The 57,671-nt window shown below is 43.6% G+C and carries 50 protein-coding genes (1 of these 50 cut by a window edge); 12 read left to right on the top strand and 38 right to left on the bottom strand.

Annotated elements, in window-relative coordinates; all coding sequences use genetic code 11:
- The 3 genes in view from MHB37_RS03790 to lpdA are tightly spaced (each overlapping or abutting the next) and all read right to left on the bottom strand, a layout consistent with a single transcriptional unit that may run on beyond the window.
- Positions 1 to 205, bottom strand: partial view of an ABC transporter permease gene (locus MHB37_RS03790; RefSeq protein WP_405168961.1) — the beginning only. It extends 947 nt beyond the left edge of the window; only the first 205 of its 1,152 coding nucleotides appear in the window; it begins with the start codon at positions 203 to 205; its stop codon lies off the left edge, out of view.
- Complete coding sequence (locus MHB37_RS03785) at positions 189 to 818, bottom strand: HlyD family efflux transporter periplasmic adaptor subunit (protein ID WP_076308495.1); 630 nt, start codon at positions 816 to 818, stop codon at positions 189 to 191. The genes MHB37_RS03790 and MHB37_RS03785 overlap by 17 nt, the downstream gene beginning before the upstream one ends.
- Positions 815 to 2,209 carry a dihydrolipoyl dehydrogenase gene (lpdA, locus tag MHB37_RS03780; RefSeq protein ID WP_076185117.1) on the bottom strand — a complete coding sequence of 465 codons (1,395 nt, stop codon included), beginning with the start codon at positions 2,207 to 2,209 and terminating at the stop codon, positions 815 to 817. The genes MHB37_RS03785 and lpdA overlap by 4 nt, the downstream gene beginning before the upstream one ends.
- A gap of 194 nt (positions 2,210 to 2,403) precedes the next feature.
- Between lpdA and MHB37_RS03775 the strand changes: the two genes are divergently transcribed.
- Positions 2,404 to 2,970: a TetR/AcrR family transcriptional regulator gene (locus MHB37_RS03775; protein WP_076128582.1), complete on the top strand. Its 567-nt coding sequence runs from the start codon at positions 2,404 to 2,406 to the stop codon at positions 2,968 to 2,970.
- 44 nt (positions 2,971 to 3,014) lie between these two features.
- On the opposite strand, the gene MHB37_RS03770 is transcribed toward MHB37_RS03775, so the two are convergent.
- Positions 3,015 to 3,857, bottom strand: a complete 843-nt coding sequence (locus MHB37_RS03770) for an aldo/keto reductase (protein ID WP_248549431.1) — start codon at positions 3,855 to 3,857, stop codon at positions 3,015 to 3,017.
- 223 nt (positions 3,858 to 4,080) lie between these two features.
- On the opposite strand from MHB37_RS03770, the gene MHB37_RS03765 reads away from it, so the two are divergent.
- Positions 4,081 to 5,070, top strand: coding sequence for a DUF4003 family protein (locus MHB37_RS03765; protein ID WP_405168960.1), 990 nt, complete (start codon positions 4,081 to 4,083; stop codon positions 5,068 to 5,070).
- Positions 5,071 to 5,091: 21 nt separating this feature from the next.
- Positions 5,092 to 5,538: a GNAT family N-acetyltransferase gene (locus MHB37_RS03760; protein ID WP_405168959.1), complete on the top strand. Its 447-nt coding sequence runs from the start codon at positions 5,092 to 5,094 to the stop codon at positions 5,536 to 5,538.
- Positions 5,539 to 5,681: 143 nt separating this feature from the next.
- Here MHB37_RS03760 and MHB37_RS03755 read toward each other — a convergent pair whose 3' ends face one another.
- The 3 genes from MHB37_RS03755 to MHB37_RS03745 all read right to left on the bottom strand — a co-directional run bounded on the left by MHB37_RS03755 (position 5,682) and on the right by MHB37_RS03745 (position 10,189).
- The gene (locus MHB37_RS03755; RefSeq protein WP_179086251.1) at positions 5,682 to 5,969 is read right to left on the bottom strand and encodes a hypothetical protein; all 288 of its coding nucleotides are present in this window, start codon (positions 5,967 to 5,969) and stop codon (positions 5,682 to 5,684) included.
- 859 nt (positions 5,970 to 6,828) lie between these two features.
- Entirely contained in the window at positions 6,829 to 9,474 is a 2,646-nt protein-coding gene (locus MHB37_RS03750) for an FtsX-like permease family protein (RefSeq protein ID WP_076190107.1), read from the bottom strand.
- 13 nt (positions 9,475 to 9,487) lie between these two features.
- The gene (locus tag MHB37_RS03745; RefSeq protein ID WP_036684849.1) at positions 9,488 to 10,189 is read right to left on the bottom strand and encodes an ABC transporter ATP-binding protein; all 702 of its coding nucleotides are present in this window, start codon (positions 10,187 to 10,189) and stop codon (positions 9,488 to 9,490) included.
- A 274-nt stretch (positions 10,190 to 10,463) separates the two neighbouring features.
- Between MHB37_RS03745 and MHB37_RS03740 the strand changes: the two genes are divergently transcribed.
- Positions 10,464 to 12,239: an ABC transporter ATP-binding protein gene (locus tag MHB37_RS03740; RefSeq protein WP_076098706.1), complete on the top strand. Its 1,776-nt coding sequence runs from the start codon at positions 10,464 to 10,466 to the stop codon at positions 12,237 to 12,239.
- Positions 12,226 to 14,001, top strand: a complete 1,776-nt coding sequence (locus MHB37_RS03735; RefSeq protein WP_405168958.1) for an ABC transporter ATP-binding protein — start codon at positions 12,226 to 12,228, stop codon at positions 13,999 to 14,001. Before MHB37_RS03740 ends, MHB37_RS03735 begins: the two co-directional genes overlap by 14 nt.
- 82 nt (positions 14,002 to 14,083) lie before the next feature.
- Here MHB37_RS03735 and MHB37_RS03730 read toward each other — a convergent pair whose 3' ends face one another.
- The 4 genes from MHB37_RS03730 to MHB37_RS03715 form a co-directional block, all read right to left on the bottom strand.
- Complete coding sequence (locus MHB37_RS03730) at positions 14,084 to 17,449, bottom strand: HEAT repeat domain-containing protein (protein WP_405168957.1); 3,366 nt, start codon at positions 17,447 to 17,449, stop codon at positions 14,084 to 14,086.
- Between the two features lie 175 nt (positions 17,450 to 17,624).
- Positions 17,625 to 18,377, bottom strand: coding sequence for a peroxide stress protein YaaA (yaaA, locus tag MHB37_RS03725; protein ID WP_076190103.1), 753 nt, complete (start codon positions 18,375 to 18,377; stop codon positions 17,625 to 17,627).
- Between the two features lie 96 nt (positions 18,378 to 18,473).
- The gene (locus MHB37_RS03720; RefSeq protein ID WP_076190102.1) at positions 18,474 to 18,722 is read right to left on the bottom strand and encodes a hypothetical protein; all 249 of its coding nucleotides are present in this window, start codon (positions 18,720 to 18,722) and stop codon (positions 18,474 to 18,476) included.
- Between the two features lie 31 nt (positions 18,723 to 18,753).
- The gene (locus tag MHB37_RS03715; protein WP_405168956.1) at positions 18,754 to 20,310 is read right to left on the bottom strand and encodes a glycosyltransferase family 39 protein; all 1,557 of its coding nucleotides are present in this window, start codon (positions 20,308 to 20,310) and stop codon (positions 18,754 to 18,756) included.
- Positions 20,311 to 20,675: 365 nt separating this feature from the next.
- Between MHB37_RS03715 and MHB37_RS03710 the strand changes: the two genes are divergently transcribed.
- The gene (locus MHB37_RS03710; protein ID WP_367946913.1) at positions 20,676 to 20,756 is read left to right on the top strand and encodes a putative holin-like toxin; all 81 of its coding nucleotides are present in this window, start codon (positions 20,676 to 20,678) and stop codon (positions 20,754 to 20,756) included.
- Between the two features lie 226 nt (positions 20,757 to 20,982).
- Here the strand turns inward: MHB37_RS03710 and MHB37_RS03705 are convergent, their stop codons facing one another.
- From MHB37_RS03705 to MHB37_RS03695, 3 genes are all read right to left on the bottom strand, one after another.
- The gene (locus MHB37_RS03705; RefSeq protein WP_076190100.1) at positions 20,983 to 21,852 is read right to left on the bottom strand and encodes an aminoglycoside phosphotransferase family protein; all 870 of its coding nucleotides are present in this window, start codon (positions 21,850 to 21,852) and stop codon (positions 20,983 to 20,985) included.
- Between the two features lie 34 nt (positions 21,853 to 21,886).
- Complete coding sequence (locus tag MHB37_RS03700) at positions 21,887 to 22,276, bottom strand: VOC family protein (protein ID WP_076190099.1); 390 nt, start codon at positions 22,274 to 22,276, stop codon at positions 21,887 to 21,889.
- Positions 22,277 to 22,417: 141 nt separating this feature from the next.
- Complete coding sequence (locus tag MHB37_RS03695) at positions 22,418 to 23,305, bottom strand: hypothetical protein (RefSeq protein ID WP_254847754.1); 888 nt, start codon at positions 23,303 to 23,305, stop codon at positions 22,418 to 22,420.
- Positions 23,306 to 23,788: 483 nt separating this feature from the next.
- On the opposite strand from MHB37_RS03695, the gene MHB37_RS03690 reads away from it, so the two are divergent.
- A complete protein-coding gene (locus MHB37_RS03690; protein ID WP_036684833.1) occupies positions 23,789 to 25,312 on the top strand; it encodes a flavocytochrome c in 1,524 nt (507 codons plus the stop codon).
- A gap of 83 nt (positions 25,313 to 25,395) precedes the next feature.
- On the opposite strand, the gene gnpA is transcribed toward MHB37_RS03690, so the two are convergent.
- Positions 25,396 to 27,558 (bottom strand): 1,3-beta-galactosyl-N-acetylhexosamine phosphorylase, encoded by a 2,163-nt coding sequence (gene gnpA, locus MHB37_RS03685; protein WP_405168955.1) that lies wholly within the window; start codon positions 27,556 to 27,558, stop codon positions 25,396 to 25,398.
- 12 nt (positions 27,559 to 27,570) lie between these two features.
- On the bottom strand, positions 27,571 to 28,590 hold the full coding sequence (locus tag MHB37_RS03680; protein ID WP_076128555.1) for a glycoside hydrolase family 88 protein: 1,020 nt from the start codon (positions 28,588 to 28,590) through the stop codon (positions 27,571 to 27,573).
- Positions 28,591 to 29,015: 425 nt separating this feature from the next.
- Between MHB37_RS03680 and MHB37_RS03675 the strand changes: the two genes are divergently transcribed.
- A complete protein-coding gene (locus MHB37_RS03675; protein WP_405168954.1) occupies positions 29,016 to 29,957 on the top strand; it encodes a helix-turn-helix domain-containing protein in 942 nt (313 codons plus the stop codon).
- Between the two features lie 22 nt (positions 29,958 to 29,979).
- Here MHB37_RS03675 and MHB37_RS03670 read toward each other — a convergent pair whose 3' ends face one another.
- The 4 genes from MHB37_RS03670 to MHB37_RS03655 form a co-directional block, all read right to left on the bottom strand.
- A complete protein-coding gene (locus MHB37_RS03670) occupies positions 29,980 to 30,738 on the bottom strand; it encodes a hypothetical protein (RefSeq protein ID WP_076190095.1) in 759 nt (252 codons plus the stop codon).
- Between the two features lie 252 nt (positions 30,739 to 30,990).
- A complete protein-coding gene (locus tag MHB37_RS03665) occupies positions 30,991 to 31,713 on the bottom strand; it encodes an MBL fold metallo-hydrolase (RefSeq protein WP_405168953.1) in 723 nt (240 codons plus the stop codon).
- Between the two features lie 117 nt (positions 31,714 to 31,830).
- Entirely contained in the window at positions 31,831 to 32,400 is a 570-nt protein-coding gene (locus MHB37_RS03660) for a hypothetical protein (protein ID WP_076185132.1), read from the bottom strand.
- Positions 32,382 to 32,747 carry a helix-turn-helix domain-containing protein gene (locus tag MHB37_RS03655; protein WP_076128545.1) on the bottom strand — a complete coding sequence of 122 codons (366 nt, stop codon included), beginning with the start codon at positions 32,745 to 32,747 and terminating at the stop codon, positions 32,382 to 32,384. The genes MHB37_RS03660 and MHB37_RS03655 overlap by 19 nt, the downstream gene beginning before the upstream one ends.
- Positions 32,748 to 32,938: 191 nt before the next feature.
- On the opposite strand from MHB37_RS03655, the gene MHB37_RS03650 reads away from it, so the two are divergent.
- Positions 32,939 to 33,472: an NAD(P)H-dependent oxidoreductase gene (locus tag MHB37_RS03650; protein ID WP_076302894.1), complete on the top strand. Its 534-nt coding sequence runs from the start codon at positions 32,939 to 32,941 to the stop codon at positions 33,470 to 33,472.
- Positions 33,473 to 33,545: 73 nt separating this feature from the next.
- Here MHB37_RS03650 and MHB37_RS03645 read toward each other — a convergent pair whose 3' ends face one another.
- Together MHB37_RS03645 and MHB37_RS03640 are read right to left on the bottom strand one after the other, a co-directional pair.
- Complete coding sequence (locus MHB37_RS03645; RefSeq protein WP_076128541.1) at positions 33,546 to 34,712, bottom strand: DUF4317 domain-containing protein; 1,167 nt, start codon at positions 34,710 to 34,712, stop codon at positions 33,546 to 33,548.
- Positions 34,713 to 34,913: 201 nt separating this feature from the next.
- The gene (locus MHB37_RS03640; RefSeq protein WP_076302893.1) at positions 34,914 to 36,446 is read right to left on the bottom strand and encodes an MFS transporter; all 1,533 of its coding nucleotides are present in this window, start codon (positions 36,444 to 36,446) and stop codon (positions 34,914 to 34,916) included.
- A 249-nt stretch (positions 36,447 to 36,695) separates the two neighbouring features.
- Here MHB37_RS03640 and MHB37_RS03635 point away from each other — a divergent pair, with 249 nt between their 5' ends.
- Positions 36,696 to 37,148, top strand: a complete 453-nt coding sequence (locus MHB37_RS03635) for an Lrp/AsnC family transcriptional regulator (protein ID WP_076128537.1) — start codon at positions 36,696 to 36,698, stop codon at positions 37,146 to 37,148.
- Between the two features lie 162 nt (positions 37,149 to 37,310).
- On the opposite strand, the gene MHB37_RS03630 is transcribed toward MHB37_RS03635, so the two are convergent.
- Positions 37,311 to 38,435: an FAD-binding oxidoreductase gene (locus MHB37_RS03630; protein WP_076302892.1), complete on the bottom strand. Its 1,125-nt coding sequence runs from the start codon at positions 38,433 to 38,435 to the stop codon at positions 37,311 to 37,313.
- A 169-nt stretch (positions 38,436 to 38,604) separates the two neighbouring features.
- On the opposite strand from MHB37_RS03630, the gene MHB37_RS03625 reads away from it, so the two are divergent.
- Together MHB37_RS03625 and MHB37_RS03620 are read left to right on the top strand one after the other, a co-directional pair.
- A complete protein-coding gene (locus tag MHB37_RS03625; RefSeq protein ID WP_076185138.1) occupies positions 38,605 to 39,792 on the top strand; it encodes a YhgE/Pip domain-containing protein in 1,188 nt (395 codons plus the stop codon).
- 46 nt (positions 39,793 to 39,838) lie between these two features.
- The gene (locus tag MHB37_RS03620) at positions 39,839 to 40,378 is read left to right on the top strand and encodes a PadR family transcriptional regulator (RefSeq protein WP_076302891.1); all 540 of its coding nucleotides are present in this window, start codon (positions 39,839 to 39,841) and stop codon (positions 40,376 to 40,378) included.
- 79 nt (positions 40,379 to 40,457) lie between these two features.
- Here MHB37_RS03620 and MHB37_RS03615 read toward each other — a convergent pair whose 3' ends face one another.
- The 15 genes from MHB37_RS03615 to MHB37_RS03545 all read right to left on the bottom strand — a co-directional run bounded on the left by MHB37_RS03615 (position 40,458) and on the right by MHB37_RS03545 (position 57,488).
- Positions 40,458 to 41,444 carry an iron ABC transporter permease gene (locus tag MHB37_RS03615; protein WP_162164281.1) on the bottom strand — a complete coding sequence of 329 codons (987 nt, stop codon included), beginning with the start codon at positions 41,442 to 41,444 and terminating at the stop codon, positions 40,458 to 40,460.
- Complete coding sequence (locus MHB37_RS03610; protein WP_036684813.1) at positions 41,444 to 42,484, bottom strand: iron ABC transporter permease; 1,041 nt, start codon at positions 42,482 to 42,484, stop codon at positions 41,444 to 41,446. The genes MHB37_RS03615 and MHB37_RS03610 overlap by 1 nt, the downstream gene beginning before the upstream one ends.
- 70 nt (positions 42,485 to 42,554) lie before the next feature.
- A complete protein-coding gene (locus MHB37_RS03605) occupies positions 42,555 to 43,376 on the bottom strand; it encodes an alpha/beta hydrolase (RefSeq protein ID WP_076279458.1) in 822 nt (273 codons plus the stop codon).
- Entirely contained in the window at positions 43,373 to 44,389 is a 1,017-nt protein-coding gene (locus MHB37_RS03600; protein ID WP_405168952.1) for an ABC transporter substrate-binding protein, read from the bottom strand. Before MHB37_RS03600 ends, MHB37_RS03605 begins: the two co-directional genes overlap by 4 nt.
- Before the next feature lie 112 nt (positions 44,390 to 44,501).
- Positions 44,502 to 45,614 (bottom strand): helix-turn-helix domain-containing protein, encoded by a 1,113-nt coding sequence (locus MHB37_RS03595; protein ID WP_405168951.1) that lies wholly within the window; start codon positions 45,612 to 45,614, stop codon positions 44,502 to 44,504.
- 213 nt (positions 45,615 to 45,827) lie between these two features.
- Positions 45,828 to 46,685 (bottom strand): hypothetical protein, encoded by an 858-nt coding sequence (locus MHB37_RS03590; RefSeq protein ID WP_405168950.1) that lies wholly within the window; start codon positions 46,683 to 46,685, stop codon positions 45,828 to 45,830.
- On the bottom strand, positions 46,678 to 47,256 hold the full coding sequence (locus MHB37_RS03585; protein WP_081387731.1) for a sigma-70 family RNA polymerase sigma factor: 579 nt from the start codon (positions 47,254 to 47,256) through the stop codon (positions 46,678 to 46,680). Before MHB37_RS03585 ends, MHB37_RS03590 begins: the two co-directional genes overlap by 8 nt.
- Positions 47,257 to 47,538: 282 nt before the next feature.
- A complete protein-coding gene (ssuE, locus tag MHB37_RS03580) occupies positions 47,539 to 48,072 on the bottom strand; it encodes an NADPH-dependent FMN reductase (protein WP_405168949.1) in 534 nt (177 codons plus the stop codon).
- On the bottom strand, positions 48,072 to 49,430 hold the full coding sequence (locus tag MHB37_RS03575) for an LLM class flavin-dependent oxidoreductase (protein WP_405168948.1): 1,359 nt from the start codon (positions 49,428 to 49,430) through the stop codon (positions 48,072 to 48,074). The genes ssuE and MHB37_RS03575 overlap by 1 nt, the downstream gene beginning before the upstream one ends.
- 138 nt (positions 49,431 to 49,568) lie before the next feature.
- Complete coding sequence (locus tag MHB37_RS03570; protein WP_076128516.1) at positions 49,569 to 50,576, bottom strand: ABC transporter substrate-binding protein; 1,008 nt, start codon at positions 50,574 to 50,576, stop codon at positions 49,569 to 49,571.
- Between the two features lie 153 nt (positions 50,577 to 50,729).
- Entirely contained in the window at positions 50,730 to 51,500 is a 771-nt protein-coding gene (locus MHB37_RS03565; RefSeq protein WP_254848782.1) for an ABC transporter permease, read from the bottom strand.
- Between the two features lie 74 nt (positions 51,501 to 51,574).
- Complete coding sequence (locus tag MHB37_RS03560) at positions 51,575 to 52,384, bottom strand: ABC transporter ATP-binding protein (RefSeq protein ID WP_405168947.1); 810 nt, start codon at positions 52,382 to 52,384, stop codon at positions 51,575 to 51,577.
- A 263-nt stretch (positions 52,385 to 52,647) separates the two neighbouring features.
- A complete protein-coding gene (locus MHB37_RS03555; RefSeq protein WP_405168946.1) occupies positions 52,648 to 55,062 on the bottom strand; it encodes a DUF2357 domain-containing protein in 2,415 nt (804 codons plus the stop codon).
- Positions 55,034 to 57,271 carry an MrcB family domain-containing protein gene (locus MHB37_RS03550; protein ID WP_341164731.1) on the bottom strand — a complete coding sequence of 746 codons (2,238 nt, stop codon included), beginning with the start codon at positions 57,269 to 57,271 and terminating at the stop codon, positions 55,034 to 55,036. Before MHB37_RS03550 ends, MHB37_RS03555 begins: the two co-directional genes overlap by 29 nt.
- 97 nt (positions 57,272 to 57,368) lie before the next feature.
- On the bottom strand, positions 57,369 to 57,488 hold the full coding sequence (locus tag MHB37_RS03545) for a hypothetical protein (protein ID WP_405169580.1): 120 nt from the start codon (positions 57,486 to 57,488) through the stop codon (positions 57,369 to 57,371).
- Between the last annotated feature and the right edge of the window lie 183 nt (positions 57,489 to 57,671).

Genomic DNA, 57,671 nt, shown 5'->3' with positions numbered 1-57,671 from the left:
TATATGGAGAGGCATTTATCTTTGAGATCAGCTGTCGTGAATACGAACTGTGATCCTCATCAATGACAACAACATGCGATTCGCTGATTTGGTTCTTCGAGAACATTAAGCCAAAAAATAGGGCCGCAATAAGCGGACCTATAAAAATCAGGCGTAAATACTTACTGCCCACCACGTACTTCCATTCGTCAATCAGTGACTTCATCGAGCTTCACCTCCGCTGTCATCCCCGGAAGCAAATCAGCATTCCCATCCATAGTTACACGGACAAGAAACATGCTTAAATCGGCTTGCCCTTTTTCACGTGACATACGTAAGCTCGCAAATTGAGGCGCGGCTGCGATAGATGTAATTACACCTGTCACCTCCGTTGGGTGCTCCAAATATGGAAAATGAACGCCAATACTTTGATTCACCTCTAGCTTTTGGATTTCACTTTCTTGTATGTAGAGATCTGTATAAAAGTTGTTTTTTTGCAAAACCGCCATTGGCATTCCTAGCTGGACTAGATCTCCCGGCTTTACAATAATCTTGTTGACTGATCCGTCCTCCGGCGCAACTACATCCGTTTCTCCTTCAGCAGATTTAACCTTAAACAGCACCTCTCCCTGTTTTATAGAATCACCTGCAGCCACACCGACCTCGACAATTGACCCTGGACTATTCTGATAAAATATTGTCTTCTGCTCCGCATCCAGAATCCCTTGTTTCCTGCTCTCAGCCTGACTGACTGCATCCTTTCCTTTTACAGCAAGAAGCGCCCCTCCAACAATCAGCACAATCGCAATTCCTATATATAGTCCTGCTTTTATCTTCATTTTCCACTCTCTTTCATCACCATTTTTTTAACTGCATTTTCAGCAGCCTCCATAATTACTTCTCCCAATGTGGGATGAGGGTGAATGGTCATCCCCAAGTCCTCCACAGTGGCTCCCATCTCAATAGCAAGAGCAAGCTCCGACACGAGTGTGGATGCCTCTACTCCAACGATTTGCGCACCCACTACGACTCCTGAATTTAGGTCCGCTACAAGCTTGACGAAACCTTCCGTCTCCCTCAAGGCCAAGGCTCTTCCGTTAATCCCAAAGGAGGATTTGCCAATAACCAGCGAAATGCCTCTTGCCTTTGCTTCTGTTTCACTTAAGCCGACACTGGCCAGCTCTGGGTGCGAAAAAACAACGAGCGGGATGGCTCGATAATCAACTTCGGAGGAGAGACCTGCAATGGCCTCTGCCGCAATCTTTGCTTCGTACGATGCCTTATGAGCGAGAGTCGGGCCTGCCGTAATATCTCCAATTGCAAAAATATGCGGGATAGCTGTTCTGCACTGTTCGTCCGTCGCAATCAATCCCCTACTCGTCACTGGCAAGCCTATGCGATCTAGTCCTAAATTGCCGTCTGTATTTGGTTTTCTGCCCACAGTAACTAACACATATTCCGCTGTAACATGCTGCTGTTCCTGATTTTTTAAATAATGCAGTGTAATGGTATCTGCACTCTCCACTACGTCCACAGCTGTCGCTCCGGTAATAATTTTCATGCCATCGGCTTTCAGCTGCGTTCCAACAGGGCTCACAAGCTCCGCCTCAAATCCAGGCAGCACTTGTTCTCCCCCTTCCAGAATCGTTACCTTTGTTCCGAATTTGGCATACATCTGCCCCAGCTCGACACCAATATAGCCCCCACCTATAACTACTAGGCTAGTTGGAATCTCAGGGAGCGACAGTGCTTCTGTGGAAGACAAAATACGTCCGCCAACAGGAAAGGCTGGCAGCTCAATCGGACGAGATCCTGTAGCCAGGATAGCGTTTTTAAAGGATAAGGTTTGCTCCTGTCCAGACTGACTGATGATAGCTGTATGTTCATCCACCAAGCTAGCCTCTCCTTCGAAAATGCTCACCCCAGCAGTCTTTAATAAATAACTGACTCCACCTGCCTGCTTATTCACAACTCCTTGTTTAAAATCCTGAGCATTTTTAAAAGATGCTGACGCATCTACAAAATTGAAAGGACTGAGCAAATCATAGCGATGTGATTCAGCAATTAATGCTTTGGATGGGATACATCCAACATGCGTGCAGACTCCGCCAAGCTGGTTGCGTTCAACAATCGCCGTTTTCATCCCAAGCTGTGCAGATCGCAGCGCCGCCACATAACCTCCCGGACCTGATCCAATGACCAATGTTTCTACGGCTTCAAGCTTACTCATCTCCTGATACCTCCTGTTGAACTGTTTTAAAATATGATGATCGTAATATATTATTACCATCATATTTTAAAACAGTCAATAACCTTGCCTCGCCTTTCACAAGCTAACTTTCTCAGAATCGCTAAATTGACAGGCTTTATTATGACGCCTATAATATTTTAAAAGTAGAACTATGAAGCTGTGGAGTGATTACAATGCCGTATCCCAAAGGTCATAAAATAAAAGTTCGAAATAAAATCGTTGAAAGTGCTGCTCAGGCTTTTCGCACCAACGGTATTCACGATGTAAGCGTTCCGTTCATTATGAAGGGGGCCGGATTAACTCATGGCGGGTTTTATTCCCATTTTGACAACAAAGAACAGCTTGTCGCGGAAGCCTGCCGGTATGCCATCAGCGATACCATCGCACTTCTGCAGAAGGTCGCTGACCAGGAAGAGCAGAACCCCAAAATCAATGCTGTCATTGATTATTATTTAAGTCCGTATCACCGCGACAAAATGGAGATGGGCTGCATTATCCCTGCCCTTTCTAGCGAAATATCCCGTTCCTCAGAAGAAGTTCGGCAGGTATTCACGCAGGAACTGGAACGGATGATTGCTTTTATCTCTAATCTGGCGGGAATTGACGCGTCCAAAGGTAGTGCACTGTTCAGTACTATGGTTGGCTCCCTTGTTCTTGCACGGACGGTTAAAGATCCTGAACTGAGCGACAACCTACTCTCGTCTGGCAAACAGTATGCCAAAGCGCTAGTAAGAGCCTAATATAAAAAAACACGCCAATAAATGGCGTGTTGTAGTTAAATTTATTAAAATTCTTCATACGATGCGGGATCTTGATCAGCTATGCGACCTGTTGGCGAGGTTAATCCGGAAATAACGGTCATCTCAGCTTCCGATAATTCAAAATCAAAAATATTCAGATTATCACGCTGATGCTCTAGAGAAGAAGCCTTTGGAATGGGAATAGCCCCAAGCTGTATATGCCAACGTAAGATAACTTGCGATATCGATTTATTATGAACCTTGCCTATTTCCGCTATTTCCTCATTTTCCAGTACACTGCTAGCCCGTCCCAATGGACTCCACGATTCAATCACTATCCCATGCTCTTTGTTCCATGCACGCTGTTCTTCCTGATTAAAATGAGGATGCAGCTCAATCTGATTCATACTCGGCGCTACACCAGTTTCTTGTATCAAACGTTCAATATGCTCCGGCAAAAAGTTACATACACCGATGGAGCGAATCAAACCTTGCTTACGTGCCTCGATCATCGCCTGCCAGGCCTCAACATATAAATTCACTCTAGGATTAGGCCAGTGGATGAGATAGAAATCATAGTAATCCAATCCGGCTCTGAATAAAGACTCCTGTATAGTAGACAACGCTTCTTTATAAGAGTGATGGCGTCCTGGCAGTTTGGAAGTAATGAGTAGCTCTTCCCTAGGCACAGAACTTTGCCGAACAGCCTGGCCTACAGCACCTTCGTTCTCATAATTAAACGCAGTGTCGATCAGACGATAGCCAACATCAATCGCCTTAGTGATGTTTTGTGCTCCCTCAGTTCCGTTTAACGCGTAGGTACCAAAACCAATCGCAGGCACCTTCACTCCATCGTTCAATACGATTTCAGGTATTCTCTCAGTCATCGTCGCTCTTCTCCTTTGTTGTCATTTAAACCCCTGTCGATCCATCTTATAATTATTATAACATCCTCATAGTAAACTCAATCATTGGGTCACCTGAACAACCTCTAGCCTATTAGTAAGCCGCTTTCGTGGGCATCCGATTTATTTTTTATAGTAAAATGAATCTACAACACAGGATTTTCGTAATATTATGAATTAAAAGTAGAGATAAGAGGTGTATCCAATGAAGGAGCAATATCCAGCTAGGCTTGAATTGTTCGCAGACAACGCTCAGAGGATCAAAAAAGCTTTCCCATGGCAAAATGCAATGGTTAATCGGTTAGCGGCACTATTGTATGCTGTAGAAGACAAAGTTGCAGATGACGAAGCCATCCGTGCCAGCTATGAGCTAATTAAGGAGAGTACCGGGATTTTCTCTCAATTTAGAGGGGCTTCGGTGATCAGCATTGCCGCCCTACTCTCTCTTTCTGACGAGAAGGAAACTCTGCTTGCAAACACACTTGCCGTGTATGATTTAATGAAGGAAGCCAAATTCAGAGCCTCTGATTATCTCGTCGTTGCTGCCTATCAAATCGCTGCTAATGCAACATCGGATCAATATCAGCATACGGTAGAACGGGCAAAGCTATTTTACGATAGTATGAAGGCAAAACATCGTTTCCTTACCGGACAGGACGATTATATCTTCTCCGCGATGCTTGGTCTTTCCGATATCGATGTTGAGAGTGGCGTGGACCGCATGGAGCAGCTCTATGTAACGCTTAAGCCCGAGTTTATGTCAGGCAACAGTGTGCAAGCCCTGACCCAGGTATTGGTTCTTGGGGAAGAAGCCCCTCAAGCAGCGGACCGTGTATTGGCATTAAGAGATGCATTTCGTGCACAGGGTATCCGGCTAGACAAGGAATATACCCTCTCCTCACTGGGCGTGTTATCCCTGCTCCCTTGCAACAAGGAGGACATCGTTACTGATGTCTCGGAGACTTACGAATTTTTGCGTACAAAAAAGGGCTTCGGGAACTGGTCTATTGGCAAGCAGGAATTACTGCTCTTGTCTTCTGCACTGGTAGCCTTCAGATCTGTGGAGGATGTGCAAAACGGCGTATTAACTACGATGCTTTCTACCAACATTACCAATATTATAATTGCGCAACAGGCTGCTCTTGCCGGGGCAGCGGCTGCATCAGCTGCGGCTGCAGCTTCTTCTTCGAATTAGATTGAATCGTGAGGGAAAGATATGGACTCAATAAAAATCTTCACAACTAGAAATGAAGAATTGTTAAACCGTCTACTGAACATTTGGGAATCATCCGTGCGGCATACTCATCTTTTTCTATCCGAGCAGGATATTGATGCTTTGCGGCCGCTGGTCACGCAGGCGCTTGAGGGCATAAGCGATTTGTTTGCTTTTACAGATGATGAGGAACAGTTGCTTGGCTTCATAGGGGTTCAGAATAAAAAGATTGAAATGCTGTTCGTAGAACCTGCTGCAATGGGAAAAGGGGTTGGAAAAGCGCTAGTAGCTTATGTCATGCAGAAACTCGCCGTACACCTCGTGGATGTGAATGAGCAAAATCACCAAGCTTTAGGTTTCTATGAGCATATGGGATTTCAGGTTTTTGAGCGTTCAGCACTCGACGAACAAGGTAATCCTTTTCCTATCCTGCACATGTCGCTGAAGTAGCTTTTTCCTATGCAGGAGACAGTTCAATGCATTTTAATATTGTAAAAAGACAACAGAGCAGCGATTCTCTCGTTTGAGAACGCTGCTCTGTTGTTTAGTTGTCTGCAGTTTAGGTTGGCGAAGCTAGGAGCGGATAGGAGGAGTTATAAGAAGAGGCGGAGATAGGCGAAGCGGCTCCGAGTATTCGGCTCAGCTGTATCTACTTCTGCATCTACATCTACATCTGCATCTACTTCTACTTCTTCATCTACATTTACTTCTACTGCTACAGCTACTTCTACTTCTACTGCTACCTTTACATCTGCTTCTGCTTCTACCTTTACATCTACTTCTGCTTCTACCTTTACATCTACTTCTGCTTCTACCTTTACATCTACTTCTACTTCTACTTCTGCAACTACTTCTAAATCTACGCATATACCCTCGTGCACATCGCCAAATCAATGCTCTCTGTTGCTTCCGGACTCAGATGACGCTATTTGCTCATTTATCACCTTTGAGGCATAGTTTCGGACTCCAGTGTCGCTATTCTATAGAAAGAGCCTCATTTCTGGCGTTTTTTATGCCAATAGCTGCTATGGAGTCCGATACCATGGCAAATGGCGGATAATCTGGCGTTTAAGGTCATCTGGGTCCGATGGAATCCGCTAGCGTCAGTTCCTAACCATCCCCAGTTACTTCCGGACCCAGGGGGCGCTATTTGCTCATTTATCACCTTTGAGGCATAGTTTCGGACTCCAGTGTCGCTATTCTATAGAAAGAGCATCATTTCTGGCGTTTTTTATGCCAATAGCTGCTATGGAGTCCGATAACATCTCAAATGGCGGATAATCCGGCGTTTAAGGTCATCTGGGTCCGTTAGCGTCCGATAGCGTCAGTTCCTAACCATCCCAACTTGCTTCCGGACCCAGAGGACGCTATTTGCTCATTTACCGCCTTTGAGGCATAGTTTCGGCCTCCAGTGTCGCTATTCTATAGAAAGAGCCTCATTTCTGGCGTTTTTTATGCCAATAGCTGCTATGGAGTCCGATAACATTCCAAATGGCGGATAATCCGTCGTTTAAGGTCATCTGGGTCCGATAGCGTCGGGCATAGATTCAGATAACAAACAATATCGTCAGAAATCATCGGATGGCAGCGATAACGAACGATAGCGTCGGGTCCTAACTATCCCCTGTTCCTTACGGACCCAGAGGACGCTATTTGCTCATTTATCGCCTTTGAGGCATAGTTTCGGACTCCAGTGAAGCTATTTCATAGAAAGAGCCGCAGCTATGGCGTTTTTAGATGCTATTCCACCGACTTCAAAGCCTCTATCATATGGATTCGTTTGAGCTTAATATGCATGAACGCCATGACTATACCGGAGAACAAGAGGGTTAGGAGCGCCGCATAAATATAACTTGGCCACTTGATGATCGGAGCGAACATCGTCGCATCCAGCTCGGCCGTCTTCAGGACGAAGCTATGCAGCACTATGCCGAGACCCGATCCAGCCACAATACCGAGTAGGCTAAGCAGCATATTCTCGCGGTAAATATACATGGTTACTTCCTTGTCGTAGAAGCCCAGTACCTTAATGGTTGACAGCTCCCGGATCCGCTCGGACACATTGATATTGGTCAAATTGTAGAGGACGACAAAAGCCAACGCCGCCGCTGAAACAATGAGCACCAAAGTTACAACGTCCATACTCTTCATAGTCTCATCGAAGGCGGAACCTACACTGCTGGAAAAGCTGATGGCAGCGACGCCCTCATTAGCCGTCAGCTTCTCACCAAATTTGTCTTCCCATGTTTTATCATGTGCGGTGTAGTTCAGAAGTTCTGTGTTGAATACTGGTTTTTCTCCGAACACAGAAGCATAATACGCCGGTGTCATATAAACATAGTGCATTACATAATTCTCTGTAATCGCCGCGACCTCAATCTCGAATGTTTCATTATCTTTGTCCACCACGGTCAATTTATCACCAGACTCCAGCCCATACAGCTTAGCCAGCTTCTCTGAGATAATAACCCCATCATCCGTAAGCATCCGTCCTTCTCCACTTTTTCGATCACGCAACTCCACGAAATCGGATAAAGAGTTAACAGAGGTAGGAACGAACAGATGAACCTCTTGGTCATTTACACCACTAGCATGTGCGGTCATCCGTTCTTGCGCCACACTCAGCGTCCCAGTTACTGCAGATTCACCAGTGATTAGTTGGTCGTAGGCTTTTAGCACATCGGCAGACACATCTTCATGCAGTGCCACAAGTGCATCATATTTCATAATCGTGCCGAATTGCGACCCGGCGATGCTGCCAATTGAATCCTTGAGACCAAATCCCGTCAGGATCAGCGCTGTACAGCCAGCCACGCCGAATACAGTCATGAACATCCGCTGCTTATAGCGGAATAGATTCCGTGCGGTAACCTTTTGGACAAAGCTCAATCGCTTCCATATAAAAGTGATCCGCTCCAGTAAAATACGCTGGCCACTCTTTGGTGCCTTCGGACGCATCAATACGGAAGCATTGCTGCGTAGTTCTACCCGTGAGGCAATCCACGCCGTCAACGTAGTACATATTAACGCTACGATAACGGATATGATCGAATAGGAAAGATAGAAGTTCTTCGTGATATCCGGTAAATTATAGATTGCACTATACGCATCGTAGATAATACCCGGAAACAGGGTAAAACCAACCGCAAGACCCGCAATTGAAGCCGCCAGACTGGCAAGTGTACCATAGACCAGGAATTTCGCCATAATGTCGCGATTGCCATAACCGAGTGCTTTCAGTGTCCCAATCTGCAGGCGATGCTCCTCAACCATCCGTGTCATGGTCGTCAAGCTGACCAGCGCAGCAATCAGGAAAAAGAACACAGGAAACGCACTGGCAATCGCCGACAACCGATCAGCGTTATCTTTATATTCGGCATATCCCGGATTAGCGCTTCGGTCAGTAACGTAGACCTTAAGCTGCTCCAGCTCTGCAAGCTTTTGCTCCCCTGCCGCCAATTCCTCTTTGGCAGAAGCAAGTCCGGCAGCAATTGCCTTTATACTTGCAGCCTGTTCCTGCTGCACTTCCTCCGGCTGGCGCTGCAAATCCGCAAGCTGCTGCTCGGCGGCGGCCACCTTTGCGCGGCCACCAGAAAGCTCTTTCTCGCCTTCCGCACGCAGTTCAGCAAGCCGTGCTTCCGGCACGCCGGACATCGCCTGCTCTACAGCATGGGTATGCTGTTCGATCAGATCTTCATACTCCGGCGAATAAGCCTTCACTCCGGCTGTATCCTTAAAGGACAGATAGGCTTCCGTATACACCGGAAGCTTGAAATCTGACTCCGGGATCGCGGCGAACGCATCCGCCGTACCTTTGCCGATCCCACTGGTGCCCCGGGTACTTTGCTCAATAAACTGTGGACTTCTAACAAAGCCAACTACAGTATACTCCAGTCTTTCGAAGCTGTTCGACAGCTCCGCATCCGTACCGTTTCCACTAAAAGATACCTTGTCACCCAACGCATATTCTTCCGCTAGCTTATCGTCCAGCACGATTTCACCGGAATGCTCCGGTAGATGGCCTTCAATAATACGGTATTGATTAAGTGGTTTATCCGTGTTGTAAGAATTGACTTTAAGTATTAAGGCATTATCACCTATGAATACATCTGCACTATAGCTCGGCTGAATCTCATCGATCCCCTGTACATTTCTGAGTAACCCGATGTTGTCTTCGGTCAGGCCGTAGTTAGTCTGCACCTTCAGATCCATCAAGCGCTGCTCTTTGTAAAAGGTTCCAGCTGTATTCAACATATCTGGCCCAGTAGCCTTGATTCCGGCAAAAAAGCTGACGCCTAACATAATAATTGCAAAAATCGAAATAAACCGGGCTTTGGTATGCCCAATTTCACGAAAAATATCTTTCCACAATGCTCGCTTTTTCATAGATGCCTTCTCCTTACCATTCAATATCGTCAACGGATACCGGCGAAGGATTGATCACCATCTTCCGTACCTTAGCGTTGTTAATCTCTATAACCCTGTCAGCCATCGGAGCGATCGCCAGATTATGTGTAATTACGATGACCGTTGTCCCGGTGTTACGACAAGTATCCTGCAGCAGCTTCAGCACCTGCTTGCCGGTGTTATAATCAAGCGCCCCTGTCGGCTCGTCGCAGAGCAGCAGCTTCGGCTGTTTAGCCAACGCTCTGGCGATAGCGACACGTTGTTGCTCACCACCGGACAACTGAGCCGGGAAATTATCTAACCGCGCGCCCAGACCCACATCCTCCAGCACCTTACGTGCATCTAGTGCACGCGGGGAAATCTGCGAAGCAAGCTCAACATTTTCCAGTGTGGTCAGATTAGGTACTAGATTATAGAACTGAAATACAAAACCTACGTCATTTCGGCGGTAGCCTGTCAGCTCCTTGGCACTAAACTTGGCGATATCAATGCCATCCACAATGACCTGACCTTCATCGGCGGAATCCATGCCACCCAGAATATTAAGCACCGTAGATTTACCCGCACCACTTGGGCCGACGATCACGGCAAATTCACCTTTTTTTATCTCAAAATCAATCCCGTCATTCGCGACAATTACATTCTCGCCCATCTTGTAACGCTTGTACTCCCCTTTTACAGCAACAAAACTCATTCCTCTTCCTCCTGTCCCTATCCGAACTAAGTCTAATTACTCTACATTGTCTCAGTTTATCATAATTAGAACGCCCAAGCCCGAATGGCAAACCCTCATTACACAAGGTGAAATTCACATCATTAATAAGTTCATTTTTTTGTAACAATAATGTAACAAGGAAATTTTACCGTAAACGATACTTAGTCATTTGATAATGTTATAATCACTTTGTTTTATTTACTCTTTTCAGGCAAGAGTGAAAGAACAAGAACAATCAGAAACAGGTGATCAGATGTTCGAACTGAAATGGCTATGGCAGAACCTAGAGGGAAACCGGACGCGATATATTCTGGCACTCTGCCTTTCGGTGGTGGGCTCAAGTCTTACAATCGTGAATCCGTACATCAGTCAGCGCATTGTCGATACGTTTATAGCCGGTGACAACGCCCTGCAGAATCTTACACAAGAACGGCAATTATTGATTATGCTCTGTCTGGGCATGATCGGATTTTCTCTACTGCGCACAGGTCTCGCATATTTCACGACCATGCAGTACGAGATATCCTCGCAAAATATGATGTACAATGTCCGCATTTATTTGTACAACAAAATTCAGGGACAGGACAGAAAATACTACGATCATAATCGCACCGGCGATCTCATGACCAAGATGACAGGCGATCTGGACATGGTCCGTCACTCTATGGCCTGGATTTTTAAGACGATCATTGAATCGCTAACGATCTTCCTTGCCGCCGTTATCTATTTTTTCACCATAGATGCGGAACTGACGCTGTGGATGCTTATCCTGTCACCGCCCATTTTTATCGTGGCTTACATATTCGCTAAACGCGTCCGTCCTATGTATATTGACCTGCGTGAACGGCTGTCCCAGCTTAACACGACTACACAGGAGAATATCTCAGGCAACCGTGTGGTCAAGGCTTTTGCCCGTGAGGAATTCGAGGTCGAAAAATTCACAGAGAAGAATGTCAACTATTCTACAGCGAACAAAAAGGCCGCCCTTGTATGGCTTGATTATTTTCCTTATCTGGAATCCTTCGCTCAGGGCTTCAACGTAATCCTTATGTTGGTTGGTGGTTTGTTCCTTATGAACGGCCGGATCACCTTCGGTGAGTTTATGGCCTTCTCTTCGCTTATTTGGGCTATATCCAACCCTATGCGCAACATCGGTATCATTATCAACGACATTCAGCGCTTTTTTGCGAGCTTGTCCAAAATCGTAGATATCTATTATGCCCGGCCAAATATTGTTAATGAGCATACTGTCACTGACAAACGCCGTTATGAAGGCCGTATTGAATTCGATCATGTCCGCTTCAAATATGATAGCGCTATCGTACTGGACGATATTAGCTTTACCGTTGAACCCGGTGAAACTGTAGCAATCATGGGCGCGACAGGATCAGGCAAAACAACAATCATCAACCTCATCCCTCGCTTCTACGATGTAGCTGAAGGGCGCGTACTCGTAGACGGTGTTGATGTTCGGCAGCTGGAGCTTGATGAACTTCGTGGAAATATCGGCATGGCGACCCAAGATGTACTCTTGTTCTCTGATACCATTGATGGAAACATCGCCTATGGCGATCCTGATCTTCCGGAAGAAGATGCAATGGGTTATGCAGAGCTCGCAGCCGCACACGACTTCATTACCAAAATGCCTGAAGGTTATGATACCGTTGTCGGGGAACGCGGAGTCGGACTGTCGGGGGGGCAAAAGCAGCGTATTGCCTTAGCGCGTGCTTTGGCGGTACACCGTCCTATCCTGATTCTCGATGATACGACCTCTGCGGTCGACCTTGAGACGGAGGAGCATATCCAAAAAAGTCTACGTGAACTGGACTATCCTTGTACGAAAATTATTATTGCGCAGCGTGTATCTACTACCTCGCAAGCCGACCGTATTCTCATTCTGGATGGCGGGAAGCTAGTTGAGGAAGGGACACACACTGAACTGCTGGCGAAACGTGGTTACTATTACGAAGTGTTTAAACTGCAGAACGAGGGTATTGGAAGGCAGGTGACCGCAAGTGGCAAGGAATAAATTTGACGTCGATGAAAATCTTGAATCGCCGTTTAATATAAAACACTTCCGGCGTGCGATGGTATATATCAAACGAAAGAAAACCCCAATGATTGTTGCGTTCGTGCTCAGTGCACTTTCAGCAGCCATTTCACTGTCGGCTCCGCTGATCATGCAACATGTCATCGACGTGACCATTCCGGCAAAAGAGAAGCTTGCACTGCTGGGTTGGGCTGCACTGATGCTTGTGACCATCGTGGTCAGCGTTTATCTGGCTACGATACGCTCGCGCATCATGACGAGTGTTGGGCAGGATATTATTTTTGACATCCGAACGGATTTGTTTAAGCATCTGCAAGAATTGCCTTTCAAATATTATGACGACCGCCCACAGGGCAAGATCCTTATCCGGGTCGTAAACTACGTCAACGCCGTTTCAGATGTGTTGTCCAACGGGATTATCAACTTTATTCTAGAAATCGTGAATTTGCTCTTTATCGCAGCCTTCATGTTCGCTGTCGATGTACGACTCTCATTTGTCATCCTTGCCGGACTGCCAGTCTTCCTTGGCATCATGCTGCTGATCAAAACCCGGCAACGCCGGGCATGGCAAGCAGTGTCCAACAAAAGCTCCAACCTGAACGCCTATCTGCAAGAGAGCATTAGCGGTATTGGTGTGACACAAATGTTCTCCCGGGAACAACGTAACGAAGGAATCTTCACACGTCTCGCGGGTAATTTCCGTAAAGAATGGATGAAGGCTCAACGTTACAACTTACTTATTCCGTTCTCTGTAGACAACTTGTCTACGATCGTTACATCATTAATTTTCCTTGTAGGCCTACTAACACTGAGTCCTCAAGACATGACCCTCGGTGTCATTCTGGCGATGAGCAGCTACGCTGCCCGCTTCTGGCAGCCGATTCTGAATCTTTCGAACCTGTACAATAACTTCATCAACGCCGTTGCCTATCTTGAGCGTATCTTCGAAACGCTGGATGAACCGGTTACCGTCAGTGATATCCCGGATGCAAAAACACTGCCATCTGTACAGGGCCATGTCACCTTCGACGATGTAACTTTCGCCTATGACCCGGGGCTTAATATTCTGGAGAATATCTCCTTCAAGGTCAAAGCGGGAGATAGCATCGCGCTGGTAGGACCCACAGGTGCGGGCAAAACAACCGTCGTCAATCTGATCTCACGCTTTTATAACATTTCCAGTGGTCAGATTCTGATCGACGGCCAGGATATCTCGCAGGTGACGTTAAAATCTCTTCGCAGTCAGATGGGGATTATGTTACAGGATAGCTTCATCTTCTCCGGTACCATTCTGGACAATATTCGGTACGGCCGACTGGATGCGACCGAAGAAGAAGTAATCGCCGCTGCAAAGGCCGTTTGCGCCGACGAATTCATCCGTGAATTCGATCAAGGCTACATGACAGAGGTCAATGAACGTGGCTCCAAGCTGTCTCAAGGACAGCGGCAGCTCATTTCGTTCGCAAGAACACTTTTGGCAGATCCGCGCATTCTCATCTTGGATGAAGCCACTTCTTCCATTGATGCGAAGACTGAGCGCTTATTGCAAAAAGGGCTGAATGAACTGCTTAAGGGACGCACCTCGTTCATTATCGCGCATCGCCTCTCCACCGTAAAAAACTGCGATCGTATTATGTACGTATCTAACAAAGGCATCGCGGAAAGCGGCTCACATGATGAGCTTATCGCACAACGGGGCCTTTATTACCGCCTCTACACAGCACAGAAGATGGAAGCTTAATTGAATAAACACCAAAAGAGCTCAGGCCGATTTGCAGCCTGAGCTTTTTTGATGTTTTATTATTTTCAAAAAATATCAAAAACTAATCTATCGCCGTCCAAATATTTAGCGCAAGTGAGCGAACCGCAAGGTTCGTGTGATCTCTGTACAACCGCAGACGCTCTGCAGGCTCTGGACTCCACAATAGAGAACTTCCGGCAACTTCAAGCAACGAAAGTCCAATATACTGAGATTCGTAACGACTCTCAGACCCTAGAACATCTACAATTTCCAATAAAGTTTCCGGACTCCAGTATCCCGTGCTCTCTTCTAAATTATACGCGACCTGCTTATAAACATCGCTTAATAGCTGGGGCTGATTTGAAATAGTGGTAACCATCCGATTGAGATAATTGGCGGATTCCTTCACATTATTCCAATCTATTGCTGCTATATACAATTTCATCACAGCTTGCTGTAAGGTCTCATCAGATGCCAGACAGTCAATCAGATCCGTATACAAAGGGATAAGGTGCATCCGGGTGATTTTTGGCAACGCTATCAGCTGGTTGACTAATTTCAGTAGACGTTGCCGATGAGGCAAATCTCTTTTGGCAGTGGCGTTCCATTCATCCCTTATCGCTGCACTAACCAGTCTCTGACATACACCAACTACAACCTCATTGATCTTACCATCGCGACAGGTTTCTACCAGCGTGTTCATAGCAGTTTCCCATCTAGTGCTGTCTTCCAAATCCGTAATAGACTGAGCGGTGGCAGCTGCAACAATCCCTTCATTTCCATTTGTCCACCGCATCATAGAAATGAAAGCATATCTGCCAATATACGCATCTTGGTGCCTTGCGATTTCTAGGATTAATCCTAGATAACGTGGTCTAAAGTCTAGCGGAAGAGCATTAGGCTGTTGAGATAATAAACTTCCTGCAATGTCACTTTCTGATGAAGAAGCCATTGTACTTAACATATCCCAAGCGCGTTCATCATCTAAAAGCTGTTTCGCAGCATGCCCTATGGCTATGATTACATCCTTGTGTGCATTGGGTTTCTCGAACTCATTCATCAATAGTGGAAGGCTGTCATCGCTTCTATAAGCGCCCAGTAAGCGGATGGCTTCTTTTCTGACAGTGATCTTCAGCTTATCCCGATTCAGAAGCTCTTTCAGCATGGTAACCAGTAACACCGGATTCACCCTGCGGATGCATCTGGGTATCGAGTACATGGCTACACGGGCCCGGTCCCCATCCAGATTCTCTAGCAGAACGGGAAGTGCCTTCTCCGGTTCTTCCATAAGCGAAAAGGCATGAAGTGCAGCTTCTACTACAGTTACTTCCTTATCCTGCATAAGCCCAAGTAACCTATCCGAACCGAGATCAGGCATGCTTGCCATGATCTTAATAACGCTTGCACGCTCCCAAAGATTACGTTTGGCATCGTATGCAATTTTTTCTAATAAGGCACTTAAAGCTTGTTGCTGACGTGGCAGCCATCTGTGGAATCCATCCGCGGCCGGCACAAGATAGATAGTTTTGCCTGATAGGAACTTGCCCTTAATGACAGCTCCTGAAATAAAAGGATCGAGCCATTCCTGACGCTTCAGATGCAGATGCTGGAACACTTCATGGATCGTAATATACGATTTATCTAAAGCTAATAATTCCTTAACTCTGGCATCACGCGTTGTACGAGGCGCAAGCCAGTATCTGGCCGCTTGTATGGCTGTAGAATCCGCCTTTGCCCTCGTTGCTTCCTTTAACAGATTCTGAAGTTTTATAATACCGTAACCTCTTTTACCGAATGAGCTAGCTAGGCTTAATACCAGATTGTAGTCTTCTCTTTTGTTGGCCTGTACAGCTAATGTATAAATTTCGTCGAAGATAATCTCTTCTACTCCCCGGGGTAAATTCTTCTCCAAGGATGGAAGGGAAAGCTGCCCATTCTGCTTGGCCAATTTCTGAATCGTATTTAAAGAAAACTTAAACAGCTCACCGTGAGGAAGTAATGCGTTATGCCGGAGAATAGCAAACGCCAGTTGTTGAACGGAAAATTTTGTGCCATATGAGGTATCTCTAGCCTCTATAACACTATCAACAAGCAAAGTAAGCTCTTGTACATGGGCATCCGTGAACACAGACGCAGGACTTTCCGATAGCTCTTTAAACACAGCGCCCCGGACAGGATCCTGATCATTTTTAATCCGGCCCAGGTACACCAAAGTTTCATTCATGCCCTGTCTCGACAGAACGGTACTTCTGATCAGCTGCATAAGCGCCGTGGCACGTTCGTCTGCACTGGATACCTGTGTTGCTTGTTCAAGTCCCGCTCTTGAATGAAGAATAGAACGGCAAGCAGTAAATCTGACTGTTCTCTCCCGGTCATCATTGATTTCACGAAGGCCAAGCATCCGGGTGGCTTCCTTGTCACGCAAGACATGTGGTAATACATATAGTAATCTTTCCGGAAAAATGCGTTCATTGCGTTTATCTTCTTCATACACAGCATCGAAAATGACCTTGCGGTTAGAGGGTGCAATATTCTGAAGCAGCTTTGCTATGTGCATAGGGTGATCTGCGAGTAGTTTCGCTATCTCCATCCATTGATCCATGGATAAATATTTTTTCCTTTTAAGAACAGCTTCAGGAACACCATAAGAAATCAGATCGCTCCGCGACTCCGTTCGTGTTAACAGCTGATATACCTTATTAGGATTTTGGCGTACAAGCGTGCCAAGCTGTTCTTTTAACGCAGGATGTATGATGCCCATAGGTCCATGGTTCAGCGCACACTCCAGCACCAAATCTGCCTGCAGATTGCATAGGATCTCCAGAGCTGATGAGAATCTCCACCAGACATAGCCTTTTTCCCTAAGTGGTGTGCTTTCCAGTGTTGTTGCAAAGTATTCTGCTACTACGTTAAGATGCCGGCTGGATAATTTCTTCCAGTCTTTTATGGCATATCCGATATCAGCAAGCCATTTACTTACCGTTGCCGAATAACAGGCCGGCAATATAATCGCGGCTTCCTCCGCCCCCCACCGGGCGTACACTACAGGCAGTAAGCGTTCTGCTAATTCCTGACGGTTAATCTGTGAAATACTGTGCAGAAGCTTGCGGCGGCAATCATGGGATAAATGGGGGAGCTCACGTTCAATATCAGCATCCGAAGCCACCTTTGCCAAAAGACCCGCAGCCGTATTTCTGATACTTGCCTTGGGATGCCGCAGTGCTGATAGAATAATAGCATCATCTTGTGTTGCAATGGCGCCGATTAAGGCAAGTCGTGCTTCATAAACACCATCCTCCAGCAAAGAGGCTAGTAATTGGGAGTACTGGACAGATCCGAGATGATCACGGCCTAGGATTGCTACTTTCTTGATTCTGTCGGAATAACCTAGCGAATCCAATTCTTTAAGTAAGCTCTGTTTATCCAATGGATCTCTTTTGAAAATCATAAGTCCTCCTCGTTAACCTGTTCTTATTCCACCCGAACTTTATTCTCTATACCCTAATCTATCCCCTTTAAAAAAACTAGAATTCAGCATCTGGTTTCGTTGATCAAAAAATAAAGGTAACCCTGAAGCTGGTTATTCAACCCCCTTCAGAATTACCCATCATGTACTGCTTGCTCTAGTCATTCTTTTTCTGAATAAACACATACGTACTCTCATCCGACAGCTCATCAACAAAGCTGAAATCAAATCCGTCGAAGCCTTTGATATCCTCCACACAGCTGATTTGCCGCTCAGCCATGAAGCGTACCATTTCACCTCTGGCCATCTTGACCAGGGTCGCTCTCTCTACTACCCTACCGCCGATCTCCTGCCCGAATACACAACTAACCATGCGAACATTCCCGCCAATGTAAGGGGAGATGCACTTGCTGTATTCCTTAGAGGCCAGATTCAGAATGATGTCAGTCTCCGAAAACAGCTGATCTGCCAGCTTCCTGTTCCAGAACTCGTAGATAGACTTGAAACCAGGTCCGCTAAGCTTTGCCTGCATCTCCAGCCTGTACGGCACAACGCCGTCAAATGGCCGGACGATTCCATAGAATCCGGATAATATCCGTAAATGCTGCTGAAGATATTCCAGCTCCTCCATTTGAAGTACCCCTGGTGCCATGTACTGGTACTGGATACCCTCATAAGAAAAGATAGCCGGTGTAAGATCCCGTGTTACATCCATATCCCGAATCCGCTCCACATTCAGCGTGGCGATGGCATCATTGCATTTCCATAACGATTTGGCTTCTTCATAATTCAACTTTTGTAATAAGGCCAGAAGAGTCTGCGACTCGCTTATGAATTGCGGCATCTGGCGGCAATCCAAGAAATCCGTATCCATCTTCATCTTCTTGGCAGGCGATATAATGATTCTCATGGTGCTCCCTTTTCTTACCCCCGCGGGGAATTTAAATGTAACCTTATCCTATCACACTTAATCTTCGTAGGCTTGGGGCAAGTTCATGAAATTTGTTCACTGCCGCCCACCTTGTGCGCCACCGCCATCTGTACCTGGGTTGCCGTTTCTCCTTGTCCCACCATTCATGTTGGGAGATCCGCCCCCATCTTTCCCCCGCCCGCCGGTGAAGCCCTGTCCCCCGTTCGCTCTTGACCCGGAGTCAGTACTCGTTATCTTCTGTGCGGTAATAGCATCGCAGGAGACGAGCACCATGGAACAACTTAGCACTGCTATGAGCAAAGCGAAATACCGCTTGGTCCGCATCTTTGAATCCCCTCTTTCCGAGCGAACATAGTTAACGTGGAAAACATCTTTTTAACATATAATCGTATACGTCCTTAAAACCCATGTAGGATAATACGATCAGCAGCGGATACACCGGGTAAATATACCGGGACTTGATCTCCCATAAAAGATAGAATCCGATAAAGCCCAGCACCACAAGAATCAAAGAGGTCTCTTCAAATCTTTTGGCTCTTATTCCACCCATTAAGCGAACGAGTATAAATACATACATCAGAAAATTCAGAACATACAGCAGCCATAACATTCCACTTCTATAATTGGAGTCTGCCTTAAACAAATCCGTAGCAGCATTAGTGTAGCTATAACGGTCCATGACAAAGCCCATTCTTCCCCCGTTACTGGATGATCCGTCATTTCCGAGCCCATATCGTTCCATCTGGTAGGTTCCTTCCGTCCAGGTCCAAACGATTTTTTTATAATACATCTTCACTAAGTCACTTAGGCCCGCCTCGGAGAGTTTATTACTGATTTCTTCTTTAAATAACTCCGTACTTTCTACCTTATTATAATTTGCATCCTGCTGATAGATAGCGTAGCTCTCCCGGTTGTCCCAGAACCCAAACGTCTCCAGATTGATCCCCATATTCAGCCACATGTAGACAGGTGCGGAATTTTCGTTCATCGGTTCATCTACAACATTCGTCGCCTGCAGCACAGCATTTTGCGTCCAGCCGGGAACATTAAACAATATGGCCGTGATAAACAAAGCGCTAAAAACCTTTTTCACCCCGATAGAACGTATGTTAAATAAAAGACCCGCCACCACGGTAATCAGAAAAATAACACCGATACTGCGGAAATAGTTGCCTATTGCCAGTAAGAGAGCTGCGAAGAGAATATCCTTAATGGACCTTCTTTTAATAAATCTTATGGCAAAATATAAAGCACTTGTCAGAAAGGCGGTAGCGATCACATCGTTATAGATAAAATTACTCATAAACAATGAAGGGATATAGGTTGCAGCAAACACGAGGATGCCATAATCCTTATCCTTGGACTTATAATTGAGCTCTTTATACAGCATGTAAATCATTAATGAGGTTAAGAGTGTAAACAGAATATTAAATATTTTGATTACCAGATAATTATCCGGAAAGATCAACAACAACGTCTTTAAATATAAAACGATCGAAAAATTAAACGGAAACATATGCAGATAGCCGTTCGTGTCAAACGACGAATAATCATTCCTGTACAGCATGTCGAGTGCCAATGAAAGCACTGTCTGCGAATCATCCGTCGGCAAGCGTGGAAACAGAAAGATAATCACCATCTGGATTGCAAAAGAAAACAGCAGTATGGCTGGAATGACTATTTTCCAACTGTACTTATTAAGCTTCAGGCACATTTTATACAAAATAACGCTTAATGCCAGCACCACTGCGATCACTAGAATAAAAAGACCCAGCTGTTGTCTCTCCAAAATTGGCGTGTCCCCATATACGAAATAATTATATTTCGCCCTAATAAAAAAGGAGGATGCGATAAAAAGACCGATAAAGAATGCAAGTATGAGATACAATGTTTTTTGAATTCCTCTTATCATGGAAAACCTCCTTTGCGCAATCGAAAGCCCTTTACAATCCGCTGCCCCGATTCATAAAAAGCATTATAAACACCCAAACTGAAAATCCAATGAAAATCGGAAGTTTGGGAATTCGCAAAGAAGAGATTTAGAAAGAGAGGTACGTCCTACAATTGGGAATCAAAAAATCGCAAATGTGATACGGAAGTTTCAAAATGGAGAGAGTTGCGGAGACAAAGAGAGGAAATGGAAAACTACTCCAATCCTAGGGAGTATTATGACAAGAGTCTTAATTCTCTTTCAAACGATTATGCTATACTGGTGGAGCAAATAGAATAGGCTTAAAGGGTCGGTCGGCTACCTCTCACCGAAGGGAGGGATGCCTTGTGACAGTGTTTGAAGCAATGATGCTTATGCTAACCTTTGGTTCGCTTATCGTAGCGCTGCTGTCCAATAAACGCAAATAGACCGCCCACTCACAAAGGCATGCGGTCTATCTGTCGTGTCCTATTTGCTGAAGCCTACCGCCCTTAAAAGCGGCTATTGCCTTGGGAGTCGTGTTACAGCACGGCTCTCTTTGCATTTTACGTCTTTTCTACCTTTAATATACCACAAATAATTTAATAACGTAATAATGTACGGTGTTACATTACATTTCCAATCTCCCAGAAAATCCATCCATCCTTGCGTACATCAGAACAATTTACTATCCATCTTTTTTAAAAACCGATTATTAGCGATTAAGCCTTTCACTCTCTTCGTTGTATTAGGCCCTTTCGGTGTGCTACCTCTTCTATTCAGCAAAATCCACCGTAGACATGCCCAAGCTTCAAAGATCTCAAGTTCTTCCTGATCCATATCATTTTCCAATAGATAAGCAGTTCGGAACACATCAGCATAACGCTCAGAGATATATATTTTCAGCAGAATAAGTGACCAGGCAAAATCATATCTAGAGTCTCCCAACTGGCCGTTCGTCCAATCGATTATGGTATATCGCTCTTTATCCTCCACTATATTTCCGATATGAAAATCCCCATGAATGATACAGTCTTGCTTCATTGGAGTTTGCTCAACAAGAGCAGTCAACACATTATAAATATCAGATTGTTCTTTGGCTTCAGGGAAAAAGTAGCCGATGAAATCGTATTTTGGCAGTTGTATATTTCCAATCTCTTCAACGCGAATCTTATGTATTTTTGCTAATAGGCTTGCGAGTTCCTTCATTTTCCTGGTATTCATTTTATGAATAGGGGTTCCGTCAAAACTTGTTAACAACACCTTATGTCCCTCCGGATTGATTCCCCAGCCCACTGGTTTAGAGACGGCTACTCCTCGTTCGGATAGAACATCCAATAAACGATATTGAAACTGGACATCCGGTCTGGATTCCTTATTCCATGTTTTCAGTACATAGCTCTCTTGATCAGAATTAATCCTCATGACCTCAGCTTCAAATCCTTGATCCATTGTATGCGCAGTTAAGCTGTCTTCCTGATTTAATAAGTCGTTTATGATTTCGTTGTGCTCTAGCCAATTTATGATAGATATAGGAGTTTTCAAAAATGGGTCTTCCTTTCGGATGATTGTATAGACTCTATGATTCTTCTGGAATGCCCGCTACGATCTCAAGCAAATTTCCTTCTGGGTCAGCTACAACAGATTCACGCAACCCATAGGGCTGCGAAATAGGTTCTTTTACAGGAGTCGCTCCTGCCTTTACCAGACGCTCAAATTCCTTGTCAACGTCCTCAGGTGAGGGAACGCCAAATGAAATTTCCATAGTCCCGTTTATCCCTCTGGGATAGGTTAGCTGTGACATATTCAGTGCATCCCGCTGACACAAATTAAAGAATACACCACTCTTCAGTTGAACCCCGGTAAATACGCCACCATCCCATTCTATAGCTATTTTCATGACGTCACGATAAAAGGTAACCATCTTTTCCATGTCTTTCACAAAAAAAGTGATCGCGCCGATTTCCATAAAATACACCTACTATTCTAAAATATTCCTTTTACGGTTATAGAAATAGTAACATAGGCTTTAAAATTATGAAATGAACTATAAAATAATAAAAAGCCCTGTAGAAACTCTACAGAGCTTAGTTACTGGGCAAAAGTATTTTTACAAATAACATAAAATAGATTGTTCTATCCAGTACATAAATACAGTATCCGGGCTTTCCTTTTCAAACTTTTTCATTTTTAAATACATATCCATTCCATCAGAAACATCATGCCATAAATCCGTAAATACAAAATCATATTTTTCCTTAGACATATGTTGTTCTGCATATTCGAAAGCATCTGCTTGGATAAGCCTGATCTTGTGAGCATTACTGAATTGTGGCAGTACATATTTATTAAATAAATCAATGACATCTTGATTTTTTTCAACAACCGTTATGCTTTCAACATTAACTTTTTCAGAAACCATATAAGCATAATAGCCAAGTCCAAGCCCAAATGTAAGAACATTCCCAAACGCTTTATCAACAGCTTCTTTCATTGTTTCTATTTCATTTGGTGTGATCGTCATCCATATTCTTTCATTCTCCAAGACAGCCGGGAACATGAATTCAGTTTGAAAAAAACCAACCTGAGGAATTTGTCTTCCCTCTTCTGTCCGGATGATATCATTGCAAACAAAACCTTCAAAAGGTTTATATTTTTCATATTTTAATTCACTATTATTAATCTTTATAGTAGGTATCTTGATATTTTTATAATATGGATTGTCATAATATTCATTTGCATCAAGCTTATGAAGCATATTGCTAAAATATTGGTTGAACAATTCCTTATCATCAACATTATCAACCGTATCCATCCCAAAAGCAGCAGCCAGCATTAAACCAAAAGCGTATTCATAAGATACACCACAGTTTACGATTTCTTCAATTTCTTCTTTGTTAATAAAGTCGGGGGTATTATTCAAATAGCGGCTAAGTAAAGCAAACACTTTATAGTTATCTTCTTTTACTTTTTCTTTTATTACATTATTAAATTCCATATTCTCACCTATTAATTAGAATTTGTTCCTATGTCTCATGTTAGTCTTTCCGGATTGACTAGTAGGCAATACTCTCATTTTACCATTTAAAAATCCAGAAGAACAAAAACCGCTTTACTAATCCGTGACAGTTACCACTTCTACAGTGAGAAAATCTCACGCCAAATCTTCTAGTTATATGGTTTATGGTCCATTTTCCGCCTAATCCGCTCAATATTTCGTTACCCTATGTTAGAATAGACGACTTGTATAATTTGTGAAAACTTTCACTAATAGTCATGATTGATGGTATACTTAATAAGAAGATGAACTAAAGAGAATAACGATGGAAACTGTGGACGTAACCGTAGAAGATTTGAAGTTAGGAGAATAACAGCGACGCGCGCGCTTCTCCACTTCCAACTCCCTCTGATACTTCCTTTCTTTTTTGTCGGGTTCTTTTGGTACATCTTAATAGAGAAATATAAAAGTGGAGGGTTAACAATGAAAAAGAAAGCAGCTGGTGCTCTGAGTCTCGTCCTCTCTGTCATGCTCGTTACCGCAGGTTGCGGTAATGGAAACGACAAGGTGAACGAGAGCAAGAGTAATAACAACGAGAAAAAAGAAGTTGAAGCCGTCTCCGGGGCATCTGAAGCAAGCTACACACCATTCGATCAATTAAAAGATAAATATGATATCATCATTGTCGGTGCGGGTGGTGCGGGAATGTCCGCGGCGCTTGAGGCCAAAGAGAAAGGCATGAACCCTGTTATTTTGGAAAAAATGCCGGTTGCCGGCGGGAACACAACCAAATCCTCTTCGGGAATGAACGCTTCTGAAACGAAATTCCAAAAAGAACAAAACATTGAAGACAGCAATGATTTATTTTATGAAGAGTCATTAAAAGGTGGCCATGACACTAACGACAAAGAAATGCTTCGTTTCTTCGTTGATAATTCCGCGAGTGCGATCGATTGGCTGGATTCCATCGGAATCCGCTTGAACAATATCACCATTACAGGCGGCATGAACGAAAAACGTACACACCGTCCTGAAGATGGCTCTGCTGTGGGACAATACCTTGTCAAAGGTTTAGTGAAAAACGTACAAGAGAAAGAAATCCCTCTTTTCGTGAATGCTGATGTCAAAGAAATCACTGAAAAAGATGGCAAAGTAAATGGCGTCAAAGTCCTCTTTAACCAAACAGAGGAAAAAACAATTACGGCAGATGCTGTCGTTGTAACCACTGGCGGATTCGGTGCCAATATGGATTTGATCTCCGAAGTAAGACCTGACTTGGAAGGCTACGTTACTACTAACCAAATCGGCAGTACCGGAGACGGCATCAAGATGATTGAGAAACTCGGCGGCACAACCGTCGATATGGATCAAATCCAAGTTCACCCGACTGTGCAGCAAGAAAAATCCTACCTCATCGGCGAAGCTGTTCGTGGGGAAGGCGCTATCCTTGTTTCCAGTGAAGGTACACGGTTCACCAACGAATTGGATACCCGTGATAAAGTAACAGCTTCCATCAATACACTACCTGAAAAAGCAGCTACGCTGGTCTTTGATTCCGGTGTTAAATCCCGTGTGAAGGCTATTGAACAATATGACAAAATGGGCTTCGTGATTCAGGCGGATTCCATCGAAGCTTTGGCCAAAGAAATCGGTGTTCCAGAGGATAAGCTGGCAACAACGCTTGATACTTGGAACAGCGCCGTTAAGAATAAAAAGGATGCCGAATTTGGCAGAACTACAGGAATGGACAATGACCTGTCCACTGGTCCTTTCTACGCTATTAAAATTGCTCCTGGGATTCACTACACCATGGGTGGGGTGAAGATCAATACGAACACAGAAGTTCTGAATAAAGATGGTGAAGCTATTCCTGGTCTGTTTGCGGCAGGTGAAGTTACAGGCGGCTTACACGGACAAAACCGGATTGGCGGCAACTCTGTTGCAGAAATCATTATTTTCGGCCGTCAAGCTGGGATCAAATCTGCTGAATTCATAAAAGCAAAATAAGTAGATAACAGATACTATAGGCCTCACAGCAAAAAGCTCAAGCATCGGCAAGTTAGCCGCTGGCTTGAGCTTTTTTAATGGGATTAATCGCCAATAGTTCGGATAATAGTATCAAACGGATCTAATTCCAGGGTTTGTTGTCCATATTCCGTATCGATCGTAGTTTTTTGAAGCTGGTCGCTATTGTTAATCACGACGAGTATTTTACTTTCTGGATAATAAGCACACTCTGTATATAAATTATCCGTAATGTACTTTGTTTCCTTTAACTCATTCCCGGCATAACGAATCACATTTAATAGCAATCTTGTATTTTCAAAGCTTAAGGTGAAAGAAGGCAGGTAGATCCCCTTTCCTTTACCAAAGGCATGGGTGGACAATGTTATCATCCCACTCTTTTCACACAATACCGCTGCTGAGCCATCCGTAAGATAGATGTTATTTTTAGGTGTTATGCTGGCTCCTTCAGGCACTAAACCTTGCTCATCTCTAGCCTCAAATGTCCATCTTCCATGAGCTACCTTGGAGCCTGTATCCTCATCCAGACCAAGCACATGTGCCATTCTGAAAAAGCTGTCATAACCATCAAGCGCCGAAGGCTGATTGATACCTATAAAAGTACCGCCCTCATAAACCCACGCTGTCAGTAAGTCCACGCACTTATGATCACTCCAATATTCTCCGCCACTCCATGCTGAACCTGCCGAGCCGGCATTAATCACTACATCACAATCTTGTAATACTCCCTGACGGATATCTTCAAAATCAATAAACTGGACTTCAATCGGCAATCCGGACAAAGCCTCATTGATATGAATCAGATCATGCATATACGTTTCATGGAAATGCCCGGACAAGGTCCACGATCTCAATTTGCCCCAAGCGTGCAAAATGGCTACCTTCGTCTTAATGTGATACGGTTTGCCTTTATGATGCAGCTCTTTAATTTCTCTGAATTCATCCGCGATCTTTTCGATATAATCACAAAAATCCGGATAAGGCTCTACAAGATGCAAATATCCGCCCAGTCCAATCCGATCTATAGGTTCTCTGAGCAAGGCGCGCCGGATATTAATCCAATACTTTTTGGCATCGAGCGTAGGGTTACCTCCCTCCATAAACGTAGGAAGCCCTCCCAATCCAACCGGAAATAAATAGGGATGCAGCCGAATCTCATGGGTATCTACTTTTACACCAGAGCAAAGCCTTGCCTCATACCCTGAGAACACACATTTAATCATCCCGTCAAAACCAAACTCCTCAAAACGGTCATTGTAAGGCTCCATGCCAACCCAACTATCATCATAGAAGACATACGCCAGCTTATCGTGCTTATGCACAATATCAATTAATTGCTTACCAAATTCGATGACAAAATCATTGATAAATGCCATATAGTCCAGCTTCCGCTGCTGCGCCGGGATATGACTGACCCGATATTTCCCACCATTCACAAAATCCTCAGCCGTGAGCGAATACCCATATTTTTTGGCAAACAGATCAAGCGCCCTTGAGCTTACCGTAAAATCATATGAACCCCAGTCCGAGAACAAATGGCGATTGCGCTCATCACTGCCCCAGATCCAGGCGAAATTATAAAAGAGGGAGGTGAACCGAACCACTGTTGTTTCCTTATGCTTATGACACCAATCTTCTATCCAATGGAGTAAATATTTTTGCGTTTCTACATAGATGGGATCAATCTGCATCAGATGCTCTTTTTCCCAGTGATTCGTGGTGTGATTGTACATGGAGATCTCTTCCCAAATCCGGTAGACCATGAAGCTGACTGTGTATTTATGCCAAGGCGTTATTCCGGTAATGACTACATTTCCCGATTCCCGCTCATAATTCCACAGTTCTCTTGGAACCTCTTCGCCCGTCGTTCGGTCAAAAACCTGCCAGTACTTAAACGCCTCTTTGGAATCATTCACTCGGAATTGTTCAGCAAAAAAATCCTCCATCAGATAGATGGATAAATAATCCTGTACCGCTACCTTCGGATTAGTTATTAAAAAACTCTGCTGCAGTTTATCTGAATTCTGGGACGCCCATTCGTTATGATCTCTGATGATGCAGATTGTAGAATAAATGCCGTATCCTGCGTTGATAATCTCATCGGACAACTGTGTGCCGTCACTGTCACGGATGACATCGGCACCCCAACGTTCAGCTAATTCCAGGGTCAATGCCTCATAACCGGATTCTCCCGGCAGTGTAAAGGCCCCCGTTGTTTGTTTGGACAACTTGGATCCCTCCTATTTAAGCATATCGGATAGAAAAGCTAATGCTAAGCCTTGCCCCCAGCCTTGAATCCAGTCTTTTGGAATATTGCGGTATCCTTCCCGATCCTTCATAACCGCTGTTCCGCCAGAGACACCCAGTACCCGTCCATCTTCACTGATATTGTTCAAAATACCTTTCAGGGCTTTTTGCACATATTTGGTATGCAGCGGATTGCCGTTATTGATCATAGCAGCCGCAATACCGCAAGACGCGGATACTTCTTCATAAGACTCCTCGTCATCGAGTACTGTCCGCCACAGGCCGTTCTCCGTTTGCACCAGCTTGAGTGCGGCCAGCTGATCGCGCAGCGAACACTCCACGTCCATACACTGCGGATACAGATACCATTCTTTCAAAAGCTTTTTAACTTGCGACATGGTGTATGCGCCCCAAGCATTCGCTCTGCCCCAGAATAGTCCAGACATGTGATCCTGCTTCACATTATTGTAGCCATGGTACCAAAACCCGCTGCTAGGATCTTGCAGGTATTTGATATGCCAATAATATTGATTCAAGGCATCTTGAATCATTTCCTGATCCTTTAATTTGCTTCCTACACGGAGCAGGAAAAATGCCGCCATAAACAAGGTATCCGCCCATGCCTGTTCTGGAAAATCATTAGAAATAGAGACGGTATGCTGCAACACATGATCTCCGAATCTAAGCGCATTGTTCTGCAGATAATCTACTTTACTCATCACAATATCCCAATATTTCTGATTGCCTGTTTCCTCATACAAAGTGATCAGCATATGGCCCATGGCACAGGTATTTACCGTCCAATCCGGCAGACCCAGCTCGATATATTCATCTGCCCACTGGACAAGCATATCCAAATACTCTTTATTTCCAGTAGTTTCATAAGCTCTGGTTACCCCATAATAAGCCACACCACAAGGCCAGTCCCATGTTAAATCCATCGCCATTGTTTTTCTGACCACTTTGTCGATGACCCTTAAAATCTCTTCTCTGTCATAAGTTAATTGAAGCATCTTGTTTCTCCTCTCTTTCGCACACGCCCCCAAAGGCGCTTGAGAGCTGTCCGTCCATATTGTAAACGCTTTACTAACTCTATTGTAAGTAGTAAAATGGTCTGATTCTAAGCATATTCATAACTAAACTGTGCAATTTCAACCATTAACTTTTGTTCGCTATATCTTGGAATTAGCCGTGACTACAGAGAATATTTGGACTTCCGGCCGCTGTTGTCGTAAGAATTTCTTGATTTTATACCGCTCTTCGCGGTGGAAATCTGCAGACAAAGGCGGACGCTAACGCTCCTACAGTTCCAAACTTCTCCTCCGCCACTTTTTTCCCAAATTGTATAATATCAAGTTCTCTTTATATAGTTGAATTTGATATAACGTTAACCTATAATCTACTCAACCTACGTAATAAGAATGGGAGTATTGAGAATATGCCCAGAAAAAAGAAGCCCGTCATTGAATACCGCCACTACAGCTTACCGATAAACTTTCCTATCTTGCTGTTAAGTGGTGAACGTTGGAAGATTTCTGATATTAAAAGTGAACATCTGCATTTCCATAATCATTTGGAGATTGGCATTTGCCATTCGGATAGCGGCATCATGGAGATCAAAGGAGAATCTGTGCCTTTTAAAGCCGGAGATGTGACCTTCATCCCTAGGTATCTCCCTCATACAACTTATAGTTCGCCGAATGAAGCCAGTCTGTGGTCTTATATCTTTTTTTCGCCTGAGGATCTTTTTCAGCAATCCTTCAAAAGCGCTTACAGCAACTTTGAGCCGAATCTGTGGGCAATTAAGGGAATAAACTGTATTTTGAATAAAGAGGAACATCCCAAGGTATATACCCTTGCGACATCGGTCGTAGAGGAATTGAAACAAAAAAATCCTTACTATCAAGAAAGTGCTTACGGCTTATTATTATCGCTTTATATAGAGCTTCTTAGAATTCATTCCCGGAATGAACCCTTGGTTAATCAAGACACAGAGCATAGCCTGAAGGGCGATTTTGTCATCTCACCCGTTCTGGAATACATCACTAAAAACTACATGATGCCGATTACCATCGATTTTTTAGCTGATCTGTGCCACCTAAGTACTACTCATTTCCGCAGGAAATTCCATGAGATTATGGGGTCCGCACCTCTCGACTTCCTAAACAGTACCCGTATTGAAGAGGCCTGCAAGCAGTTAAAAAGTACGGATGATTCCATTCTCTCCATCTCTGAGCAAGTCGGTTTTCAGTCCATATCCAGCTTCAACCGATGTTTCTCCAAGCTTATGGGTGAGTCACCTAAACAATGGCGTAAAGGCGCACAATCCGAAGCACAATCCGCTAAAGCGTCTATATTGGAGTTTACGGGGTGGGTATGATCCATTGATCCATTGATCTATTCTAGATCATCTTTCTCCCGATTGTTTTATATAACATGGTTCTTATCTTCTTTAACTGCGCAAAGTTTTCTTCAAATGAAATGCTGTGGGTCAGTGCCAGCCCTTTTGAGAAATCTTTTTTATATAGAAAAATTGATTCCAAATACAAACCTATGACATGAATCTGGTTCCAAGTAGGATAACTTGAATGATGATAGAAGACAGTCAGCGTTTCTAATGCATAAAAATTATGACACCATCTCGCTTCCTCCATTATGTACTTCATTGCCGGTCCATTATTGTTAATCATTATGTCTCGGAATTCATCTAAATGATTAGGCTGAACATCGACATATTCAATTGCATAAAATGGCTTTACATGCCGTTTTCGCGCGCCTTCCCCTGGTGTAGGGTACGTGCTGTTTGGTGTGGTTACAAGTAACTCTATACGGATTGTTTCGAGCACGAAAGGTATATTCACATTTTTTAAGTTAGGTAAAATGATTTCGGCATCTTCTTTTTCCTTGATCTGCATTAGGATAAGATAATCCCATATAATGAATTCTCCATGTTTTTCGGCTGTTTTGTTATGACTGTAAACTGAAATATCCTCCACAGCATTATTTTGAGTCATGGATCCTAGAACGTCTGTGAGTTGGCTCTTTATTTCTTTTTTCATATGCTTTTTATACTTCTTATCGACTCCGATACTCCAAGCAATATAATAAGTATCATTTTGTGGTGTCAGTTTTAGATTCTCTACGCTTATTTTCTTATCCATTTCTGTTTCCCTTTCTGTACAAGTCCCCAGCCATCGATGTATAATTCGTCTAAGATTTCTAATAGCTCGGAAGGGGTCTGAAGCAAGGCTGCTTATGGTTAATCGTAACGCTGCTTCCCAATAAACGCAAATAAGCCCCCTCTATGAACTGCCCCATCAGGCACAACAAAAAGGCATGCGTCCGGTACACTACCGAATTCATACCTAACAAGTCGCCTAATAAAATAAGCTGTTATGTGGTAAGGCTAGCCTTTACTTGACCTCACAAAATCTATTTAACAAGGAAATGATTTGTTCCTTGCTCATAGGGGCGTCGTGCCCCGGGATATACGTAGTAAATGAAAGAGTCGATAAAAGCTCAATATATTCTTTCATTTTTATCGGATCAATTTTACCTTCTCCATGATAATAATCCCCGCTATGTGCATCGCCTGCGAATAATACTCCCGCTTCTTTTACATATACAACACAAGAATCGTCTTCATGTGGCCCTCCTACCTTTATAATCTGGCAAGTGGTGCCCCCTAAATCCAGCGTTAAAGCATTCTCGAACATAATATTTCCTGTGCTAACCTTAATCTTATCAAACGTATCATATTCTTTTTTCATACAGTTATAGGCGAATGCTATTTCTTCTTTGGTCTCTAAGCGTTTTACCACAGATTCTTCATCCCATTCCCATTCTTTCAGGCGCTTTAGTGCCTCATTCGTTGCTGAAGAGACTATAGTTTCCCCGTCAAAAGCATGCATACCAAAGGTATGATCCCAATGCCAGTGCGTGATCAAAGCATATTTGGGACGTGGCAGATTGTTATCATCTAAACACTTTATAAAGGCATCTAAATGCGATTTTGAATTGCCACAATCAATCATAATTGAAAAGCTGTCACCTACAACATATCCCAAAACAGGTCTGTCTGTTTCTCTGACGTTTTCTAAATAATAAATAGAGTCATTTATTTGTTTCAGTTTCATCCTATGGGTTCCTCTCCTTTATGGATACAGGCTAAAGTTACGCTCTATGGAGGAGATGATTACCTATTTATAATGGATGAAGCAGGTGCCATTGAGCAAGGGAGAGTTTAGTTATATTCACAATGTACTACGCCGTAGTTCATAAAAATATTGCACAATCGGATGCTTTAACTGCATCTTCTCGCTCATGTTTAAAATCCGCTTTTTCCCAACCCGTCTGTCCACTAAAGCCAGAATATTCAATAAGATATCATCGCTCTCTATGCTTTCCTCTATAGAAGTAGATAGAAACTTATTAGCTATAACGATAAAATTCGATTTACTTAATGACGTCTGTGCTGACAAAAGCTCCTTTGCAACTTCTGATATCTTTCTGCTTCTTGCAATGACTATTAGACGATCCTCCGGGATGTTCCCTTTACTATCTTTTCTAACCGCTTCAATGTCTTCAGGGTGGATTGGAATTTGGAGTTCTGAATCATTCTTAATCTCCTGCTCCGTCTGATACCATCTGATTGAGTTAGTTCTATCATTCATATTAAGTACGTTCTTTTTATCTACCGAAATATAACAGCTCCCTGATTTATCAGGTAAATAACGGTAGCTGCTTGCGCGATATTCAACCTTGCCGGATAACGCGGGACATAGAAAACTCTCCAGTTGTTGCTTTAATTTGCTCCAGGACATGTATCCTCCAACAAGACGATCTCTTCTCCTCGTCTTTGTCTTATTTTTATATTTTCTTTTCCCCAAGAACACATAACATCCACGATCTTATTGGCTGTAACGCCATATTCCGTGAGGCTGTATTCAACTTTTGGCGGCATCTGCTGGTACACGAATCTTTTGACAAGCCCATCCCTCTCAAGTTCACGAAGCTGCTGGATCAGAACCTTTTGTGAGATGCCTTGAATATTACGCTGTAATTCACTTGTTCTTTTGGCACCGGACATCAAAAAGCAAATGATCAAAGCTTTCCACTTTCCGCCGATGATTTCTAGTGTTGCCTCTATCCCTAAATGATATTGTTTCATAGAATAACACCTCGTTCATGCTGATCAAATTAAGCTTACTCAAAACTTCATTGTTGCATATATTTTTTTCGGAGTCCAGTACACACCTCGAAGTAACCATCTTACTTTATTGTGTGTATTTTCTTTTTTTACAACCTGCAAGATAATAATAATATTCATAAATAATATAGGCCTGAGAATGGAGATTCATCATGAAAACACTAGTGATTTTGGCGCATCCAAACCTTGAGAATTCGAGGGTCAACCAGCGCTGGAAAGAAGAACTGCTGTTATATCCCAACGATATTACCCTTCATGAGATTTATAAAGAGTATCCTGACTGGAATATTGATGTTTCTAGAGAGCAGAATCTAATGGAAACATATGACCAAGTGATCTTTCAATTCCCGTTGTATTGGTACAGTTATCCGCCGCTATTAAAAAAATGGTTTGACGATGTGTTGGCTTACGGATGGGCTTATGGATCAAACGGGAACAAGCTTAACGGGAAAAAGTTAGGGCTGGCCCTGTCCATCGGTGATAAAAAAGAAAATTATCAACCAGAGGGCTCTGTTTCTTTTACCGTAGACGAAGTGATCGCACCCTTTAACGCCAGTGCCAAACATGTAGGCGCAGAAGCCCTACCGTACTTTGCTGTTTTTGGAGCTTCATTTCAAGCCAGCGATGAAGAAATTAATACTAGCGCAAAAGAATATATCGAATATATCTTTAATCACCGTATTTGACACAAAACAAATTGGGCTATCCTTAGTCTTGTTCAAAGACTTTAAGGATAGCCCATAGCATTGTTGAAGCGGTCTAAAGATTCTCTGTAGTAAGGGTGAATCCTTCGATCACGGCATCTTCGTCAACCTCAATCAAAATGCAGCGTCTCCCATGATAATTCACTTGCTTCACATATTTTAAATCCTGCGGGCTGACCGAAATCGTAGCTACCTTTGTATCGATCTTAATCGATTTGGTAGTGAATTTCGGCATTACGCTGCTCGCCTTCATCTCATAATGCTTATCGTCAACGATCGTTTCGAACGCCCGTTCCACTTTTTCCATTGTCACGTTCTCAACGCCACTTACCGTTAGTACACGTTCCAGGTCTCTATAATCGAGCTTTGGAGGTTCTTCCTTATCGTCGTTGGTTTCGATGACCTGATGGATCTCCTCGTACACCTGTGCGAGAGTGGTTGCATCAAGCTGTTCGCCCGCCACTTCCTTCACGATGTCTTCGAATATAGCTCTCTCTTCCAGAGCCGTATTGGATCTTTCGGCATTCAAGACCTCTCCGACAAAATGCGGATCTGGAAAGTTCGATTTCCCCGTACAATACAGAATGCGGTTCACATCGGAATAATTGTCCGTCACGCTTGGGTAAAAGAAACCTTGCTCCGGTGTGCTTAACTTGACGATCGGATCTACAATGACATTGTACTTGAACTCCCGCTCCACGTAATCAAACAAGAGAGCCTTCCGTTGTTTCTCCGTGGAATTCACGCTGCATAGGATAAAAGGATGCGCGAATAGTTCGTTTTTCTCACTTTCCTCGGCTTCATCGTTTCTATCTTTAGTCGGGCGGAAATACTGTCCTCGAACGAAAGTGATCACCGTATCCCGTTCATAATGAGTATCCGCCATCATTCTGTCCACCAACAGTAGCATCAGGTCCTGCCATTCATCTGGATCCCCTGTCACCAAAGCTTGATGAAGCATCACCTGCGCTGGCTCCTCCGCTTCCGCTTGAAACTTCAACTCGAACAATTTCTGATCCAGTTCACCGGTCAGGAGTTTTTTGAAATTGCCCATATACAGCTCCTGCTTCTCTCTGTCCACCATTCCAAATGGCTGGCGCTCCCAATGATAGATCTCGTTGCTTTCCTTCATAATATACACGTTGAGAATATCGTAAATACTCATTAAATCGTGATCCAGCTTAAATTGCTTGCGTATATGCGCGACTTCTTTCTTTATCATGATTCGTTAGACAACTCCTAGGAAGATTAATTGGTCTTTTCAGTATAAAGGATAAAAAAAAGCTTCGCTAGAAGGGGTTTTTAACGTTACTTCTTTTCAGTTTTGTTCCAAAGCAATAATACAACGACTTTACGTGATAATACTAGCGGCTTAATCAGTTGAGACTCACGAATCGCTTGTGGGCGCGATAGTCTTCACTCTCTACTTTTGCAACAATGCTCTCTTGGGTCCAAAAATTATAAAACTGATCGCGGCCAACACCCAGACACCAATACCGCCATAGAGCATCACCAAACCAAAGCCGTGTACAAGCGAGGCATGGACGATAGCTCCAGATGCATCCAGTGAGGATAGTTCTGGAAAACCCTGATTGAGAGACGAAGTGTTTCCGGCAGCTGTTTTTTCGGCCAAAGATCGCAATTGTAAAACATCGACAGTCTCAGGAAAAGCTTTCTTCAAATAAGAAAAGATGCCTTCCTGTAAAATGAAGCCCATTACGGCAATGTTGATGGCTAGACTGATTAATCTGGCACTCATGTCTATGCCGGAAGCCATACCTGCACGAGTACTAGGTACCGAGCCGGTAGTCGTGTTGGTGACAGGCGTGTTGGTTAATCCCAGCCCAATACCAGCCAACAGAGAGCCGGGGAGCATAGTCAACCAGCTGGCGTGATCACCGCTGCTGCCATACTTCATCAAAATGAAGCCCAAGCCGATAACGAATAGACCCAATGGGATAACTATGCGCGGTTGGTAGCGGAGCGAAAATCGCTCTGCCAGAGGCGGAATTACCAGGGTGGGCAGTGCATAAGCCAGAACAGACAACCCGGCACTTACGATGTCGTAATCAAGCCCGCTCTGGAAATAAATTGGAAGATAGATCATGAATGGCCAAAAACTGAAATTCATCCCGACGGAGCCAAGGAGAGCACCAGAAAAATTACGTATCTTGAATACGGAAAAGTCGAACATTGGATGAGTACTGTGCTTCTCCGCAAATAGAAATACTATGAAACTTATTGCCACTGCAACAAGGATGCTGAGGGATGCTGTACCGGTAAAACCAAGTTCCGACCCTTGTGTGATAAAATAGACCAGGCCAAAAACCGTCAACGAAAGCGTGACGATGCCGATAATGTCCAGCTTTTTTGCCTGTGGATCGCTGGACTCCTCCACGCCGCTGAAGACAAGGATCAAAGTAAAAAGGGTCAGCGGGACATGGACCAGAAAAACCCAATGCCAGTTCAATACAGCCACGATCATACCGCCAATGATAGGTCCAAAACCGAGACCGATACCAAACACGATCCCCCATGTGCTAAAGGCTTTGCTGCGTTCTTCTCCTTTCTGAAACCGATGTGAAAGAATGGCTATCTGGCAAATCTGCATCGCGCCAGCACCCACGCCTTGAAGGAACCGGCTGGCGATCAGAACCGATGTGCTTTGCGCCAAGCCACAAATCAAAGATGTAATACCGAACAAGATAAGGCTGATAATAAAAATACGCCTCCTTCCATACCGGTCAGCCAGCGTTCCAACAGCCATCAGAACTGTCGCACAGGCAATGGTGTAGGCGTTCATAATCCATTGCATATCCTTGAGGCTACCGTGCAGTACCTTTTCCAGGGTAGGCAGTATCACAGGCACACTGGAAATTTCGAGGCCAAACATCAATGCGGACAAACATATAGCAGCTAATGTGATTATATTTTTGCGGGAGTGGGAGAGTCTCATTGGGAGTTTCCTCCAGACTCATCAATACGTGCCTGTAAATCTTCTGTACCTACTTTATTTAAATCAAATTTTCTCAATGGTAGCCATCCTCTCTAACTTTCCAAGTGTAGATCATCATTTTGGTGAGAGTCATATTATATAATGTAAATTATTCATTTTACATATTATAATCAATCAATTATGATGATTTAACAAAGTAATTAAAGGAGTTTTAATGAATTACCTTAAATATAAAGGAGGCCATCCAAAGTGGATCATGTAGACAAACAAATTCTCTTCTATCTTCAAAATCAAGCGAGGATTTCAATGACAGAACTGGGGAAATCCGTAGGTCTGTCTCAACCTGCGGTTACGGAACGAGTTAGAAGAATGGAAGAGAAAGGAATCATTGAGGAATATCGCACCATCATCTCCCCTGAAAAAATCGGGAAAAATACGGCAGCCTATATGTTGTTTCGGACTAGAGACTGCCTGGCATTTCTTGACTTTGTCCATGCCTCTCCTCAAGTTGCCGAGTGCCACCGTATAAGTGGAGAACACAGCTATTTATTAAAAGTAGTGACCGAATCTACACATGCTCTTGAAGAGTTTGGCAATCAATGTGATAAGTATGGAACCTATACGATCCTGATTGTTATGTCTTCACCGATAGATCATAGATTTCTCATTCATTCTCTCGAAGAGGCATCTAAAGTAGACTAATGCCAAGCAGAAGGACAACGAGTTTACAGAGAAGTAGCTTTATTAAGAGCGTCTTACAATAAGCAGGAATAAATGTTTAGTTAAAAAAAACGACATCTCTGTCGTTTTAAGGAATACGTATGGTGGCACTTTAGCGGATCGAATCGCTGACTTCCTTTTTTACTACTCATTTATCGCATGCTCTAATGCATAGTCTTCAAGCTGAATATCTACCTTTTGATTCATGGCCAGCTTGGCCAGCTGCTCACCAAGAAAGGGTCCCATCGTTAATCCGGATGATCCTAGTCCATTAGCAACAATTAGTTTATTCCATCCTTGAACCCTGCCCAACACGGGAAGAAAATCTGCTGTAAATGGACGGAACCCTACTCTTATCTCATTTAGGCTACAATCCGCAAGACCGGAAGCCGTTTGAAGACCTTTATTTAGAATTTCTTGCATTCCTCCTGCGGTTACAGCAGTATCATAACCTACGACATCATTTTCGTGAGTAGCACCTACCACGATATTTTGATCCGCAAATGCGAGTATATATTGATCTGTAGGCGGCATTACCACAGGCCATTGCTCTGTACTCGCTTGTTGAGCAAGCTTCAAATGCATAATTTGAGCTTTTTGATAACGCACCTGAAGCATGATCCCAAGCGGATGAAGCAAAGCGTTAGACCAAGCCCCTGCGCACACAATCACTTCATCCGCTGTGAATGTCTGTTCTCCTACACTAACCCCTTTAATTTCATGTTCATCATGTTCTAAAATAGCATCTCCCTCAATCATTTGCGCACCATTACGCTGAGCAGCCCTTAGCAAAGCATCACGTAATTCACGTCCGTTCACTCTTGCTGCACCGGATACATGAAGCGCATGATAACCTTCCGACAATAAGGGAAACTTCTCTTGCGCTTCAAGATCCGTCAGCATCGTAAGTTCCCCTATTTCAGGGGCGTCCTCTCTGCGCAGCTCCGCTCTTTCTTTCATCGCGAGTAACTTTTTCAAATCCTCATGGATACATATCGCTCCAACTTTTGCGTATCCAGTCTCGGTTTCTCCAGCCTCTTCCAACTCTTGAATAAGTGCCGGATAAAAGCTTGCTCCCGCTTTAGCAAGACGATACCATGCTTTGTTTCTGCGTTGAGACAACCATGGACAAATAATCCCTGCTGCTGCATCCGTTGCTTGTCCAACATCCTTACGATCTATAATGATGACCTCAGCACCTAACTTACTTAGCTGATAAGCTGCTGAAGCCCCTAATATGCCTGCACCAATTACAATAACCTTGTTCATATTCGAAGTCCCTTCAGTTATTCATTTTTTTAATCATTCACTACTTACCCATTGTATCTTAAATTTGACATTTATAATGAATTATCGTACTATAAATTTCACTCAGTTAAAAGTACTTTAATTGGAGTACTAAAATAAAAGTGTTATTCAGAAGAAAGAAGGAATACAGTTGAAGTTTTCACAGTTTTTGAAGTCCAAAGGGGCCATTGGTTCTATTTTTATGGGTGTGTTCTATGCCATTGCGATGCTTGGTATTTTCTTACCAGGGTATACAGCACTTCCAGGGAACATGGATGATTTAAAAATTGCTATTGTCAATGATGATGCAGGTCAATATGGGGCTCAGATTTCGAGTCAGTTCTCGGAGAGTTTACCATTCAAAACGATAAAAACCGATGTATCGAATAAAAAAGCGATGGATGAATTAGAACATAATAAGTTAGCTCTAGTTGTCCATATTCCAGAAGAATTTTCAGCCAACGTTCAAAGCGGTAAGGTATCCGCAAGTATTGATTTCACAGTCAACGAAGCTTCTGCCACCATGGTATCTTCAGCCATGTCTTCCGTTGTAGGAGAAATTAACAAACAATTAAGCGCGAACTTCTCAGAGCAAACCGCAAAAGGTGTGTTAATGAACTTTAACGTACCAGAAGAACAAGCCACCGCAATGGCTACACAAATTGAAAATAGTTATGTCGGGAATTATGTTGTCATCAATGATGTTCCGGACGGCATGCACAACAACATGTTACCTATGTTCTTAACTATGGCTGGTTATGTTGGGGCAATGATTGCCTCCATGCAATTAGTTGCTTCTTTTAAAGCGAACCGCGGGAAAGCAAGCAAGACAAAACTGTTTATGTTCGTTCAATTCACAGCTTTATTAATCGCTGTATTATCAACAGTCGTTGCTTTAACCATTGCCTTCTCTGTTGCAGATGTAGACCTATCCTTACTGTTACCAGTTGCTGCTCAACAAATTCTAATGTATATGGCTGCATTCAACGTGTGTGCGATTATGGTCTTCCTAGTTGGCGAAGGCGGTATGGTCTTAAATATTCCAATCCTGCTCATGCAAACCATCGCCAATGGTGCTACCATGCCTCGTGATATGATGTATACACCATACGATTGGTTCGGCCGCATCACCCCGATGTATTATTCTGTGCAAGCTTATTTGGCACAAATGTTTGGTTCCATTAGTCCAGCCCCCTTCTTATGGGGATTAGCAGGCGTATTTGCCGGGGCTATGATGATTAACATTGTAATCGTCCGGTTTGTTCATAAACCTGTACCTGTGACTAAAGAAACTATACTGCCCGTTGAAGTTAAAAATACAGCTGAAATAACCGCCTAGGTTTGGTAAGATAGAGTTTAGCCAACAATTAGGAGTGGGTTCTGTGATGTCAATTCAAATTTATATCTTAAGTAAGTTAATGGATGAAAATAATTATCCTTATAAATTAAAAAAAGAACTATCCACCCCTATTCCTTTTGATAAATTGCTCAATCTATCTGAAAGCAAACTGTATTATCACTTTGAATCTCTTTCGAAGCAGGGCTTAGTTGAACAGGTAGAGATTATCAAAGAAGAACATCGTCCAGACAAACAGGTGTTTTCCATTACCGATAAAGGGCGCAAGCAGCTCCCGCTCAAAATTTATAAGGTAATAGAAGATGCAGAATCTATTTCAGATATGATTGTCGCTCTTGTGAATCTTCGTTTTGTAGAGACTGATAAAGTGATCCCGATTATCGAGAAGAAAATTGAACAGTCACTTATAAAAAAAGATCAATTAAATCAAATCTACCAGCAAATAGATGTAGATAGCTCCACTCGTGAAAGTGTAGATTTCATGGAAAGCTACTACGCTTCTCAACTTGAGCAATCTATACACTGGTGGAAAGTTCTTTTAGAAAAGCTGAAAACGAAAACGATATAAAAAGAATGCCTTGGATTATAGCATAATCAAGGCATTCTTTTTTTATTTCCAGCACCAATCACACAATAGCTTTTTTCAGTTATTCACTTTTAATCAATAAATATAAAAAGTATGGAGCTCCGATTAAAGCCACGATTACTCCTGCTGGTATTTCAGTATTGGCTACTACCATTTTACCAAGCGCATCTGCAATAACAACTAATCCGCCACCGATTAATAAACATGCGGGAATCATTATTTTATGGCCACGAAAGAGTCGTCTAACTAAATGTGGAACTACTAGTCCTACAAATCCAATGCTCCCACTGACAGCAACCGCTGGTGCCGCCAATAATACACTACACACTAAAAACCAAACACGATACTTATTTAGAGATACCCCTAAACTAATGACTACAGGATCGTTAAGCCTTAGTACATCCAATATAAGATGATTCCGAATTAATAAAGGCACAATAAGAAGTAACCAAGGCAGCATAGCATACACGTGACTCCAATTACTATTCCCTATGTTCCCTGCCAGCCACACCTTAATCATCTGATATTGCGAAGGATCTAGTACGAAGGTTAACACAATCATAAATGCACTAATCGCAGCCGCAACAGCAATACCAGTATAAATTAATCGAATGGGAATAATGCCTTGATTGCGATCATAAGAAAGCATAAATAATAGAGCAACAACGATAAATCCGCCCAATAAAGCATACAGTGGCTGAACATAAGTATGTAAGCCGGTTGAGCTATTTTGTAACAGCAAAAATAACATCATGGATAATCCAGCACCAGCATTTATCCCCAATATGCCCGGGTCTGCTAAAGCATTTCGGCTTATGGCTTGCAGCAGCATTCCTGCTATTGCCAACGCGCCACCTACTAGAAAACCCAAGATCATACGTGGAATACGGAACTGAAAAAGTACAAGCTCCTGCCTCGGTGTTCCATTTCCCAATACGGTTTGCCATAACTCTTGTAAGCTTAAGCTGCTTTGACCAGTAGATACACTATATATAAAGCCTAGCAGTAAAATGATTGCTATAATTATAAACTTCCATCTTAGCTTCACTATAGCTCCCGCCTTTCTTTACGAGCCAAATATAGAAAGAACGGAACACCAATAACCGCAATTACAGCACCTACAGGTATTTCATAAGGGGCATTTACGATTCGTGCCACTAAATCAGCAAGCACAACAAGGGTGGCTCCCAGAATTGCGGATAATGGAATAATATAACGATAATCCACACCCACTATGTAACGTACCAAATGCGGAGCAATTAAGCCCACAAAGCTTACAGATCCGGCTAAAGCACATGAAATCCCAGCTAACATGAATGCGGCTAAAAGCGAAAGATTTTTGATAAGTTTTATATTAACGCCTAACCCTTCCGCTGTCTCATCCCCTACAGAAAGTATAGTAATCGACTTTGAAATTACGATGGCAAGTAATAGCGCAAGAAGCATCCAAGGCAACATTTGCTGTAGATGAGCCATACTAATGCCACTTAAACCTCCTCCATACCAAAAAGCCACCTGCTGAGCCACTGAAAAAAAGATACTTATTCCTTCACTTAGGGCAGTTAGCATAGCAGAGATGGCAGCACCCGCCAATACAAGCCGAATAGGCGTCATGCCTCGTTTACTTAATAAGCCCACACTAAAGACTAAACCTGCGCCCAATCCCGCACCTAGAATACAGAGCCAAAGTGTACCTGTGAATGAAATCGTCGGCAGGAAAACCATAGCAATAACTAACGTGACCCCGGCCCCAGCATTTAATCCAAGAATCCCCGAATCGGCCAAAGGATTGCGACTAATCCCTTGAATAATCGCTCCACTTACTGCAAATCCAGCGCCTGTTGCCATAGCGGCAAGTACCCGGGGCAAACGAATCGACTGGATCACCTGATGAGTAGACGCCTTATCATCAAAAGCGATGATCGACATGAATACATCTGCGAAGGGTATTTTTTTCGCGCCAAGGGCCATAGCAAGCACTAATACGCCTATTAATAGGAGGAGCATGAGGATTAGCAATAATAAAAAGGAGAACTTTTTTTCTCCTGCTAGTGATGATTTCTGAACATTTGCGGCCAATGTTTCCAACCCTTTCCCTTCACTTTACAAAAAGAGCCAGCCAAGGGCCAGCTCAGATGCAAACGAATATGATTTCTATCTAACTTAAGTCAGAGGATGTGGTAAGCAAAAATTTGACGGCCCGACTAATCGCACCCGAGATTACGCTCACATGCTCCTCTTGCTCAAGCAATGCCCAGCTTACTTCAAAGCTTGGAAGGTGTAAGGCCATCATGCTGTTACATAAATCCAAGCTATCCTTGACCATATAATCCAGCTCTTCTCCACCAGCAATCATAAGCGTTTTAGGTAACTGACTTAGCGTATTGCTGTGTAAATCAGCTTTAAAATTCTCATACTCCTTTAAAAGTGCGTAATCATTCCACCAGATGGAAGCACTACTTGCAATATAATGTGAGAACAAGGTGGGTTGTGTAAACAACGCATGCAGAACAAATAATCCGCCAAAGGAATGACCAAACAATGCTTGCTTCTGCTTATTGATAACGAACCGCTGGGCAATGGCTGGCATTAACTCTTTTTCAAAAAAAGCTAGCAGCTCATCTGCCCCGCCAAATTCAGGCCAAGGCTCCCCGTTGGGACGTTTCGGTAAATTCGCGAGCTCGGCTGGCATGGTTAAATCATAGGTTCGACGCACGGTATCAAACGCCTCACCCCCAGGATAACCAATGCCAACAACAATCGCGGGTGGATAGCCTTTAGGCTTACGCGTCAGCAATCGGGTGATTTCAGCAGCGGTTTCAAAAAGTCCATTACCGTCAAGAACATAAATGACACCGTAGCCATCTTTTGCAGGCTCATCCAAAGGTTTGGCAATAAAAATTTCATAGTCCTTATGATTAGCTTTACTCGTGATCAGCATCGTTTCATAGTTTGGTTTTACGTACGGTTTGATAATCATGGCAGCAGGAACGCTACAATATCGTCCATCGTTTTTTGATAAGCAATTAATCCACTGGATCTCCAGTGATCGCCATCCACCTCGAACACTTTACCTGCTTGAACTGCAGGCAGCGCCTTCCATAAAGGACTAGCTTTAATGTCTGCCAGGAAAGCATCTCCCAGACCATCATTATCGTTAATAAAGATATAATCAGCGTCTACATCAGACAACATTTCCAGCGAAATATCAGCGGACATTTCTCCTTCTACAAGAGCACTTTGAGCAAAGCCTAGCTCACTCAGCACATAACCCCCGTAATGGAAGTTACCCACTAAAAAGATCGCACGGGCATTCGCATTAATATAAATTGCTTTTTTACCGGCAGAAACGCTGGCTAACTGTGCTCTAGTTGCTTCTAGCTTTGTATTGTAAGCAGCAATAGCTTCTGTTGCTTTATCCTCTAAACCTAGCAATTTCGCAATCGTTTCTGTGGCCTCCACTACATTGCCGAGTGCATTCTTAAACACGTAAGTTGGAGCAATTTGCGAGTAGTTTTCATAAACACCATTTTGTGCATAAAAAGCAGTGGGGAATATAATTAATTCCGGCTCCAAATCTACTACAGATTCTGGAGAGGGAACACCATTAGCGAAGCTGATTTCTTTTACACCACTTAACGTATCCTGTAGATACTGCTGCGGTCTTTCACCCGTGGACCATTGGGCTACTGGGGTTACACCAAGGGTAACTAAGTAATCCTCTAAACCAGGGGCATACACCTTTTGTACAGTCCCCGGAATGTTTACTGTACTGCCTACTTGGTCAGTTACTACAAACGCTTCTCTAGCCGCTACTTCCGTTTCTTGTACAGCGGGTTCATCCGTTGCAGTTGCGCTCGCTTCACTGGTTGTTACTGGAGTATCTGTTGCTTGCTGATTAGCTGTATTATTGCCGCCGCAAGCTGTTAGTAGAATGGATAATAAAGCAACCATTACAACATAACTTATTATTTTTGTATTAAACCCCTTCATGATAGACCTTCCCTCTTTCCTATATTCTCAATAATAATCATTCTCAGTATTGAGTGTATAAGAGATAGGACGCATTGACCATGTAACATCTTATGATTAGACATGTACATTTTCAAGGTATCATCATTACTGCAACTTCCTCTAGCATTCGTTTTAAAGCCACAGGAGAGTATTCAAACCAAGGATCGGAGTGAATAACATAGATTTGTCCCTGTTCGATAGCCTCTAACTGTCTAAACCCAACATCTCTCTGCAAATGATGCCAAGTTGCTCGTGACTCATCATCGGGGCAAATAATCGTAAACAGCTTATCCACCTTCAATCTACTTAACTCTTCAAAAGTAATCTCTGCATTATATAGACCGGGCTGCTCATAACTAGATTCCGCTCCCAAATCCTGAAATAAAAGATGCTGAATGCCTGTATTACAATAAGCAAAGATTTGCTGCTGATAGATACGTATAACTAGAACTTTAGGTGGTGTAGAGGTCCAGTCTAACCTGCGCCGAACGTCTTCCAATCTTGCCCTATACTGTGTGATCCACTGTTTCGCTTCTTCTTGTTTATTTAGTCGGGCAGCAAGTTCAGTTAAGGCTACTAAACAATCTTGCTTATCATCCAGCCAATAGATTGGAAAATGATCCTCTATCCGTTTTACCAGCTCTGACGACAAATCTTTGGGAGAAATAAGAAGATCGATTGGCAAATGCAGCAGCTCATTTGGGCTGCAATAATTTTTATTTTGCGTCAAGGTTACCTTATGCTCGATTTCTTGCGACCATAAATTATAGTAGTACGGTGTCCATTTTGCACTTAAGGGTGCAGCAAACGGAATGACTCCTGCCGCATGTAAATACCCCATCATGTTCCCAGTTACAACACCGATATGAGATTTTTGCTGGCTGGAATACATCGTTGGCGAGATCCCTTCAACCTTTTTGAACACTCGGCTAAAATAAAACTCATCACTATATCCAACAGCCTCTGCTATAAACTTCAAGCGAACGTCTTGTTTCTGCAATAATTGTTTAGCCTTTTGAATCCGCAGCTGGGTAACATACTCCATTGGACTTTGTATATATTCCTGTTTAAACGCCGAGGAAAAATAACTGGAACTAAGTCCAGAAAGATTAGCTAAATGTGCTAAAGACAAGTGCTTCGTGAAATTCTCTTCTATATATCTTCTAACTTCAGTTAAATCTGTCTTCTGCGATTGTTTTTGCATTCTGTCACCTCTTTACTGCTTATATAAATGCACTTAACTCTTTATTCATTCATCAATTGATAATCATTATCAATTATACTTTTGTTTTTGGGGGGTGGCAATGGTTGGGGAACGTTCTATAAAAGTGTGCTCAAAAAAGAAGGCGCTCAGGGGACTAATCCCCTCGCGTCTTCTGTGTGTAACTATAGGCTGCTGCTGCCCAGAGTAAGTCTTTTATTTTGAATCTACAGCCGGAGCCGGAGCCGGAGCTGCAACTGCTGCTCCATTCTTTTGCAAGTTCTCCTTCACTTGACCTTGCTCTAAAGGCTGAACAGGCGCACCAATGTTAAAGCTATCAATGATTTTCCCTAGTGTAGCTTGGTCAAAGTCTACTTGGGAATACAACTCTACTGTATAGCCATCCTCTTCCCAAATCACAATTCCATTTGCATAATAAACCTTAGTCCCGTTAATTACTTCTGTCTTCACTTCTTCCGTAGTGCTGATCCCATTGTCCCCACCCTTGGAGATTAGAAAATTCACAGCATTCTCACCGGAATTATACTGCACTTCAACCATGCTGGTCCCCTGAAGAACACAATTCACAAACTCATAGTCTCCCATCCAATCGGGTGCCGGGAAGTTCATGCCAAGTGCTGCACGTGCTTCATCTAGGCTCAACTTAGCTGCAACCGGCAATTCAATGACCGCATTCTCCCCACCTTGGGCATCTTCAGATGGAGTCATTGACTGTGCAGCCGAAGGGATTTCCTTATCGTATTGCGTGATTTCTAGATTTCCCACTTCAAACTTTGCCATGATCGATTGGAACATATCCTGTGCATAGGAGGTTGCAGAGAATGCTCCACCCAGACAAATTACTGCACTGCCAATCACTATTGCATTTCTCCAGCTGCTTTTTTTCATCGTTATCCCGTCCTTTATCTCTGATTGGGGGTTAAGTGCCCCATGGTCCAATTTGTATATCAAGCGGTTATAGATTCTTTCTTTGGCGGTAGTGCTGCCCTGTTCGGCATTCTCAAGCAGTTCTATGGTTTTGCTGAATTTGGTGAGATCATCTTTCTTATTCATTTTTGAACCCTCCTGCCTTTAAGGAAATATGCAGTTTTTTCAAGCTTCTATATACTACGACACCGATATTGGACTCACTAACTCCCATGATCTGTGCAATTTCGGAATTTTTCAGCCCAGCCCCATACTTCATTGCAATGATATTTCGTTCCTTCTCACGCAGCTTGGAGAGCGCCTTGAACAGTGCTTGATTATTATCCTCACGGATCGCCAGCTCCTCAGGAGACGGCTTGGGAAATATAAGCTCCAGCAACGAATCTAGTGAGGTATAGCTTCTTTTCTTCTGCGCCCGAAAGTAATCCGTCACAGCATTTCTTACAATGGCAAACAGCCACACCTCAAAATTCGATTTTTCTTGTGAAAAACTATAATACTTACACATCACCGTCTCAAACACCTGACTGCATATGTCCTCTGCCGCGTGGTGGTTATTAATCCGATAACAGATATATTTGTAAACACGTTGGTAGTACGTATCATACATCCGGGTAAATTCCTCTTTGGACATGATAGCTTCACGTGATCTTTCGTTATTCATGTAACGCTCCACTTTACCCTGGATAACCTCCATCTCCACCCTCCTTCCACTCACCTTCATCGAAAAGCTAAACAAATTGCGCAATTTGTTGTGAAGAAACTTACATATGTTAATACGGAGAAACGCCCAAACCATTAACAAATGTTTTGATGTAATCGTGGAATGGCAAAAAACCATCATACAACTTATAGTTCACCAAATGGAGACTAGGGACCTTTTTCAACGTTGGTTCATGAGATTAACAATCACAACACAAAAAACGCAACCCCGAAAGGCTGCGTTAACGTTAACCCCTAACTTCCTGTTCTCCCTAGTCTAAATAGTTATTTTTGCAGGTGCAAGCTTTAGTAATTCCACGGTTAGCCGCTGCTCCGCTTCCTCATCAATACGATACCCATCAGCTTCTAAACGTTCAATTTGCCGATCCAAGAAATAAACCGTATTTAAAATCTCAGTAGCACCCAGTACAGATAAGACGGGTTTTAATGCATATTCAATCGCTAGAAGATGGCCTAACGAACCCCCAATAGCAATAGGTACAATTCGCTTACCAACCAGCGCTTTTTGCGGAAGGAGATCTAAATAGGTCTTCAAGATTCCCGTATAGGAGGCTTTATAGATAGGCGTTAATACGGCGACAATATCCGCTTCTTCCACTAGCGCATTGGCCCGCAGAATCGCCTCACTGGCGAAATTGGCCGTAAGCAAATCGTCCGCTGGTAACTCATGTACATAGATCGAATGATGCCAAATCCCCTCTTGCGTTAGAAATCTTTCAACCTGCTGATGAATAGCAGTTAATCGAGATTTTCTAGTATTTCCTCCATTAATAATGACTGCTTTGCTCATTACACATTCCCTCCTATACTCGCACTTGTTAGTGCTTTTTCAAGTGTTGTTACAACAGGTACAGATAGCCCTAAATTTCCTCGAAGCGTATAACTCTCATATTCAGTACGGAATAAGCCTCTACGCTGTAATTCAGGAATCACTAATTCAACAATATCGTTAAAGCCCTCCGGGAAATGGGGAGGCATCACATTAAATCCATCTGCACCATCGTTTAAGAACCATTCTTCTAATTGATCTACGATTTGTTCAGGGGTTCCAACGATTTCCCGGTGTCCGCGTGCTCCAGCGATGCGCTCATAGATTGCACGAATAGATTGCAGATTCTCACGTTTAGCGATATCACGAATAATGTTGTAGCGGATCCGCGGATTGGTGTCATCTTCAATTGAACTGAATTCCGGAAGTGGTTCTTCGACATCATACCCTGACAGATCAATGTTAGTGAAAGACGACAAATACGATAATCCTACTTCAGGTAAAATATAGCTGTTTAATTGCTGCTGCTTCAACAAAGCTTCTTCCTCTGTTTTCGCTACAGTAATAAACACACCCGGCATGATCTTCAAGTCCTCCGGTTTACGTCCATATTTAGCCAACCGCTCTTTCACATCACGATAAAAGGTTTGCGCTTCTTCAAGCGTCTGCCATGCTGTAAAAATAACTTCTGCGGTCTTCGCAGCTAACTCTTTTCCAGATTCCGATGATCCAGCTTGAACAATCACGGGATGCCCTTGTGGTGTGGTTGAGGAATCCAGTGAACCCTGTACCTTAAACCAAGCTCCCTGATGATCAACAGGATGTACCTTTTCTACATCTAAATACCGACCTTGCTCCTTGTCGATAACCAGCGCCTCAGACTCAATGGACAACCAGAGTTGTTTAACAACCTCCACAAATTCCTCAGCACGTTCATAGCGGGACGCATGCTGCAAATGTTTATCCTTACCAAACAGGAGAGCTTCACCCTCATTGGCTGATGTTACTACATTCCAGGCGGCACGCCCCTTGGACAAATGATCAATCGCTGCGAATTTACGCGCTACATGGTATGGATCGTTATAGGTAGTAGTCAAGGTCGCCGTTAACCCGATATTCTTAGTCACTGCTGCAAGTGCTGAGATAATAATAACGGGATCTAGCTTTAATGATGATTGTGCATTTCCGGACAGCTTTTGACCTAATACATCTGCAAAAAATATCATATCGAACTTGCCGCGCTCCGCCGTTTGTGCAATCTCCGTTAAATACTCCAAATCAAATGCCCGACTTGCCCCTGAAGCAGGATGACGCCAGCTTGCTACATGATGACCAGGTAGATTAATGAATGCCCCTAATTTCATTTGTTTTTTTGTCATGTTAACCACTCCCTATTGTTTGATTTTCTATTAAGGAATTCCGTACACAAAGGCGGATGCTCACGCTCCTACAGTTCCAAACTTCCCCTCTGCCACTCTCCCTTTTTAGATTGTTGTAGAGTCAACTTATATATAAAATTATTTAGCAAATGGATTAAATTCGTTCGTATATAACTCTTCCGGTTTCACTTGGCCTTCTTTTAGCTCCCCATTTGCCACAAGCCAATCAATCCAGACATCGTATTCCGAGGGTGTGATCACACCGCCTTTTTCAGAGATGCCCGTACTCTTCCAAAACTTAAGATTATCTGTGGTTTCCTTGCGTTCACGCTTATTAATAATTTCCTCGAATCGTTTAATTACTTCCTCCCTTGGTGTCGTTCGGGCCCATTCAATCGCCTTAGCCACTCCATCTACAAATTGCCTGACGGTATTCGGATTATCCTTGATATACTGATCTGTAAAGAAATAATCACCCGCAGTAAACTCTGTGCCAAACACATCAATATCCTTAAAAATTTCTGCGACCCCACCTGTTGTTAAAGCCCGATCCCGGGCAATCCCGCTTAACATAACCACATCGATCTGATGATTTCGCAGAATCTGTTCTGCACTAGAACTTGGAACTGTCACTAAGGTTACTTGTTCAATTTCCTTTTCGGTCAAGTTACCTTGGCGTAAATAATCTTTAATGACGAATTCCGAATGGGCACCGAGAATATTCACCCCTACTTTTTTACCAATAAAATCTTTAGCCGACTTTATAGCTCCCCCCTCGAGGGCATATGCACCTACATACGTATTTTGATCACTGCCGTAGGAGCCAATGACCGACTTTATTTTTACATTCTTGGCGTAGGATTTAATAATGGCTCCATTGAATGCTGCACCAAAGTCAATTTGTTTCGTCGCGGTTAACTGAATACTTTCCGGACCACCCACGCTGTCACCTATAGACTCTAACTTCAAATCTCCTAGGTAACCTAAATCGGCGGCCAGCTCTGGGAAAGAGACACTTCCAGGTGCAGACTGATATTGCAGGATCTGATCTTCTCCACTTTTGGCGGAGGACTTCCCCTCTGAGCAGCCAGATAAAATACCACTAACCAAGCCTACAAGTATAAGCAGTGCTACTGTTTTGTTCATCTCACTTCTCCTTTTCCAAATGAATTGTATTTTTCTGAGCTACAGTTCCAAACTTACCTCCGCCACTCTTCCTTTTTAGATTGTTTTAAGTACAATTAATTCAATTTGTTTAGTTGGTATTATTCCAAAAAAATATCATTCAAAATCATCCTTCTATTCATTCACCGGTTGCTTCCATTTAGAAAATTTACGCTCAAGCATGGTCAAGCCTTGGTTGATTAGCAAACCCAACAAAGCAATGGTTAATATACCGGCGTACATTTGAGGGATCTGAAAGTTATATTGAGAATAAGTGATTAAATAGCCTAAGCCTTCTTTTGCACCTACCATTTCTGCCGCAATCAATACTAATATCGCCCCTGTTCCTGCCATTCGAATCCCTGTAAAAATAGTTGGCACGGATGCCGGCAAAATGACCTTCAGAAATAATTTGAACGACTTAATATTCATGGATTTAGCCGCTTTAATAAGTAAGGGATCGACGTTACCTACAGCAGCAATCGTATTTAGAAGAATAGGCCATGTACAAGCAAATAGGACGATCGTAATCTTGGAGGTTTCACCAATCCCTAACAGCAGCATAAATACCGGAAGTAAAGCGAGCGCAGCCGTATTTCGGAACAATTCCAACACTGGATTTAATAGCTCCCTAGCTAAGGGATACCAGCCAATTAATAAACCTAATGGGATCGCAATCACTAACGCTAATGCAAATCCACTGAACGAGCGAATGATACTCGCTAAGAAATGAGTGAATAGCTCACCTGAAGCTATCAAATTCCATAAGGCGGTGATTACCTCAGAAATAGGTGGGAAAAATGCTGCGTCAACTAAGCCCGCCCGTGGTGCGATTTCCCATAGTAAGAACAATAAGACTAAAACAATAGACTGTTTAAACACTTTAAGCACGCCGGAAAAAGAAATAGGATTTCGTTTCTTAAGCTGTAACGTTGAATGAACAGACTTAACGGATTCGATGGGAATCCCCCCTTTATCGATTAAATATATGCACCTTTGTATTCAGGTTCATGCAAATAACCCCATACCTCATGTCGAGCCTTCACAAAATCAGGATGTGAGCGAATATCCGCATCTTCCAATCGTGATTGAAGCGGAATATCTACAATCTTCCTCACCGTCCCGGGCCCTGGTGTCAGGACGACTACCCGCTCCCCAAGATAAACGGCCTCATCAATGCCATGCGTAATAAATATGATGGTTTTTTGGGTCTTCTGCCAAATCCGTAAAAGCTCACTTTGCAGGGATTCACGTGTTTGGGCGTCCAGTGCGGCAAAAGGCTCATCCATTAACAAAACATCTGGGTTAAAGGCAAGACTTCTGGCAATGGCTACACGCTGCTTCATCCCCCCGGAAAGCTCATGTGGATAACGGTCTCCAAAATCACTAAGCCCAACTAACGAAAGAAAATGCCCAACCTGCTCGCTACGTTCATGCTTCGAAATCCCCTTTGCCTCTAACCCAAATTCAATATTGCCACGCGCCGTCTTCCAAGGAAATAAAGCATACTGCTGAAACACAATACCTCGATCAAGCCCTGGACCTGTTATTGGGTGACCATCTATTAAAATGCGACCCTGTGTGGGGAATGATAAACCACTAATCAAATCAAGCAAAGTTGACTTACCGCACCCGCTTGGCCCCACTATCGTTATGAATTCACCTTTTCTTACGGAAAAGTCCAACTCTTTTACCGCCGTGAATTGCTGCGTTCCCTCCTTTTGCTTAGAATCTCGGACACTGAACGTTTTGGTGACACTCTCAAATCTGATTTTTTCAGCAGCAGCCATTGACTTCACCTCTGTTAGTTATTATTACGGCAAAGTGACCGTTCGCCAAAAAGGCTCAGATGACAACGACTAGCGTTTGTCCCCTGAGCCTCTGGTTGAACCAGTCAGCATATTCCGTTTCGTACTCCCAATCACTAAAATTTAAACATCAATAATTTGTATTAATCTGATGGGATTACTATATTTTAATCCGCTGGGGTTGTCAACAATAAATTCATAATTATGGAATTAACTAAACAAACCTTACTTCATGTTCACTAACCTTAAATATTCCGAACTTCAACAACCTTCCCCAAGTCCACATACTGCTCATGATCCAACTTCACCTTCACTCTGCCCCTTCGGCGTTTCTCACGCCATTCACGAAGATCTCCCTCCGTTTCTAAGCGAAGCTCCGCGATTTCCAAGGCACGATCCAGAATATATTTACTCGTATAGAGCACCGTTTGTATTCTTTGACCACCTAGCATGATAGGAGACGTAATTGCTTTCCATTCCTCAACCGTAAATCGTACATACAGATCTTCTTCAGTACCCGGGCGACAAGGAACCTCTTTAATCTCATTACGCCGCAGCACCTTCCAATCCGCTACTTTCCCTACCCAGTGAATCCCCGTTTTTGCAGGATCAATGAACTTTTTGCGGGATTGGCACATCGCTACGTATTCAATTTGCGTTAGGATCTTCTGATTTGCAAGATTCCTTAACGGCATATGATAAAAAGCTTTCCCCAGCGCCACCTCCACTTGTTCGGGTCCCCGGACAGAACCAACAAGCACATTTTTGCCCGCGAGTTGGTTGGCATAGTATTCTTTCGTGCCGCGCGGACGAGTCGAGCGTTCATAAGCTTTTTCCGGACTATCCTGAATAATCTCTTCCAAGAATCGCTCAACTAGGCTCGTAGAATTCGGTAGGAATGGCAAAGCGCCAATGTTCAATAGCTCGATGCTTTTATAGAATCGGTGGGTCTTATACCGCTCCTCATCCGGGTAGGGGAATAACACATAGGCGCCAAACATGCTTCGCTCATATTCTTCCGATCCCTTCTCCTGATACACAATGGCATCCCGATAACGGTGCATGGTGTTGATGTCATCCTCTTCAGGACCAGGCTGCCTATAAGTGCGGTGATAGGAAGTCCCTTCATAAGCCGGATTTAATCGGTATTTCGCATCAAAAACATACTTATACTCTTTGATTTTGCCAGCATCCTTCTTCTTCAGTGTCAGCACATTATCCGGACGCTGATTGAGCGTCGGTGCCTTATCCGAGTTAGGAATCGCATTATAATACAGGATGAACTGCTCTCCGTTAACTGGATTCTCGTACACCATCTTAGCGCTCTGCGAGCGGTCAAGGGTAACAAAAATACCATTCCGATTCACCTTAATAATATCCTGCTTCACCAGCTTATACTTCTGACCCAGAAGCTGATTCAACTTGAGGAAGCACCAGTATTCATAGAGCTGCGCGACATCCTTCATAGACAGGCGCAGCAGATCACCTTGGATCGACAAGCCTTTGAGCAGCATGAGATAACAGCGGTAGACTTCGCGGTATCCAGGGGCCATCTGCAGCACCAGTGTAACGGACATCTGCCTCAGTACTCCAGCCTCACGCAAAAAATCCATCTTGAGCACCCGCTCTAGTTGAGTGAGCATGGTGTCTAACCTTTTTATAAGTAATGGATCTGGGGTTCGGTTTTTAATCTTCCAGCGACCCTTGAGCTCTTTCAGCTTTCCATGAATGCGTTCCAGCATCCAGCGGATGAACCGGTTCTCATTAGTATCATAGGCGAGGCGTCTTCGTGTCTCCATTAAATGTGTGGCTGTGTAATTTCGGCTGCCGATGGTCAAGAATCCATGGTTCATGTCTTCTCTTAATCGTTCGGGATGCTTCGCGAGCTCGCGGATGTTCTCTCTTCCTGCCTTTTTGACCCGGTTGGCATCCACTAGTCGGCGGTCCTGAAGCAGAGCGTAATTGGGATTCTTGTTAATCCGCTCAACGGCATCCAAGAGCTGTCTAAACACATGCTGAAGTATGGTGAAAAACTCCGTCAGGCTCTGATGCTGCGTCTCCCGCAAGCCTGTTAGTTGGTAGGTTTTGCGCAAAAAATCAAAAGCCAAGTTATAAATCTGCTCATTCACTTCATTTAAAATATTCTGGTAATCCAGCTTGTAATCCATTTTAGAGGGGAAGATCTCCATCTCTACCCGCAGCAAAGCCTGTCCCGAACTGCGGATCTCCCATTCCGTCAAACCGACCTCATTCCCAAAGTTCAGCACACCCGCAAGAATAGACTCACCTAGGGGCTTAATTGCCTGCCGAAGCAGCACATTGTCATGATAAAAAGAGAGGTTAGCAGCGGTCTTCCTCTGGATCACCAGCTCATACGACTGTGTCTCATAAAAACAAGGAAAAACAGACTCCCCCGGCTGCCAGTCCACCATCCCGTGAGCTTCAGGAGAAAACACTTTAATCTGAACATTACCAAGCCGTTCGGAGCATGTAATCCCAAACTGAGCATTTACCCACTCCTGACTAGAAGAACGATGAAGCTGCAAGGTCTCCACAGTAGGATGATATGGCCTTCCTTGAAGAAAAAGCGTAAAAAGCTCCGTTTCTACACGGAGCAATTCTACCGCCTGATTAAGAGAGCCAGTATGAGGTGAATCCATCTTCTTCCAGCCTCCTAAGCATAAAAGCCAATTTACGCGCACTTTGTGGATGTTTGGCTGTAGGGGGAGTTTGTCCAGCAGCCCATCTCAGGTAGAGTGGAGAAGCATCATTGTCCATAAGATCTTCAATATTTACCGTCACACCAGATCCTGTACCAAGAGCCCCTTTCATCAAGTTCAACAATACCCGGCGAACCGAAGAATGGCTCCCTTGAATGCGCGGCAGTATCTTTTGCAGCAGTTGCCAGTCAAAAGCTTCTTCCTCATTCATCAGCTTGTACCGTTCGTTATAGATCATATAGAAGCAAATCGCATCGCGTACCCGGAAACCTACATGAGCATGGACATCCTCAAGCAGAGCATTGATCTTAACCAATCTCTCTGTCGTCCGGACAACTAGCTCTTTATTGGCATCATAGGCATCCACTAGCTGCAAATAATCGGAGCGCAGAAAAAGATGATTCAGTTCGGCAAGATCAGCGGGGTCCGTCTCTTCCTGCTCACTCATGTCCGGGTACTGCTGCAGATTGATGTAATTGAACTCCAGTGTGTTAGCTCGGTCCAGTACCTTTTTGCTAAAAGGATGTGTCGTTTCGTCCATGTTCACAGTCCCGATCAAGAACACATTCTCCGGGATACCGAGGCTGCCAAACTTCCCTTGATCCTCAGGCGTATCCAGCATGGTAGAAGATATGAGATCCTGTGTCTGGATCTTACCCTCCTGCCAGTCCTGTGTTTCCAGCACACTTAGCAGATCACTGAAATAATGCTCTACCCGCGCCAGATTCATCTCATCCAAACAGATAAAATATGGTTTATGTCCATTCTCCTGCTTCCGCGCCTCTACTAATACTTCCGTAAGCGGACCCGGTTTGAACCTGCCCGAAAGATCCTTGTACCCCAGCAGATCCGCAGGATCACTCCAATCCGGCCGCACTGGGATCAAGGTAAACTGTCCGTTAGTCCCCGTTGCACCAAGAGCTTCTGCAAACAGCTTCACCAACCGAGTCTTCCCTGTTCCCGATATCCCCGCCAGGATGACAAAAGGCTTAGTCTTTAGCGAGAGGTAAAAATTCTCGATAAGGTGCTCAGGGAAGAAGAAACCTTTGCGACGGATGTGGGATTGGATTTGGTGGAGCATACCTGTTACTTGTTCATCCTTCAGCAGATCAGCTTCTTGTGTCACTACTTCCACTTCCTCATTATCAGCTACATTACCTGTAGAAGTCACAGTGTCCACATATAGACGGTAATCTTCCATCACATTCTCGAGATCTTGAATTAGTTGCTCGTCATTCGGAACGGCTCCTCTTTCATACTTGATGTAAGCGACAGTAGACACCTGATAATCTTGACCTAGACCGCTGTCTACCAGGTGAATATTATCATCCTTATTCATATGGTTCAGTGAAAGGAGCCCTTGTATTTCTTGTGTTCGAGTTCGCAGATAGGCATAGCCATCTCTACGCCCCTTCTCTTGAATAGGCGCCGTCACTCCTTGGTTAAAAGTAAGATAGACAGCACTCATATCCTCAGCAAACAGATACACAACATACTCCCCACGCTGAGTCGTTTCCGTGATCCGCTTATCCAGTATTGCAAGCCAAGGAACTGTTGCCCAATTCCCTTGACCAACAGAACCTTGAATTTTATATTGATCATCTAAGAATGGTAACGCTTTGAGCTCAGAAGGAAGTGTCTGACGAAATAACGTACCTAGTGCATGACTTGCAAAGGTTTCTTTTTTGGCAGAAGTGTACTCCGCCATGATCTTCTCCAGATAACCTTGCAAAGAGAAATGCTGCAAAGCGCCGTTATAAGAACCCAGTTCGTTATAGGCCAGACTTTCCAATTGCAAAAGCCCCTCTTCCCCTAGCTGGCTTCGAAGCTGGCTATGAAATCCTATGGTGTTATCTTCCGAGTTCACAAACAAAATATGCGAGAGCGCATTAACTGGACTGTTAATAATATCTTTAAGCTGGCTTTTAGGTGCATCCTTCCATAGCTCCCGTCCTGGTGGCTGATCCACCCGATTTCCTCTTTCCTGTTCAGCTATAAAGTATTCAAGAAACCGATCCTTAACGTGATCGAACGAAACGCGCTCCAGATTGGTTGCTCTCAGCTCTTCAATTAAGGATAGGATGAGGACCATTTTGTATGATTTTTGCTTACGCTTGAAAATCTGCGTGACTGATTCCGGTAATGGCATGTTGACCTCCAAGACTAGTTAACGATTCTAGTAGTCATATTTTTTTACATGAAGTTTGCGAATCTTTGAGTCTGTAATATTTGCTTGGCTCAGTTGGTCATAGATCGATTTCACCTGTAATTGAGGCCTTAATATAGCCATAGTTTTGCTTTAGTGGATTATACATCTTGTAACGGTTACCTACTAACCATTGTTGATCCGTCCGCTTACCTTTAATTTCTCCATTGTAGTTTTTCGTCTTTCAATGACAAATAAGCAATACGGAGTCATCTGGATTTACAATATATTTGGTAATTCGACAATATGGGAATGTATTCCTTCCAATCATGCATATAAGAAAAAGGACTGTCGCATGGACAGCCCCAACATATAGTTAACGTATACCTTTTAATTCCGTCTT

Origin of the sequence: Paenibacillus sp. FSL H3-0286, assembly GCF_045040705.1 — a bacterium.
GTDB classification, from domain to species: domain Bacteria; phylum Bacillota; class Bacilli; order Paenibacillales; family Paenibacillaceae; genus Paenibacillus_AQ; species Paenibacillus_AQ odorifer.
Note: the sequence above shows the minus strand (reverse complement) of the source record. Positions and strands in the feature narration are given on the sequence as shown.

What these genes read in the sequence shown, in the direction of transcription:
- MHB37_RS03715 (WP_405168956.1), bottom strand. Translation starts at nt 20,310, where the DNA reads ATGATAAGAGGAATTCAAAAAACATTGTATCTCATACTTGCATTCTTT.
- MHB37_RS03700 (WP_076190099.1), bottom strand. Translation starts at nt 22,276, where the DNA reads ATGGAAATCGGCGCGATCACTTTTTTTGTGAAAGACATGGAAAAGATG.
- MHB37_RS03555 (WP_405168946.1), bottom strand. Translation starts at nt 55,062, where the DNA reads ATGGATTCACCTCATACTGGCTCTCTTAATCAGGCGGTAGAATTGCTC.
- MHB37_RS03585 (WP_081387731.1), bottom strand. Translation starts at nt 47,256, where the DNA reads ATGGAGGTTATCCAGGGTAAAGTGGAGCGTTACATGAATAACGAAAGA.
- MHB37_RS03670 (WP_076190095.1), bottom strand. Translation starts at nt 30,738, where the DNA reads ATGGATAAGAAAATAAGCGTAGAGAATCTAAAACTGACACCACAAAAT.
- MHB37_RS03650 (WP_076302894.1), top strand. Translation starts at nt 32,939, where the DNA reads ATGAAAACACTAGTGATTTTGGCGCATCCAAACCTTGAGAATTCGAGG.
- MHB37_RS03560 (WP_405168947.1), bottom strand. Translation starts at nt 52,384, where the DNA reads ATGGCTGCTGCTGAAAAAATCAGATTTGAGAGTGTCACCAAAACGTTC.
- MHB37_RS03730 (WP_405168957.1), bottom strand. Translation starts at nt 17,449, where the DNA reads ATGATTTTCAAAAGAGATCCATTGGATAAACAGAGCTTACTTAAAGAA.
- MHB37_RS03775 (WP_076128582.1), top strand. Translation starts at nt 2,404, where the DNA reads ATGCCGTATCCCAAAGGTCATAAAATAAAAGTTCGAAATAAAATCGTT.
- lpdA (WP_076185117.1), bottom strand. Translation starts at nt 2,209, where the DNA reads ATGAGTAAGCTTGAAGCCGTAGAAACATTGGTCATTGGATCAGGTCCG.
- MHB37_RS03630 (WP_076302892.1), bottom strand. Translation starts at nt 38,435, where the DNA reads ATGAACAAGGTTATTGTAATTGGTGCAGGCATATTAGGGGCTTCAGCA.
- MHB37_RS03575 (WP_405168948.1), bottom strand. Translation starts at nt 49,430, where the DNA reads ATGACAAAAAAACAAATGAAATTAGGGGCATTCATTAATCTACCTGGT.
- MHB37_RS03745 (WP_036684849.1), bottom strand. Translation starts at nt 10,189, where the DNA reads ATGAGTTTTGTTGCTGTAAAAGGGGAGTACAAGCGTTACAAGATGGGC.
- MHB37_RS03765 (WP_405168960.1), top strand. Translation starts at nt 4,081, where the DNA reads ATGAAGGAGCAATATCCAGCTAGGCTTGAATTGTTCGCAGACAACGCT.
- MHB37_RS03680 (WP_076128555.1), bottom strand. Translation starts at nt 28,590, where the DNA reads ATGCTTCAATTAACTTATGACAGAGAAGAGATTTTAAGGGTCATCGAC.
- MHB37_RS03645 (WP_076128541.1), bottom strand. Translation starts at nt 34,712, where the DNA reads ATGATAAAGAAAGAAGTCGCGCATATACGCAAGCAATTTAAGCTGGAT.
- MHB37_RS03675 (WP_405168954.1), top strand. Translation starts at nt 29,016, where the DNA reads ATGCCCAGAAAAAAGAAGCCCGTCATTGAATACCGCCACTACAGCTTA.
- MHB37_RS03785 (WP_076308495.1), bottom strand. Translation starts at nt 818, where the DNA reads ATGAAGATAAAAGCAGGACTATATATAGGAATTGCGATTGTGCTGATT.
- MHB37_RS03690 (WP_036684833.1), top strand. Translation starts at nt 23,789, where the DNA reads ATGAAAAAGAAAGCAGCTGGTGCTCTGAGTCTCGTCCTCTCTGTCATG.
- ssuE (WP_405168949.1), bottom strand. Translation starts at nt 48,072, where the DNA reads ATGAGCAAAGCAGTCATTATTAATGGAGGAAATACTAGAAAATCTCGA.
- MHB37_RS03770 (WP_248549431.1), bottom strand. Translation starts at nt 3,857, where the DNA reads ATGACTGAGAGAATACCTGAAATCGTATTGAACGATGGAGTGAAGGTG.
- MHB37_RS03550 (WP_341164731.1), bottom strand. Translation starts at nt 57,271, where the DNA reads ATGCCATTACCGGAATCAGTCACGCAGATTTTCAAGCGTAAGCAAAAA.
- MHB37_RS03570 (WP_076128516.1), bottom strand. Translation starts at nt 50,576, where the DNA reads ATGAACAAAACAGTAGCACTGCTTATACTTGTAGGCTTGGTTAGTGGT.
- MHB37_RS03590 (WP_405168950.1), bottom strand. Translation starts at nt 46,685, where the DNA reads ATGAATAAGAAAGATGATCTCACCAAATTCAGCAAAACCATAGAACTG.
- MHB37_RS03760 (WP_405168959.1), top strand. Translation starts at nt 5,092, where the DNA reads ATGGACTCAATAAAAATCTTCACAACTAGAAATGAAGAATTGTTAAAC.
- MHB37_RS03600 (WP_405168952.1), bottom strand. Translation starts at nt 44,389, where the DNA reads ATGAAGGGGTTTAATACAAAAATAATAAGTTATGTTGTAATGGTTGCT.
- MHB37_RS03740 (WP_076098706.1), top strand. Translation starts at nt 10,464, where the DNA reads ATGTTCGAACTGAAATGGCTATGGCAGAACCTAGAGGGAAACCGGACG.
- MHB37_RS03695 (WP_254847754.1), bottom strand. Translation starts at nt 23,305, where the DNA reads ATGGAATTTAATAATGTAATAAAAGAAAAAGTAAAAGAAGATAACTAT.
- MHB37_RS03640 (WP_076302893.1), bottom strand. Translation starts at nt 36,446, where the DNA reads ATGAGACTCTCCCACTCCCGCAAAAATATAATCACATTAGCTGCTATA.
- MHB37_RS03595 (WP_405168951.1), bottom strand. Translation starts at nt 45,614, where the DNA reads ATGCAAAAACAATCGCAGAAGACAGATTTAACTGAAGTTAGAAGATAT.
- MHB37_RS03665 (WP_405168953.1), bottom strand. Translation starts at nt 31,713, where the DNA reads ATGAAACTGAAACAAATAAATGACTCTATTTATTATTTAGAAAACGTC.
- MHB37_RS03620 (WP_076302891.1), top strand. Translation starts at nt 39,839, where the DNA reads ATGTCAATTCAAATTTATATCTTAAGTAAGTTAATGGATGAAAATAAT.
- MHB37_RS03660 (WP_076185132.1), bottom strand. Translation starts at nt 32,400, where the DNA reads ATGTCCTGGAGCAAATTAAAGCAACAACTGGAGAGTTTTCTATGTCCC.
- MHB37_RS03750 (WP_076190107.1), bottom strand. Translation starts at nt 9,474, where the DNA reads ATGAAAAAGCGAGCATTGTGGAAAGATATTTTTCGTGAAATTGGGCAT.
- yaaA (WP_076190103.1), bottom strand. Translation starts at nt 18,377, where the DNA reads ATGAGAATCATTATATCGCCTGCCAAGAAGATGAAGATGGATACGGAT.
- MHB37_RS03720 (WP_076190102.1), bottom strand. Translation starts at nt 18,722, where the DNA reads ATGCGGACCAAGCGGTATTTCGCTTTGCTCATAGCAGTGCTAAGTTGT.
- MHB37_RS03655 (WP_076128545.1), bottom strand. Translation starts at nt 32,747, where the DNA reads ATGAAACAATATCATTTAGGGATAGAGGCAACACTAGAAATCATCGGC.
- MHB37_RS03605 (WP_076279458.1), bottom strand. Translation starts at nt 43,376, where the DNA reads ATGATTATCAAACCGTACGTAAAACCAAACTATGAAACGATGCTGATC.